This window comes from Advenella mandrilli, assembly GCF_016595155.1.
GTDB classification, from domain to species: domain Bacteria; phylum Pseudomonadota; class Gammaproteobacteria; order Burkholderiales; family Burkholderiaceae_B; genus Advenella; species Advenella mandrilli.
In genome coordinates, this window is sequence record NZ_JAENGP010000005.1 from 1 (window position 1) to 57,267 (window position 57,267).

A 57,267-nucleotide genomic window follows, 5' to 3' on the forward strand; every position below is an offset into this window, starting at 1 on the left:
GGCAGTCAGTACCTTGCACAGCTCGGCATAACCCAGTTTCTTTTCACCCGCTTTATACCTTTCCTGCTGCAAGTGCAATGCCTGGTTATACACATACCGACAGGAACCGGCAAAGCTGCGCATGGCGTGCTGCTGTTGGCCATTGGGCATCAGTGCGAATCGGGAGGCTTGAAGGCGTTGCATGGGTTTAGTATAGTTGAAACAGAAAAGAGTGCAAGAAAATGGTGTCCTTCGGACCCCGTGCTATCCATCCCCACCATTAATGATGGGGCTTTCCGCGCTTAATAGTAACCCTGCCGGCCTTCGGCCTCCTCGTTCCCATGTCCGTATGGGAACGAGGCTGCGTTCACGCTAGCGTGAGGACGCCTGGCAGTTAGCTTAACGCCTTCACGATGTCTGCGGGTGAGGTAAACATGAAGTCAGGCTGTTGCTGTTGCAGGGCATCACGGCTGTTATAGCCCCAGGTAACCGAACCCATCATGACCTTGGCTTTGCGGGACGCTTCAATATCGCGTAACTCATCACCAATCAGCAGGCATTCGGCGGGGGGCAGTTTGTGTTTATCCAGCAACTTTCCCAGTTTGGCCGGTTTGCCAAAAAGATCAGTGCCGCACAGGAACTCATCAAAATAGTCCACATTCTTGTCAAGAATCTGGCGTACATTAATTTCACTGTTTGAACTCAGGATGGCCAGTTGGTATCCCTTGGCATGGAGCTGTTGCAAAGCCTCGGGAATACCGTCAAATAATTCGATATTGGGTGAGGCATCTTGCATGCGCTGGCGGAACTCCATCAGGATGGCAGGCGCCTTCCAGAAAGGGATTTGCAGCGTCTGCAAAATCTCGCCTGCCTCCATGCTGCGCAAGCGGGCTTTTTCTTCGGCAGAAGGGTCCCGGAAGTTATATTTTTGTGCAACACTGCTCAGGATTTCATCGAACCAGGGCAGGGTATTGGCCAGGGTGCCGTCGAAATCGAAAGCAATGATTTTGGGAAGCTGGCTCATTATTTGACGTCTGCCCACAAATCGTATTCATCGGCTTCGGTCACTACCGCACGCACGATATCGCCTGGTTTCAGCGACTTCTCACTATTTAAGTAAACACAGCCGTCAATTTCGGGGGCGTCGGCGCTAGAGCGGCCAATGGCATCGCCATCTTCGTCAATTTCGTCAACCAGGACGCTAATTTCCTTGCCAATTTTAGTTTGCAGCCGTGCAGCTGAAATGGCTTGCTGGTGTGCCATAAAGCGTTCCCAGCGATCCTGTTTGACATCGTCAGGGACAGCGTCGGCCAATTCGTTGGCCGGTGCGCCTTCTACCGGCGAGTACTGGAAGCAGCCAACCCGGTCAAGCTGGGCCTCGCTCATCCAGTCAAGCAGGTATTGGAAATCTTCTTCGGTTTCACCAGGGAAACCCACGATAAAGGTAGAGCGAATGGTGAGCTCGGGGCAGATTTCACGCCATTTTTTAATGCGGGCCAGGGTTTTGTCTTCAAACGCCGGGCGTTTCATGGCTTTTAAAATACGTGGGCTGGCGTGCTGGAAAGGAATGTCCAGATAAGGCAGTATTTTTCCTTCGGCCATGAGCGGAATCACTTCATCGACACTGGGATAGGGGTACACATAGTGCAGGCGAACCCAGACACCCATTTCTGACAGGGCGCTGCACAGCTCGGTCATGCGGGTTTTAACCGGGCGGCCATTCCAGAAGCCGCTGCGATACTTAAGGTCTACCCCATAGGCGCTGGTATCCTGGGAAATAACCAGGACTTCTTTCACGCCGGCATTGACCAGGCGCTGGGCTTCGTCAAGAACGTCGCCAATTGGGCGGCTAACCAGGTCCCCTCGCATTGAGGGGATAATACAGAAACTGCAGCGATGGTTGCAGCCTTCGGATATTTTCAGGTAGGCATAGTGGCGGGGCGTAAGCTTGATGCCTTGTGGTGGTACCAGGTCTGTAAAAGGATCATGCTCCAGGTTGGGCGGGGCGGCTTCATGCACGGCACGCACCACCTCTTCATATTGCTGGGGGCCAGTTACCGCCAGCACGCTGGGGTGCACCTTGCGAATCACGTCTTCTTCCACACCCATACAGCCGGTCACAATGACCTTGCCATTTTCGGCAAGTGCTTCCCCAATGGCTTCAAGTGATTCGGCTTTGGCGCTGTCAATGAAGCCACAGGTGTTAACCACCACTACATCCGCGTTTTCATAAGAGGGGGAAATTTGATAGCCTTCGGTGCGCAGCTGGGTAAGAATGCGCTCAGAATCGACCAGGGCCTTGGGGCAGCCAAGGCTGACAAAACCGACTTTGGGGTTGGACATAAAAACAATACCTTTTGAATGAGCCTGGCTCAACAATACTTTTAAAATCAGTATTTTAACTTTTTTTTTGGAAATCCGTTCCGTTCAGGACCCATTCAACGTAAACTGTAAAAAACCTTGTTTTATCAACCCTTTTTCTAAAGAGGCCGTTGTTATGAAACGTAAAAAAGCAAGTGATTTTTCGCCCGCCGTACTGAAGGATTTTGATTTATATGTGCATGGCATTATCAGCCGGCGCGAATTTTTAAACCGCAGTGCCCGCTTTGCCGTAGGGGGTGTTACTGCTGGCGCCATTCTGGACAGCCTTCAACCCAATTTTGCCTGGGCCCAGCAGGTGCCCAAAGACGACAGCCGGATCAAGGCAGAATATGTTGAATATCCTTCTCCCAAAGGCAATGGCACCATGAAAGGGTATTTGGCACGCCCTGCCAACGCCAGCGGCTCCTTGCCGGCGGTGGTGGTTATTCATGAAAACCGGGGCCTGAATCCCTATATAGAAGATGTTGCCCGCCGTTTGGCGCTTGAGGGTTATCTGGCTTTTGCGCCCGATGCCCTGGCGGCGGTGGGGGGATACCCGGGTGATGAAGACAAGGCCCGGGAGATGTTTGCCAAACTGGATCCGGGCAAACGCACCGAAGATATGGTGGCGGCGGCCGAATTCCTGAAAACCCATCCCGAGTCCAGCGGGAAGCTGGGGGTGATTGGTTTTTGTTACGGGGGTGGGGTGGCTGGCATTATGGCGGTACGCATGCCCGACCTGGCCGCTGCGGTGCCATTTTATGGCGCCCAGCCACCGGCTTCGGAAGTAGCGGTCATCAAGGCACCGTTGCAAATCCATTATGCCGGGAACGATGACCGAATCAATGCGGGTTGGCCCGACTTTGAACAGGCCCTCAAAGAGCATGGCAAAGACTATGAAATGCATAGGTATGCCGATACCCATCATGGTTTTCACAATGACACGACACCCCGTTATGATGAAGATGCGGCCAAACTGGCCTGGCAGCGTTCACTGGCGTTTTTTGACCGACATCTCAAGTCCTGACACCAGGTATTGGATTTTTCTTCAGTTTTAACACGTAAAGCAGCGGAAAAATCAGATAAATCAACATCAAGGCAGGTTACACTTGGGTTTGTGCGTTTATTTTTTCCCTGCTTCTTATGACTTCTCCCGTTGTTGCGCCTGCCCTGTCTGATGTCCTGTTTGCCTGTGCCGGCTGTCTGCGCGACGTATTGGCGGGCCGTTCTTTAACCGAGTCCCTGCAAGAGGTGCCCGATGAATGGCGGGCGCCGGTGCAGTCGGTGTCGTTTTATGTCATGCGACAGTTGGCAACCGGGCAGGCCTTAAGTGGGCTGTTGCTAGATAAAAAAGCCCCCAATCGACTGGTTGAATCTTTGCTGGTGGTGGCTTTGTGCCTGCTGGCGGTTGATGAAAGCCAGGCTAATAACAAGGCACGCCATGTACCGGTTTATGATGCACATACTGTGGTGAACCAGGCGGTGAAAGCGGCCGACAAGCACAAAAAAACCGCTTCATTCAAGGGGCTGCTTAATGCCTGCCTGCGCAATTTTTTGCGTAATAAAGAATCGTTAATGCAAGCCATTGCCGTGCGCAGTGAGGTGCAGTGGGGGTTTCCCAAATGGTGGATTCATCAGGTGCGCCAGGCCTATCCGGGGCAATGGCGCGAAATCCTGGCATCGGCCGCAACACCCGGCCCCATGACGTTGCGGGTTAATACAAGGCAAATCAGCCGTGAGGCATTACGCCAATTGTTTATTGAACAGGATATATCGTGCCACGAAGCCGGGCATGCCGGTCTTGTTCTGGCTCGTGCCTTGCCGGTTACCCAAATACCCGGCTTTGAACAGGGCTGGTGGTCGGTTCAGGATGCCGGCGCTCAACTGGCCGGTGAAATTGTGCCGGTGCATGATGGCATGCGGGTGCTTGATGCCTGTGCCGCACCCGGCGGTAAAACGGCGCACCTGCTTGAGCAGGCCAATCTTGATATGACGGTACTAGACGTGGATAGCCACCGGCTTGCCCGGGTAGAAGAAAATCTGGCCCGCCTGAAGCTGGATGGCCCACATGTGCACATGCGGGCCGCTGATGCTGCTGAGCTGTCGCAGTGGTGGGATGGCGTACCGTTTGATCTGGTGCTGGCCGATGTGCCCTGCACGGCATCGGGCATTGTACGCAGGCACCCGGATATCAAATGGCTCCGGCAAGAGGCCGACCTGGCCAAAACCGCAGCCTTGCAAAGAGCGATTGTGCTGGCCTTGTGGCAAACGGTTGCCCCAGGGGGGTACTTGCTGTATGTTACCTGTTCCGTGTTTCCCATAGAAGGGCAGGAGCAGGCCCGTTATCTGGAAATGTCGCTGGCCGGTGCCGAGCGGCTGGGAGCCCCCGGACAAATCCTGCCGCTGGCTGAACAGGCCGGTAGCGTTGCGCCCCATGATGGTTTTTATTATGCCCTGTTCCGGAAAAAACCGGAATCTGGCAAGGATGGTTAAAGAACTTGAGGGATAATGTTTTTTCGCAATCTGCTTTTCAATGGTTTGGCCGTGTTTTCATGTGGTCGTTTTTGGCGGTTGTCTTGCTGTTGCCGGTGTGGTTTTCTTACGCACAAGAGTTTCAGCAGGCCAAGCCCGATGCCTGGATAGAATCCCTGGCGCTGGACAAGGAAAAAGACAGCTATACCTTGTCGGCCAATATTTCGTTAAACCTGGGCGAAGAAGTGCGTAATGCCGCTGAAAAAGGGGTGCCGCTTTATTTCACCATCAATTTTGAAATCATCAGGCCACAGACGTTATGGTTTGATAAAACTGAATTACAGCAGCAACATACCTGGCGCATCCAATACAATGCGCTGTTGCGCCAATGGCGAATCAGTAACGGCGATCTATCCATACCCGAGCTGTCGCTGGATGATTCCCTGCAGCATATTATTAACCTGGAAAGCTGGCCCATCAAAAACCTTGACCAGCTCAACCCCACCATTAACTATGAAGGCAGATTACGCCTGAAGCTGGATACCTCCCTGCTCCCAAGGCCTTTTCAGATTAATGCATTCAACAGCAGTGCCTGGTCATTATCGACACCATGGAAAAATTTCAACTTAAAAGTTTCGGACATAAAACCCGGCTCCTGATTTCCTGGCTGGTGAAAATCAGCCTTATCGCCATTGTTTTGGCCGCTTTTGTCTTGCTGGGTTTGCTGGTGGGCTCAACGGGCAATACATCGCGCTTTGCACAGCAGTTTGATTTGTTGCTGTTGCTTAATGGCGTGTTGGCCCTGGCCCTGTTTATCTGGGTGGCAACCCTAACCTGGCGGTTGATTCGTCAATTGCGCAAGAAAAAATTCGGTGCCCGCTTAACGTCCCGGTTTGCCATGGCTTTTGCCGTGATGGCGGTTATTCCGGGGGTGGTTATTTATTTGTTGTCGGTACAGTTCATGTCCCGCTCTGTCGAGTCATGGTTTAACGTCAAGGTGGACAGTGCGCTAGAGTCGGGGCTGGCCCTGGGGCGGGCTTCACTGGATAGCCAGGTGGCCGATTTGCTGGTTCGGGCCAAAGCCATTTCCAGCGTTTTGTCACGGGTGCCCGAACAGGACATGCCCATGGAACTAACACGCCTGCGTGAGGCTAATGGCCTGAGTGATGCCCTGGTGTTTTCAGCGGCCGGCAACCGTGTGGTGGCCTTTTCTACCTCAAATTATGGCAGTTTGTTGCCCTCTATGCCGCCGGCGACCATTGTAAACCAGCTCAAATTGTCGCGGCAATATGCCCGGGCCGAAGATACCGGCAACGTAGACCAGCAAAGTCCACAGCTCAGGATCAGGGTAATTGTGCCCGTGTTTACCCATTCCTTCCGCTTTGATGTCCCATTGGGGGCCGCCCCGGAACCGTATTGGCTGCAATTGACCTATCTGGTGCCCGAGAGTCTGGGTAATCATTTGAATCAGGTGCAACAGGGTTTCCGCGATTATGAAGAATTGGCGCTGTCACGTACCGGCATCCGCAATTTGTATGGCATTACCCTGACCATGGCCTTGCTGCTGACGGTGTTTGCCTCTATTGGTGTGGCGCTGGCTATTGCCCGGCAGCTGGTGCAGCCCCTGCTGAATTTGGCCGAGGGTACCCAGGCCGTAGCCGTTGGTGATTACCGGCCTTTGCCCGAACCGGATGCCAAGGATGAAGTGGGGCAACTCACGCGTTCGTTCAATATGATGACGCATCAGCTTGATGAGGCGCGCAAACAGGTGGAGCTTAACCGACTGCAGCTGGAGCGCTCTAATGTGTACCTGGAAAGTGTGATGGAAGGGCTGTCATCGGGGGTGATCGTATTTGATGCGCGCTTTAATGTCACGACCGTGAACAAAGGCGCCCAGACTATCCTGAATGAAGACTTGCGCTCGGTGCCGGGCCGGCCGCTAGAGGTGGTGGATAACCTGATTGAGTTTACGCAGGATATCCGCAAGGCATTTTCCAATCACGCGGCGGTGGGTTCTGGACGGCATTATTGGCAGGAACAAATCGAAATCATGATTGGTGCTGATTCTGGGGATGATCAGAAAACGGTCACGCTTTTGATGCGTGGTACACGGCTTCAGGTAGATGGCCGGCAAACTGGCTATGTGGTGGTTTTTGATGATATTTCCGAGGTTATTTCAGCCAATCGAGCGGTTGCCTGGGGAGAGGTGGCGCGCAGGCTGGCCCATGAAATCAAGAATCCGCTTACGCCCATTCAATTGTCGGCCGAAAGGCTGGCCATGAAGTTGACCGACAAACTGGAAGAGACTGATGCAAATATGTTGATCCGCTCTACCAATACGATTGTGAACCAGGTGACCTCCCTGAAAAAAATGGTGGATGATTTCCGTGAATATGCCCGAACACCGCCTGCACAGATGCAACACGTCAATATTAATGCTTTAATAACGGATCTTGCATTGCTGTATGGCTGGGACCCCGAAGGAAATCATGTTGAAGAACCGCTTAACCGGCGGATAGGTCTGAAACTGGATGCCATGCTGCCAGAGGTCGAGGCTGATTCGACCCAGTTGCGTCAGGTGCTGAATAATTTGATGGCTAACTCCCGTGATGCCATGGTTGATATCGAACTTGACGGGGACGAACCAGGCATTACCATTCAGACCATGCTCACAAAAGTTGCAACGGGAGCCACTGAAGAAGGTGAAGCGGTTAGAATAATGCTCGAGGATCGGGGCTGTGGATTTACCTCACAGGTTTTACAGAATGCTTTTGAGCCATACGTAACGACCAAAGTGCATGGCACGGGTCTTGGATTGGCAATTGTTCGTAAAATAATCGAAGAACATGGGGGCAAGATTGATATTTCAAATCGCAAGGAAGGTGGCGCCCGCATCTCGATTTTACTCACGCGACTTGTGAAGAAAAGCAAAAAACCATGTCCTGATGGTTATAATTCGATTAATCAGATTTAAATAATAGTACTGATGTACGTTAGTAATAGGTGACTACATATGGCCAGAATACTGGTGGTAGACGATGAAATTGGAATTCGTGAGCTTCTTTCTGAAATTTTGTATGACGAAGGTCATACGGTTGAACTCGCTGAAAATGCTTCCCAGGCGCGTGCCGCGCGCCTGAGATACCGGCCAGACCTGGTCTTGCTTGATATCTGGATGCCCGATACCGATGGTGTCAGTCTGCTAAAAGAATGGGGCTCACAGGGATTGCTGGATATGCCGGTCATTATGATGAGTGGACATGCTACGGTTGATACCGCCGTAGAGGCAACCCGCATTGGCGCCATGGATTTTCTTGAAAAGCCCATTACCTTGCAAAAGCTGCTTAAAACGGTCCAGTCTGGCCTGGCGCGTCCGCATGCCAAACAGGTATTGGCTTCTGCCGGTATGGTACCTGCTGCACGGCCTGCTCCTGCCGCAACAAAAGTAGCGGCAACCCCGGCTTTTGCCGCTGCGCCAGCTACTGTTGCGGCCGCAGCCGCTGCACCGGCAGCCAATGCCGCGCCGCAGCCACAGGGTTCCATGTTGGGTAATATTACCCTTGATCAGCCTTTGCGCGATGCACGGGATGAGTTCGAACGGGTTTATTTTGAATACCATCTGGTTCGAGAAAACCACAGCATGACACGCATTTCAGAAAAAACCGGGCTTGAACGCACCCACCTGTACCGCAAACTGCGCCAGCTGGGTATCGACTCATCCCGCAAGCGCAACGCCTAGTTTTCGTCTTTTTCCATGAAGATCCTCATCATCGGGGCAGGGCGCGTAGGTTCCAGTGTGGCCGAAAACCTGGTGTCAGAACAAAATGACATCACGGTGGTTGATACCAACCCCGATCGGCTGACCTACTTGCAAGAACGCTTCGATTTGCGCTGCGTGCTGGGTGATGGTTCTTTGCCCGATGTGCTTGAAGAAGCCGGCGCCGATGATACTGATCTTCTGGTGGCTTGTGCTGCCACCGATGCGGCCAATCTGGTGGCGTGTACCATTGCCCGTGATGTTTTCAATATCCCCCGCCGCATTGTCAGGGTCAGGGGGCAGTCTTATTCCGACAATGAAACCTTGCTGGCTGAAAGCTTTGGGGTTGATTTCATCATCAGCCCCGAAAAAAGCGTTACGCAGTATCTTTACAGCCTGATTGAATTTCCCGAGGCCTTGCAAGTTGTTGAGTTTGCGCAGGGTCGGGTCAGTGTGGTCATTCTTAAAGTAGGGCACAAAAGCTCTTTAATTGGTCACCATATCGATGAAACACACCTGAATCTACCCAACCTGAATACCCGTATCCTAGAGGTCATGCGGGGCGAAGTTTCCATTTCCATGAACCGGGTTGGCGCCATTCAGGCCAATGATGAACTGGTGCTGGCCATTGATACCCGGCAGGCCCGTGAAAGTATCGCTTCTTTTCATAAAGAAAAAAAACGCATTCGTTCCATCATGATTGCCGGTGGTGGCAATATTGGCTATCGGCTGGCCAAAGAGCTGGCCGAAGATGATTACAATATCCGCATTATTGAAAGCAATAAGGCGCGTTGCGAGTGGCTGGCTTCCATGCTGCCCGAAAACGTGCTGGTGTTGCATGGCAACGGAACCGATGAGTCCTTGCTGGAAAGTGAAAATATTGCCGAAATGGACACCTGGCTGGCCTTAACCAACGATGATGAAGACAACATTATGTCTTCCTTGTTGGCCAAGCGTCTGGGCGCCCGCAAGGTGATTGCCCTGATCTCGCGTCAGGCTTATGGCGAGCTCATGCAGGGCAGCATGATAGATATCGCGGTTTCACCCGCCCAGGCCACCATTGGCGCCTTGTTGCGTGATGTGCGCCAGGGGGCGGTGGTAACCGGTCACCGTTTGCGTCGCGGTGCCGCCGAGGTGATTGAATTTGAGGTGCTGGGTGATATCAGCAGCTCCAAACTGGTCGATCGTTCGGTCAAGGATATTCAATTTCCAAAATCGTCAACACTGGCGGTTATTTTCCGCGAGGGTTATTTAATCATGCCCGAGCCCGATACCGTGATTCGTCAGGCAGACCACGTCATTGTTTATGCGGCAAACCGTGAAACCATGAAGAAAGTTGAAAAAATGTTCCAGGTTTCGGCCATGTTTTTCTAGGAAATGGAATGCGCAGTATCCTGAATGTCCTGCATGCGCTTGGTTTGACGATGGTGGTGTTCTCACTCACCTTGCTGTTCCCTTATTTTTTTTCACGGCTGTTTCAGGATGGGGCCGATCAAAGTATTCTGACCAGCTTTATGCTGGCGGCTGGCAGCGGTCTGTTGCTTTGGTTGCTAACTTACCCGTTTCGTCGTGAGTTGCGCCCGCGTGACGGGCTGCTGCTGGTATTTCTGGTGTGGACGGTATTCCCCCTGCTGGCAGCGCTGCCTTTAATGCTTGAAGCCAGCCATGTTGGTGTGGCGCTGTCGTTTACCCATGCCTATTACGAGGCCATGTCTGGGTTAACTACCACCGGTGCTTCGGTATTGCCCGATGTCACAAAATTACCTGAATCCCTTAATCTTTGGCGGCATACGCTGGTATGGTTTGGTGGCATGGGTATTTTGGTGCTGGCGGTGGCTATTTTGCCCATGTTGGGGGTAGGTGGGCATCAGGTCATGCGAGGCGAAATTCCGGGGCCCATGAAAGAAGAAAAATTAACCCCCCGTATTGCCGGTACCGCCAAGGTACTGTATGCCATTTATTTTTCGGCTTCCCTTTTGTGTCTGCTGGCTTATCGTCTGGTAGGTATGAACTGGTTTGATGCCTGGTGCCATACCGCATCTACCATGGGCCTGGGGGGCTTTTCCACTTACGGTGGCGGCTTTGTGGATATTAATTCGCAAGCGGCAGAAATCGTGGCAATGGTGTTCATGCTATTTGCCGGTATTAACTTTGCCACCCATTTCAAGGTTATCCGCAATCGTGATTTGTCTATTTACCGGGCCTGTCCCGAAACGATTCCGTTCTTGCGTCTGGTGCTGGTCAGTGGTGCACTAATCAGCCTTTACCTGTTCTTTTCTCACGAATACGGAAGTCTGGCTGACGCGTTCCGGTATGGCATGTTCAATACCATTTCCGTGGCAACGACTACCGGTTTTTCCAATGTGGATTACCTGCAGTGGCCGCTGTTTTTGCCTATTGTCATGTTATTGCTGGGGGCGTGTGCCACTTCGTCGGGTTCTACCGGTGGCGGCATCAAAATGATCCGCCTGATTTTGGTGATTAAGCAGATCCGCACTGAAATCCGTCATATATTGCATCCGCATGCGGTGTTCCCGGTCAGGCTGGGCGCGCGTATTATTGATCAGGGGGTCATTATGTCCATCATGGTTTTCATGTTGGTGTATGCCCTGACCTTAATGGCGCTTTCCGCCGTCATGCTGTTGTCGGGGCTTGAATCCACCACGGCATTTTCCGCTATTTTTGCCAGTCTTAATAATATTGGCCCCGGGCTGGGCAGTGTTGGGCCCATGGGCAACTACAGCGCCTTGTCCGACTTCCAGATCTGGGTATGTACTCTGGCCATGCTAATCGGGCGTTTGGAACTGTTCACCGTACTGGTTATTTTCACGCCCGGGTTCTGGCGCCGTTAAGTTCAGATGCTTCCGGCATAGCCGATGTGACGCCATGCTTCGTAAACCGTAATGGCAACCGCATTGGACAGGTTCAGGCTGCGTGAGTCGGGGCGCATGGGCAGGCGCACGGCATTTTCAATGCCAATGGAGTCCCATTCTTCGGGCTTGAGCCCGGCGGTTTCCCGGCCAAAAACAAATACATCTCCATCGGCAATGCTAATGTTGCCAATATGGCGTTGGCCTTTGGTGGAAATGGCAAAAATATGGCCGCTTGCCGCGCCGGTGGATTCGATGGCTTCGGGCAGCGTGTCGTGAACCTTGATATCGGCCCATTCATGATAGTCCAGTCCGGCGCGGCGCAAACGTTTGTCGTCTAGCATAAAGCCCAGTGGTTTAACCAGGTGCAGCTGGATGCCGGTGTTGGCAGCCAGGCGAATGATGTTGCCGGTATTGGCCGGAATTTCGGGTGAAACAAGAATAATATGAAACATGCGATTGCTTAAAAATGTTTGGGGGGCGTGCGGGCGATGGCCAGGACATCCACGTGCTGCACACCGGCGGCCAGCAAGGCACGGGCGGCACTGTCGATGGTGCTGCAGGTGGTGACTATATCGTCGACCAGAATGGCATGGGGTATGTCCAGGCGGCGCGAACAATAATATAAACCGGCAGCAGCTGCACGACGGGCGTGACGGGACAGGCTGGATTGCTTCAGATGCTGGTCATGGCGGTGCAGAAAAAAATGTTCAACGGGCAATTGTAGTTTTTTTCCAAGCTGTTGTGCAAACTCTGCCGCCGGATTGAAACCACGCCGGGACAGTGACTGCTGGCTGCCCGGAATAGGGATCAGGCAGGTGTTGGCAAGCGGCAGCAAATCCTGGAGTTGCAACTGTTGGTATAGCAATTCGGCAAAGGCCGGCGCCAGATCAAGCTGGCGGCCGTTTTTGTAGCGCAACACCAGGCTGTCCAGTGGATGCACATAATCAAAGGCGACCGTGATTCTTCCGGTATGAAGCGCCTGTTCGCGACAGTCGGGGCAGGGGGCCTGGTTTGGCAGGGCCAGACAACAGTGGGCGCACCGATAGGGATGGTTTTGCATGGAGTGCAAAATATCGTTGCGGCAGTCGGGACAGAATCTTTCACCCGTGCAGCTTGTGCCGCATAAGGGGCAGGTGCCTGGCAAGGCAAGCGTTAAGCGGCTGGCCAGCTGTTTGGCCTGCTTGGCAAGCCAGCCTAATCTTTTGTTTTCGTAAGGGTTTTGCACAGAATCGGGTAAGTCTTATTTACAATATGGGCTTATCAAATCATTTTCTGGCCGTATTAACAATACGTCAGTGATCTCAATGTCCCAGGCTATTTATTCCCCCCAGGTTTTGCCTATCAATTCGGCACACGTTATCCAGCAATTTTCCCGTCGTGGTTTATTGGAAGATTCCCGTTTTTTTTATGATGAAATCAGCCGCCGCATGATTGGGCGCTTAAGTTATATCCGCCTTAATCCTGAAACGGTGGTTGATGCTGGCTGTGGTCCGGGGCATTCGCTTGAAGCGCTTAGTGAACGGTTCCCGAAAGCCCGCCTGCTTGGGGTGGACAGTTGCCCTGCATTTATCGAGCACTGTAAAAAAACATATATGCCCAAGGGCATGCAGGCATGGATCTCAAAACTGGGCCGCAAAAGCCAGGATGAATTCCATCGGGCTGATTTGGCTGCCATGCCGCTGGCGGCGGAGTCAGCCGGCCTGGTCTGGTCCAATATGGCCCTGCATTGGCACCCCGAACCGCATAAGGTCATTGCCGAATGGCGGCGGGTGATACAGGTTGGTGGCATTTGCATGTTTTCCTGTTTGGGTCCCGGCACGTTCATCCAGTTGCGTCAGGCCATTGAAACCGCCGGTATCCAGACTAAAACCGTGTCTTTTGTTGATATGCATGATTTTGGCGATATCTTGCTGGAGCACGGTTTTGTGGATCCGGTTATGGACCAGGAAGTGATTACGCTGACCTACCAAAGCCCGCAAAAACTGCTGGCAGATGTGGCGGCCCTTGGTGGAAATCCAACCATTGGCCGCCATAACGGGCTGGTTGGTCGCCAGTGGTACCAGCGCCTGTGTGATGCCCTTGAGCAGCAGCGTCAACCCGATGGCAAACTGCACTTAAGCCTTGAAGTGGCTTATGGCCATGCCTGGAAAAGTGCCGTGCACAAAACGGCAGCCGGCGAGACGCATATTTCCCTGAGCTCCATTGGTGGAAGAAAATCACAACATTGAGCCGGACATAAGTTGAACCGGACATAACAGAACGAGATATAAAAGTTCAAACCTAAAATACGTTTACCAACGTGTTTTTTTGATATTTGCTTGATTTTTGATTGATGTTTCCTTGTTGCGGCAAGACGTATTCTTGCGCCTGTCATGTTCAAAATATGAAAGCAGGTGCTGTCAATGAATGCAATGCAAGAAAACGGGACATCCTTGTTTCAGGCTGAAAAAGGCCTGACCTTATCCATCGTGATTCCTGTTTATAACGAGCGGCAGATGTTGCCGTTACTGTTCCCCCAGCTGGCCACTATTCTGGAGCCGCTGCAGATTAGTTATGAGCTGGTGATGGTGGATGATGGCAGTCGCGATGGATCGGGGCATTTCCTGGCCGAACGCGCCACTTGGGATGAGCACTTGAAGCTGGTTCGCCTAAGCCGCAATTTTGGCAAGGAAGCTGCCTTGACCGCCGGTTTGGCATACGCCGGGGGGCAGGCCATTATTATTATGGATGCCGATTTGCAGGATCCGCCGGTGTTGATTCCGCAAATGCTGCAGGCATGGCGTGAGGGGGCTGATGTGGTTAGCATGAAACGTCGCTCACGGGCGGGTGAAAGCTGGTTCAAGAAATTTTCCGCCCATGGTTTTTATCGTTTGCTGAACCGTATCAGTGAGGTTGAGATTCCTGAGGATACCGGTGATTTCCGTTTGCTGAGCCGCAAGGCGGTTAATGCCATGAGCCAGCTGGGCGAACGCAATCGTTACATGAAGGGGCTGTTTGCCTGGATTGGCATGCCTACCAAGGTAATTGACTATGACCGCATGCCCCGTGCGGCGGGGACCAGCAAGTGGGATTATCCCGGTCTGATGAAGCTGGCTTTTGAGGGAATTACCTCTTTTTCAGTGGCGCCTTTACGCCTGACGATGGTTGCCGGTATTTTGACTGCGTTGGCGGGTATTTTATTTGCCCTGTGGATTGTGGCCAAAACCATGGTGCTGGGCGAGCCGGTTCAAGGCTATCCCTCGTTAATATCCATGATTACTTTTTTGGGTGGCGTCCAGTTAATTTCCATTGGGTTGTTGGGCGAGTATGTGGGAAAAACTTACTTTGAAGCCAAGCAACGTCCGGTTTATCTGATCCGGGACGTCCTGCGGAAAAATCAAGGGCAGGCCTGGGAAACGGTGGTGGATAATGCCAATGCGATGAATCAGTCAGCAGTGAACCGGCAAGAAGAAGCGGTTCGCGAGTGGATGGTTGTAAAAGGAAAATAAAATGACTCGCAGGATTGATTTATGGTGGGTGGTGGGCGTTTTATTGTGCTTGCCCCTGATAAGTATGGCCTTAATGCCGCTGTCTGATACGTCTGAACCCCGCTATGCCGAAATTGCCCGTTTGATGGCACAAAACGGTGACTGGATTACCCCCTGGTTTGAACCGGGCAAGCCCTTCTGGGGCAAGCCGCCGCTGTCGTTCTGGGCACAGGCCGTGTCTTTCAGGCTCCTGGGTGTTAATGAGTTTGCGGTGCGCTTCCCGTCATGGCTAAGCATGGTGGCCACGGTGGGGCTTCTGCTTGCCTTTACCCGGGCTTTTTTTGACAAGCGGCTGGCCCAGTGGACGGCGATTATTTACAGTTCCTGTGCCCTGGTGTATATCACGTCGGGTGCGGTGCTGACCGATCCGTTTCTGGTGCTGGGTACGACCTTTAGCATGACTGCTTTCATGATGGCCCGGCAATTCCCGACCCTGTTCTGGCGTTATGGCTTTTTTGTGGGCCTGGCTATTGGCTTGTTGGCCAAAGGGCCTTTGGCCCTGGTTCTGGTTGTCGGCCCGCTGCTGTTATGGCTGTTGCCAGACAGAGGCCGGATGGTTTATGTCAGGGCCTTGCCCTGGACGCGGGGTTTGCTGTTAACAGCGTTACTTAGCCTGCCGTGGTACGTGATGGCAGAAATCAAGACCCCGGGGTTTCTGGATTATTTTATAGTGGGTGAACATTTCCTGCGTTTTGCAGACCCGGGATGGCAGGGGGATTTGTATGGTACTGCTCATGAAAAAACGCATGGCACTATCTGGTGGTATTGGTTACAGGCTACTTTTCCATGGGGTTTGTTTGGGATAGGCCTGCTGCTGCTCACCCTGTTGAAAAAAGGCGGGTGTAACACGATCAGGCAGGCTGTCATTTCTGCCAATATATCGTATTTGTTGGCCTGGGCTTTATTTACCCCTTTGTTTTTCACCTTTTCGGGCAATATTCTCTGGACCTATCTTTTGCCTTGCCTTGGGGCGTTCAGCCTATTGCTGGCGTTTGGCTGGCGCAAGTGGGTGGAAGGTAGCCAGTGGCGGTGTGCCGTAAATACCCGCTGGATGGCTGCGGTTGTGCCGCTGGTGCTGGTTTTGCTCAGTCTGTTTGCCTATGTCAGTCCTAATCACTTTAAAACGGAAAAGGGTCTGATTCATTTTGCATCGCAGCAGGCGCAGGCCCATTCACTTGTTTATTATGTTGACGAGCGTCCGTTTTCGGCCCGGTTTTATTCGGGCGGAGCAGCAGAGTTGTTGAAGATTAATGAGGTTTCTGCCAAACTGGATAACAGTACATTGCCTTTGTTGCTGGCGATACCCAAAAAACATCTGGCTGAGGTTTTCCATGAGCTAAGTGTACCGGTACAAAAGCGTTACGAAAACAAGCGTTATATTTTGTATGAAACCCGTCCAGGCCTTGCACCAGTGGTCCTGTCCATAATGGCAAACTAATTTTTTTATTTTTCTGAAATTGCATGAATATATCTACAAAGCCCATTCGCATGTTGGTTGTAGAGGACCATGTCGGGCTTGCCGAGAACTTGTTCGAGTATTTTGATAATACGCATTATGTACTGGATTTCGCCCCGGACGGTTTAACGGCACTGCACCTGATTGCCACCCGTGAATATGATGTCATCGTGCTGGACGTGATGCTGCCCGGCTTGTCGGGGTTTGAAATTTGCCACCGGATCAGGCACGATATCCAATGCACGACACCGGTTATCATGATGACCGCCAAAGACCAGCTCAAAGATAAGGAAGAGGGGTTTCGGGCGGGTGCCGATGACTATCTGGTCAAACCGTTTGACCTTCGCGAGCTGCAGCTTCGGGTCAATGCCCTGTACCGTCGCAAAGAGGGCATGGGCAAAACCACGGGCATAGAAGTGCCCGGCATCCGTTTCGATCCGGGCAAACTCACGGTGCAGGTGGATCATAACGGTTCCCTTGAGTTAAGTGGCACCATGGCACGTATTTTTGAAGCGCTGATTAAAGCTTATCCGGGTTTTCTGTCTTATGAACAGTTGCAAGAACGAATCTGGGGAGAAAAAGAGGTGGATATGAACACCTTGCGCACGCATGTGTATACATTGCGTAAATTATTGCAGGATACCTTTGGGTTTTCCATGATCAAGACCATGCATGGGCGCGGTTATCGACTAACCCCACCGGCACAGGCAGGGCAATGAAATCCATTTCACGACGCATTCACCGTGCCATATTGCTGGTGAGTATGGCATGTATTGCGGTGATGGTGGTGATGGTGCTGGAAGTTAATGAAGACCTTGAGCGAACCATGCTGCAGGTTGAATTTGAACAGGAACTGGATTTTATTCTTCAAAATCGCGACGATTCCGAACTGTTTGTTTGGGAGGGATTTAACCAGCAGCTGGTGTTTGTGCCCCAGGGGCTGGCAACTCCGGCGCAAATGCCCGAGGTTTTTAAGGGTTTGCCGTTGGGCTTCTCTGATGAGATCAAGCAGGGTAAGAATACGTATCTGGTCAATATTGCCGTTTTACCCAAAGGGGTCGTGTATATCGCCAAGGATATTACCCATTTTGAAGATCGCGAATTCCTTTTCAGTATCGCGCTGGGTGTCATGACCTTGGTGATTATTGGCCTGGGACTGTGGATGGCTACCTTAAGCAGCCGGCGGATTGTTGATCCTTTGCAGCAACTGTCAGAGCAAATCAGCGAAGTGCCGGTAGGTTCACAAATGCCACGTATTCCGGTTAATTACACCGATAGTGAATTGCATTCCATTGCCGTAACCTTTAACCGTTTTCTGGGCGAACTTGAATCTTATGTGCGAAGGGAACAGTCGCTGTTAAGCCTGGCCAGCCATGAGTTGCGCACGCCGGTTGCCGTGATGTCCGGGGCCCTGGATATCCTGGAAATGCGCGGGCAACTCAAGCCTAATGATTTGGCAACGGTAGCCCGTATGCGCAATGCCTGTACCGAGATGAGAAGTAATGTAGAGGTTTTGCTCAAGCTGTCGCGCAACCAGTCTGATGTTTCTCCCGTTACAGAAGTGATTTCCCTGACTGCGTTGGTGGAAGAAGTCCTGGATGACCTGAATAATTTATTCAGGGTTCAGACCAGGGTGCGCTTAACAGTCATAGACAAAAGCATGCTCAGGACCGATTCTGTCCTGGTTAAAATGCTGTTGCGCAACCTGATCCAGAATGCCTTGCAACATACGCAAAAGGAAATTGATATTACGCTGGGCAAAGGCCTGATCCAGATAAAGGATAGGGGTACCGGGTTTAGCGCCGGGCAAAAAGCCATCCTGAGTAAGGAAATGGAAGTGATGCCGGGCAGTTCTTCCCTGAATGGCCTGGGGCTGTATATCGTGACCTTGATGTCCGAGCGTTTGCAATGGCCACTGCAAGTGACCCAAAGTGATTCAAGTGGAACCGTGATTCAGTTAAGTATTCCCGCCGATCAGATGCTTTGAAGGGGCTGATGCCTGAGAATCGCTGGCTTACTCAGCCGGCCACTCGGCTTTGGCTTCGCGCGCCAGCAGCCTGGAAACCGCCTGCAGGGGAGGTATCGCATTGAACAGGACATCGCAAACCGCTTTGGTAATGGGCATGTCGATATTCAGGGCCGTGGCGCGGTTCAGGGCGTCACGGGCGCAGCGTACGCCTTCGGCAGTCATGCCTGCGGCCAGAATGCTGTCCAGTGATTGTCCTTGTCCCAGGGCAAGGCCAACCTGGCGGTTGCGGGACAGATCGCCCGTGGCGGTTAATACCAGGTCACCCAGACCGGTAAGGCCTGAAAAGGTGGCGGCTTGCCCGCCCAGGGCAATACCCAGGCGGGTAATTTCAGCCAGGCCGCGGGTAATTAGCGCGGCACGGGCATTGGCGCCCAGTTCAAGACCGTCTGAAATGCCGCAGGCAATGGCCATGACGTTTTTAAGTGCGCCGCCTACTTCCACGCCAATAACATCGTTGCTGGCATAGATGCGTGTGTTATTGGCATGCAGGGCGGCCGTGGTGTTTTGTACGGTTATCTCGTTATGGCTGGCAACGGTAAGGGCTACAGGCAGGTTACGGGTGACTTCTTTGGCAAAGGAAGGCCCCGATAAAACACCGGTATTGGGTATTTGATTGCCAAAAACAGAATACACGATTTCGTGTGGCAATTGCCCGCTGTTTTGTTCAAAACCCTTGCAGGTCCAGACAACAGGAGTATTGGCCAGGTTGGATGCTTGCAGCAGTGGCAGCCAGGTCTCGCAGGTGCTGCGCATGGCCATGACAGGCACGCCAAGTATGATTAACCTTTGCGGTTGGGCGCTGCCTTGCAAATGGGCAAGGGCCTGTTCAAGACAGGTGGTGCTTTGCAAGCGGTGGGGCAAGGGAAGGTCGCCCAGGTATTTGGGGTTGCGGTGCCGGGTGTTGATATCCAAAGAAACGGCTTCATCACGGGCCAGCAGCAAGGTGGGGGTATTATTGGCTGCCGAGGCAGCCAATGCGGTTCCCCAGCTACCCGCACCTATAACCAGTACATGAAGCGAAGTGCCGGGAAGTGACATGCGAACCTGCTTACTGACGGGTTGTGCCAGGAGGCAGAATGATACCTGAGTCTTCAGGGGAGGCACTGTTTTGCTGTGCCTGCTGTTGTGCTTCCTGGGCGCGCTGTTCATACAGGGCCTGGAAGTTTACTTCTGCCAGATGCAAGGGTGGCAATGAGGTACGGTTGATGGCATCGGCAATATTGGCACGCAGGTAAGGGAACAACATGGTTGGGCAAACAATGCCCAGAAGCGGATCAAACTGTTCTTCAGGGACATTGGCAATTTCAAAAATACCAGCCTGTGTGCCTTCAACCAGATACAGGACCTTGTCACCGATTTTAGTGGTGACGGTTGCGCGTACGCTGGCTTCAAAAATGGTTTCGGCCAGACGTTGACCGCCTACGCTTAGCGAAATTTCCACCTCGGGCGTTTCCTGCTCAAGGAAAATCTGGGGTGAGTTGGGCATTTCGAGGGACAGGTCTTTCAGGTAGACGCGTTGCAAATTGAATGCGGGATTGGTGTTTTCTGCTTGTTGCTCTTGGGCCATGCTAGTTTCCTAGGTAAGAAGGTTAAACGTTAAATTGCGCTGATGGCTTAGTCGGCCAACAGCGCAGTCAATTCACCGGCGCGGTCAAGCGCCATCAGGTCATCACAACCACCAACGTGTTTTTCCCCGATAAAGATTTGGGGGACAGTGGTGCGTCCGGTGCGCTCAATCATAACAGCCCGTAGTTCGCGGTTGGTGTCGATGCTGATTATTTCCAGATTTGTTACGCCACGCTCGGTGAGCAGTTTTTGGGCACGGATGCAATAGGGGCAGGTTGCCTTGGAGAACATAGTGACTTTTTTCATGGTATTTTTGCGGTGTAAATAGTTAACGGTTATGTTTGCGAGGGGCAGCAGCGGTATGCTTTTTAAGGGGCAGGCCGTCCTGGTTCCAGGCGGAAATACCGCCCGAAAGGACATGCACCTCTTCGAAATTGAGTTTTTTCAGGGTGGTGGCTGCTTTTTGCGCGATGCGCCCCATATTGCAGACCAGGATGATTGGTTTGCTTTTTGACAGCGAAGCCGTTTTCTCTTCGAGTTCGTCGATGGGAATATTACGGGCCTGGGGAATGGAACCGTTTTTGTATTCTTCCGCAGAACGGATGTCAATGAAAATGGCGGCTGATTTATTGGCCATTTGCACGGCTTCCTTGGTGCTTAGCGAACTGACCCCCTGGCTGCCAAAGCCGCCTTTACGCAAATTGGGAATGGCCAGCATGATGCCTGCTACCAGGGCAAAAGCTAAAAAATAAATGGTATTTTGGTAAAAAAGAAAATCCACGTCTGATCCTGTAGGTGTGCTTTTTTCAAGCTTAATTGTCAGATTATAAAATAGCTGGACAAATAGAGATAAGACTTCGCTAAAATAATGGAAAATTGTTTGGATATTGAATTGTTTATTTCTTAATTTAGTGGAAAAGAGCTCATAATATGTACAAAATCGTATTAATGCGTCATGGTGAAAGCCAGTGGAATCTTGAAAACCGTTTTACGGGTTGGACTGATGTTGACCTGACCGATCGTGGCCGTCAGCAGGCGTGGCAAGCCGGTGAACTGCTTAAACAGGAAGGGTTTACGTTTGATGTGGCCTATGCGTCTGTGTTGAAACGGGCCATTCGCACGTTGTGGATTGCCCTGGATGCGATGGATGCCATGCATACACCCATTCACCTGAACTGGCGCCTGAATGAACGTCATTATGGCAACCTGCAGGGCCTTAACAAAGCCGAAACCGCTGCGAAGTATGGTGATGAACAAGTGCTGGTATGGCGTCGTGCTTATGCTATTGCACCCAACCCCCTGGATATAGACGACAAGCGTCACCCCCGTTTTGAGACTCGCTACGCGCGTATTCCCGCCGAGCAGTTGCCGGCCACCGAATGCCTGCAAGATACCGTTACCCGTGTCTTGCCGGTATGGAATGATTCCATTGCGCCTGCCATCAAGGCCGGCAAAAATGTGCTAATTGCCGCCCACGGCAACAGCTTGCGTGCATTAATTAAACACCTTGACAGCATTTCCGATGACGATATCGTTAATTTGAATATCCCAACCGGACAACCGCTGGTTTATGAGCTCGACGAAAATCTCAAGCCCATCCGTCACTATTATCTGGGCGACCAAGAGGCAATTGCCGCAGCGGTGGCGGCGGTGGCTGCCCAAGGTAAAGCGCAAAAGGACTAATGTGAACAGGTGGGCGATGGGTGTTTTACTGTTTGCGCTGTCAGGTGTCGGGCCGCTTATTATGGCCCAGCCTGTCGCTGCATTAAGCGAACAGCAAAAAGAGGCAGAAAAGCAGAAAGCCCACCTGCAAAACCGGATAGAAGACATCCACAAAAAAATCCAGGCGCAGGAATCGGATAAAAAAGACGTCACTGAAGAACTGCGAAAATCCGAATCGGAAATTTCCAAAATTAATGCACGCCTTGATGACTTGCAGGAACAGGGCGAACGAGCAAAAAAAGAATTGGGTGAATTGCGCAAACAGCAGGATAGGCAGCAAAAAATCATGGCGCTGCGCCGCGAAGAGCTGGCGGTACAATTGCGGACGCAATATACCAGCGGGCTGTCACCCTGGGCAGCTTTGCTGTCCGGAGAAGATGCCCAGAAAATTGGCCGGGACCTGACTTATCTGGGTTATGTGTCCAAAGCCCGGGTTGAGCTGGTCCAGCAACTAGAGGCTGAAATCACCCACCTTGATGAACTGAAGAAAAAAACAGCGGATCGCCAGAAAACCATTGACCGGTTGGCCGAGCAAACTCAGGTTGGCAAGAAAGAACTTGAGTCCGAGCAGACAAAACATGCTGCGGTATTAAAGAAAATAGAAAAAGACCTGGCAGGCAGGCGTTCACAGGCCACCAAGCTGGCACAAGATGAAAAACGACTTAATGGCCTGATTGGCGATATCCAGAAAAACATCTCCAGGCAGCTGGAGGAAGCCCGGCAGGCAAGGCTTGTTCAACAAAAAGCCGAAGCGGAAAAACGCCAGGCGGTATTACGCCAGAAAGAAGAGGAAGCGGCCCGGGCCCGGGAGCAGGCGGCAAGGGCCTCTATTGTGGCCAAACAGGCCGAAACACAAACAGAGCTGGCTTATGTGGTATTGCAAAGCGCAGTGGTTAACCAGGAAAAGCAAACCCAGGCGTTAAGCCAGGCGCAGCAGCAGGTTGTGCAGGCACAAGATGGGCGTCAGCGTCAGCAGGCACAGCAACAGGTGCAAAGTGCCCTGCAACAAACTGAACAGGCTCGTCAGCAACTTGCCCTGGCACGGCAACAGGCTGAAAATGCTGAAATTGAACGGGCCAAGGCAAGGATTAAAAAAGAAAAAGAAGAACAGGCCGCCTTGCTGGCGCAAAAGGCCCGGGAAGATGAGCGTCGGGCTGCGGCCCAGGACAGCTCGGGGGCGAACGGTTTGCCCAAAGGGGCACCCTGGCCGGTACGGGGTGCCTTGCAAGGGCGTTTTGGTACTACCCGGCCCGATACCGGTGGGGTATGGCGGGGTATACTAATCAGCGCCAATGAAGGCACACCCGTGCGGGCGGTTGCCAGTGGGCAGGTGGTTTTTTCAGCCTGGGTACGCGGATTTGGTAATCTGGTCATTATTGATCATGGCAATAACTATATGAGTGTGTATGGATATAATCAAAGTGTATCGGGAAGTGTGGGCGACAGCGTTCGTGCCGGACAAACCATTGCCCGTGTAGGGGCAACCGGCGGCCAGGTAGATCCTGCCTTATACTTTGAAATACGTAATGGTTCCACGCCGGTAGATCCATTAAACTGGTTATCAAGATAATATTGCCAGGGCATCCATTACTTACATACACTGAAACTTTATTCGATTGCGGGCAGGAGTGTCTTGTGACAAGTAGAAAACGATTAGTCAGTTACACGGTTGCGGCAGGATTGCTGTTGATGGCAGCCATGCCTGCAGGGGCGCAAAAGGTATCGCATGAGCTTCCTTATGAAGAGTTGCAGCGTTTTGCGCGGGTTTTTGCCGCCGTTAAAAATAATTATGTTGAACCGGTCTCAAGCCAGGAGCTCATTGAATCAGCCATTAAAGGCATGGTTAGCGACCTGGATCCACACTCTTCTTTTCTCGATGAGGAAGAATTCGAGGAAATGAAAGAATCTACCGATGGTGAGTTTGGTGGATTAGGTATAGAAATTGGTGCCGAGCAAGGCTTGGTTAAAATTATTGCACCCATTGAAGATACGCCGGCGGCCAAGGCCGGCATCATGCCCGGTGACCTGATTATAAAAATCGATGGAGAAAGCACCGAAGGCAAACCCTTGAGTGACGTTATCAAGCAGTTGCGTGGTGAGCCGGGTAGCGAAATTGTCCTGACGGTTAAAAGATCTTCTTCGGCAGAGCCCCTGGATTTTACAATTGTCCGGGATATTATCCAGATTCGCAGCGTACGCAGTAAACGCTTGCCCGATGATATTGCTTATGTGCGTGTTTCCCAGTTTCAGGAGCGTACCGGTGCCGATTTGGCCCAGCACTTGACCGACTTGGGTAAAGGTAAGCCACTGAAAGGTCTGGTACTTGATTTGCGCAATGATCCGGGTGGTTTGCTTAATGCCGCCATTGGGGTTTCCGCTGCTTTTATCGAGCCCAATAAACTGGTGGTTTCAACCAAGGCCCGAGAGCAGGAAATGCAGCGTTATCTGGCGGTGCCTTCAGAATATGCACCCGATGAATCCGATTACCTGAAAAACCTGCCCGACTGGACCCGCACGGTTCCTATGGTGGTGCTTATTAATGTAGGCTCTGCTTCGGCCTCTGAAATTGTGGCGGGTGCCCTGCAAGATTACCAGCGTGCCACCATTATGGGTAACCGCAGTTTTGGCAAGGGTTCGGTACAGGTGGTCATGCCATTAGATGATAATACCGGCATCAAATTAACCACCGCCCGTTATTACACGCCGCTTGGGCGTTCCATACAGGCCACCGGTATTGAACCGGATATTATTGTTTCCGATACAAAAACCGGCGATCTGTTCAGTTTCCCCCGAGAGGCCGATTTAAGTGATCACTTGAACAATGAGCAGGTTTCTGAAGCAGGCTCAAAGGACAAGGCTAAGGCGGACAAGGGCAGTAAAGTGCTTAAAGAGCCCGAGGAAATGTTTGAGTTTGGCTCTGATAAAGATTTCCAGTTGCAGCAGGCAGTTAACCATTTAACCGGTAAAAAGGTGGATCAGGGGGTTATTACTAAAGAAAAGCCCAAAGGCCTGAGCAAAGAAGAAATGGAAGCGGTCAAGCCGTCAGACAGCAATGATGGTAGTGCAGTTGGCGATAAAAGCGGTGAAAAGCAGAACAAGTAATGGATGATTCTCAGTTATTGCGTTATGCCCGGCATCTGATGCTGGATGAAATTGGCATTGAAGGCCAGCAGAAAATCATGTCGTCACGGGTGTTGGTGGTGGGCGTTGGAGGGCTGGGCTCTCCGGCGGCCGCTTATCTGGCGGCGGCGGGGGTTGGCCAGCTGGTGCTGGTTGATGATGATCAGGTGGAATTAAGCAATTTGCAGCGGCAAATTTTGCATACCACCGGGCGGATAGGCCAATCCAAGGTGGAATCGGCCCGGCAGGCTTTGCATGACCTGAATCCCGAGCCGCTTATCGAATGCCATGCCCGGCGTCTTGACGGGCCGGGCTTGCTGGAATTGGCCAAAGATGCCGATGTGGTGCTTGATTGCACCGATAACTTTATTACCCGGCATCATATCAACCGGGCTTGTGTGGCCCTGAAAAAACCGCTGGTGTCGGGGGCGGCCATCCGTTTTGACGGACAAGTGGCTGTTTATGACCTGCGTCATGATGATGCAACCTGTTATGCCTGCCTGTTTGATCCTTCAGATAACCTGGCCCCTGACAACTGCGCCACCTTAGGGGTGTTTGCCCCGCTGGTGGGTATTATTGGCAGCATGCAGGCTGCCGAAGCCCTGAAGCTGCTGGTTGGCATGCCCGCCGGCCTGGACGGGCGTTTGCTACAGTTTGATGCGCGCACCATGCAATGGCACGCGATGCAGGTGCATAAAAACCCGCAGTGCCAGGTATGCGGGTTGGCGCAGGCGTGATTACGCCGGGATTGGCGCCAGCACGCACTCGTTAAGCACGGGCGGGTTCAGGGTCAGGGTAAAGCTTCTTAGCTCATCACGCCTGAATACATGTACCAGGATTTTTTGCCCCGGTTGATAACGTTTCAGCAGGGTATCCAGATTATCCGTCTCTACTTTAATGCCATCAATGGCCACCAGGGTATCACCGGCACTTAACCCGGCCTTGTGGGCCGCGCCATTTTCAATCACGCTGCCAATCTGGCAGGCATTGCCGGCCACCTTGGCAAGAATGTCCAGCGATGGTGTGTTGCTGCTGCTTTTCCAGCTTAATGTCAGGTTCTGGCCGGCCAGCAGTGCTTTCAAGGGGATATCTTCGGTGCCATGGGCGTAGCGGGCAATGTAGTCGCTGGCATCAACCCCGGTGGCGCCTTGGATGATTGAAGCCAGTTCATTTTCTTTCAGGCCGTTGGCGGGTTGGCTGAAGAAATCGCGGCCATAGCGTTGCCACAAAAGCCTCATGACGTCATCCAGGGATTTTTCATTTTGGGTGGCATTGCGGATCGTCAGGTCAAGGCCCAGGGCAACCAGTGCGCCTTTGCTGTAGTAGCTCACGATGGCATTGGGAGCGTTTTCATCCTGCTTGTAAAACTTGGTCCAGGCATCAAAAGAACTTTGCGCCACGCTTTGCTTGAAGCGTCCGGGCCGGGTAGATACATTGGCAATGGTTTTGCCCAGCTGGGCCAGGTATTGTTCCTGCGTGAGCAGGCCGGCCCTGAACAGGGTCAGGTCATCATAATAAGACGTGAAGCCTTCAAACACCCAGAGCAGGCTGGTGTGGTTTTCAGTGTAAAGGTTATAGGGTGCAAATGCTTTAGGCTTAATACGTTTTACATGCCAGGTATGGAAATACTCATGACTGACCAGGCCCAGGAAATTACGGTATTGTTCGCTTTGTTCGGGGTTGCCAAGGGTGGGCAAGTCGTTGCGCGATGCCATTAAGGCGGTAGAGGCACGATGCTCGAGGCCACCGTAATCTTTGCCGGTAACCATGGTCATGAATACATAGCGGTCAGATGAATCCAGGAAAGGGGCTTGATGCGTGTCGGGTTCAAAAAACTTGATTTGGTATTCGCAGATGCGGGCGGTGTCTGCGGCAATGCGTTCCAGGTCCAGGTTGGGGATCTGGCCGGTAAAAACCATTTCATGCGTGGCGCCACAAACCTTGAAAGAGATGGTTTGTGGTGTGCCCATTTCAACCGGGTGGTCTATTAAGGCATCATAGTTGGGGGCCAGGTACATGCCAAAGCCGTGGCGTGTGGCGCAGCCGGGGTGTTTTTTGGCTTCGGGCAGGCTGGTATAAACTTTCCAGGTTTTAATGCTTTTAGGCGCTTTAATGTTGAGCAGGCAAGGCTGGTCTTCCTGGTCATGAACTTGCAGGAAAACACTGGTGCCATTGAAAAAACCATGCGTTTCATCAAGGTGAGCGCTGCGGACCGACAAGTCCCAGGCGTAAATAGTGTAGGTAATATGCAACGTTCCCTGGCAGGCTTCTATTTGCCAGCTGTTGTTATCGGTTTTTTCAATGCGCAGTTTTTTGTTGCCACAGCGGGCCTCGATGCTTTCTATATTGCGGGAAAAATCCCTGATCAGGTAACTGCCGGGAATCCAGGATGGCAGGGAAACCTTCTGGCCCTTGGGGTTGGGGGCGGGAATACCTATTTCTACAAAAAAACGGTGGCCGGCTGGATCTTGGGGGGTAATGGTATAAATAATTTCGTTCATCAGGATTTTTGGTGTTTGTATATATTCAGACAGAGTAACTATAACAAACTGGCTACAATACCTCAGGAAAAAACAGATTATCGACAACTTACAGGAGGGTAGTATGTCAGAGCAATTGGTATTGACGAAAATTGATGGCGGTGTAGGTGTATTAAGCTTAAACCGTCCCAAAGTACTTAACGCACTTAGTAACGAAGTCATGGAAGCGCTGGGCGAAGCATTGCTGGCACTGGAAAATAATGACGATGTGGGTGCCATTGTGCTAACCGGCAATGATAAAGCCTTTGCCGCAGGTGCCGATATTTCAGCCATGAAAGACTGGTCTTACATGGACGTGTATAAAAGCAACTATATTGGTGGCCCATGGGAAACCATCAAAAATGCCATTCGCAAGCCCGTGATTGCTGCCGTTTCCGGTTATGCGCTGGGCGGTGGTTGTGAACTGGCCATGATGTGTGATTTCATTATTGCGGCTGACAACGCCAAATTCGGCCAGCCCGAAATCAAGCTGGGCACCATTCCCGGGTTGGGGGGTACACAACGACTGACGAGGGCTATCGGGAAATCAAAAGCCATGGATATGGTCCTGACTGGTAGAATGATGGACGCAAAAGAGGCGGAAAGTGCGGGCCTGGTTTCACGTGTCCTGCCCCTTGAGAATTTCCTTGAGGAAGTGGTCAAGGTGGCCCAGGGCATTGCCACGCTATCAACGCCTGTAGTCATGATGGCAAAGCAATGTGTGAATGCAGCACAGGAAACCACCCTTGAACAGGGCCTGCAATATGAAAGGCGTGTATTTCATGCAACATTTGCAATCCAGGATCAAAAAGAGGGAATGAACGCATTTATTGAAAAACGTCAGGCAAACTTCAGAAATATGTAATTAAACATGCATTCAGGTTTGCTTAAGCTGTAAAAAATAAGTTATACTCTCAAGGCTTGACATATTGCGAAACCTTATTATGACCACAACACATAATAAGTACGCGTACTTGGGTAGCTCTGAAGACACCGTACTTAAGCTGGATGGGGCTGAAAAAGCCAGGCTCAATGCAAGCTCTGCCAAAGATCTTGTAAATATAGTGCTGGCCCAGTTTGGTTTGCTGGCAGTAGTGGTGGTGGTGTGCTGGATGGCATCTGGCGTTCCTGCGGCAGTGTCGGCATTGGCCGGCGGCATGGCTTACCTGGTGCCAACAGTGCTTTTTGTGCTGCATATGTTAATAAAGCTTTATAGCGGTTCAAATGCAAGCGTGCTTACGTTTTTCTGGGGTGAAGCATTCAAACTCGGAGGAACCATGGCCTTGCTTGCGTTAATAGTGAAATTATCCGGAACCATGCTGGTCTGGCCAGCATTGCTAATTGGCCTGGTTGCGGTATTAAAGGGATATGTATTGTTACTGGCTTTTAAAAAGCTCTAGTAACAATCATTGGGAAAGAATGTAATTGCAGCCTAACTGGCTGCCAAATCGTGGAGTACGAATCAAATGGCTGCACCTGCAGATGTCTCGCCTCAGTCATATTATGTTCAGCATCACCTTGTCCATTTCAATAACGTCGGAGAAGGACAGGCCAACATTGTAGACTTTGGTGTTATCAACTATGACTCCATCTTCTGGTCTGTTGCAATGGGTTTGCTGGTAGTCGGTTTTCTCTGGAAAGCCGCACGTCATGCCACATCCGGTGTGCCTGGGCGTTTTCAGGGTGGTGTGGAAATGATCGTTGATATGGTCAATGATCAAGCAAAAAGCATTATTCACAATACTGAGTCGCGCAAATATGTTGCCCCATTGGCGTTAACCATATTTTTGTGGATCACGCTCATGAACGTGCTTGACTTGATCCCCGTCGATATGCTCCCTTCGGTGCTTGGCTGGCTTGGTCTTGCCGGAGATGCCAGTGCGCCTGGTCCTCTGTATTATCATCGTATTCTTCCAACTGCCGACTTGAACGTACCTATGGGTATGTCTCTGGGTGTTTTGTTGCTGTCTATTTATTACGGCTTCAAAATCAAAAATCCCGGTGGTTTTATAAAAGATCTGTTCACCGCTCCTTTCCATTCAAGTGGTATTGGTGCAATTATTCTGGCACCCGCCAACTTCGCATTAAACGTCATCGAGTATGCTGCCAAAACAGTATCTCTGGCCATGCGGTTGTTTGGTAACATGTTTGCCGGCGAACTTGTATTTATGCTAATCGCCCTGCTGGGCGGTGCATGGACAGGATTCAATGTGATGAGCATTGGATTGGGCGTCGGCCATGTTCTGGCTGGTTCCGTCTGGGCAATTTTCCATATTATGATTATTTTGCTCCAGGCGTTCATTTTCATGATGCTGACACTGGTTTATATCGGTCAGGCACATGAGGGGCATTAAGATTTAACGTCCTGGTTTTACACATAATTCCGGGATGTTTTTTCTTGCAAACTGCATCATTTAATTTTTAACTGGTCTTTTTGCGTTGTTTTTAGTAGTTTTTTTCCATCTTTAAATTTGTTTTAGGTTCATAACCACAAGGAGTTGTCATGACCACAGCAGCTTTCGTTGCTCTTGCTTGCGCGTTTATCATCGGTTTGGGTGCTATCGGTGCGTGTATCGGTATCGCTATCATGGGCGGTAAATATCTTGAGGCATCTGCTCGTCAACCAGAATTGATGAACGCATTGCAAACAAAAATGTTCTTGTTGGCTGGTCTTATCGATGCTGCCTTCCTGATCGGTGTTGGTATTGCTATGTTGTTCGCGTTTGCTAGCCCATTCGGCGCTTAATACAGTAAACGTCTATACCATCTGTTGATGGGGTGTGAACTGGATGGAGATGCGGGCCTTATGGTTTATAAGTAAGGCCTGCATATGACAGAGTTCAATAAATTTCGGGTTTTGTAATATCGCAAAGCCTTAACATAGTAGAAGGGAAACGACCGTGAATTTAAACGCGACGCTCTTTTTCCAGACGCTCGTTTTCTTTGTATTGGCATGGTTCACAATGCGATTTGTGTGGCCGCCACTTACAAAGGCAATAGACGAACGTCGTCAGAAAATTGCTGATGGTTTGGCTGCTGCCGATAAAGGCAAGGCAGACTTGGCTCAGGCCCAGGCTCGAATCAGTCTGATTGAAGCATCTGCGAAATCAGAAAATCACGCCAGGCTGGCAGATGCAGAAAAACAGGCTGCTTCTATTGTTGAAGCCGCACGTGGCGAGGCAGAATCTGAACGTGCCCGTATTCTTGCGCAGGCTAAACAGGACGCCGAGCTAGAAGTGGGACGCGCCCGTCAGGGATTGCGTGAAGAAGTTGCTTCTCTGGCCGTTAAAGGGGCAGAGAAGATTCTTCAGCGTGAGGTAAATGCAAAAACACATGCTGAGTTGTTGAATCAACTTAAAGCACAGCTTTAATCCGGGATTATCATGGCTGAATTATCAACAATTGCCCGCCCATATGCAGAAGCTTTATTTGCTGCGGCCAAAAAAGACCAGGGCGGTTTGGCTGCATGGTCAACGGCTGTTAGCGAGTTGGCACAGGTTTCAAATGTGCCGGACGTGTTAAAAGCGATGTCCGATCCAAGATTAAGCAAAGATCAACGTAAACAGTTGTTCCCTGCATTGGTTAAATCTCCGTTGTCACAAGAAATGCGGAATTTCATCAACCTGCTCGTGGATAACGATCGATTAATGCTATTGCCCGAGATCGCGGAGCAATTTAAAGAATTGAAAAATCGCCATGAGGGTTCTGCCAGTGCAGAAATCGCAAGTGCTTTCGAATTAAGCGATGAGCAAATTCAGGAATTGCTTGTTGGTCTCGAGAAAAAATTTGGCTTCAAGCTGAAGCCGGTTGTCACTGTCGATAAATCACTTATTGGTGGTGTCCGAGTCACAGTGGGCGATCAGGTATTAGATACTTCCGTGCAAGCTCAATTGGCTCGCTTGCGCGATACATTGGCCGCTGCATAAGCGCCAGAATAACAGGATTTCAGGAGTCTGAATATGCAACTCAATCCGTCAGAAATCAGCGAATTGCTTAAGAGCCGTATCGAAGGCTTGGGCACTTCTGCTGATGTTCGCACACAAGGTACGGTTGTTTCCGTAACCGACGGTATTACACGTGTCCACGGTTTATCCGATGTGATGCAAGGCGAAATGCTTGAATTTCCAAACAACGTTTTTGGACTCGCTCTCAACCTCGAGCGTGATTCAGTTGGTGCGGTTATTTTAGGTGATTATACAGGTGTGTCCGAAGGTGACCCTGTGAAAACAACCGGCCGCATTCTTGAAGTGCCCGTTGGTCCCGAATTGCGTGGCCGTGTTGTCAATACATTAGGTCAACCTATCGATGGCAAAGGTCCAATCAATGCCAAAGAAACTGATATTATCGAAAAAGTGGCACCAGGCGTTATTGCCCGCCAGTCAGTTTCACAGCCACTGCAAACCGGTGTTAAAGCGATTGACTCAATGGTACCGGTTGGTCGTGGTCAGCGCGAGCTGATCATTGGTGACCGTCAAACCGGTAAAACTGCGGTTGCCATTGATGCCATCATTAACCAGAAAGGCCAAAACGTTACTTGCGTTTATGTCGCTATCGGTCAAAAAGCATCCACCATCAATAACGTGGTTCGCAAGCTCGAAGAACACGGCGCCATGGAATACACCATCGTTGTCGCAGCAACCGCTTCCGATTCTGCCGCCATGCAGTACCTGGCTCCTTATGCCGGATGTACCATGGGTGAATATTTCCGTGATCGTGGTGAAGACGCCCTGATCGTTTATGATGACCTGACCAAACAGGCATGGGCATACCGTCAGGTATCCTTGCTGTTGCGTCGCCCACCAGGCCGTGAAGCCTACCCCGGTGACGTTTTCTACCTGCACTCCCGCTTGCTTGAGCGTGCAGCGCGTGTTAATGCCGATTACGTAGAAAAATTCACGAAGGGTGCTGTAAAAGGCAAAACAGGTTCTCTTACCGCACTGCCAATTATTGAAACACAGGCCGGTGACGTTTCCGCTTTCGTTCCAACTAACGTAATTTCCATTACCGACGGTCAGATCTTCCTGGAAACAGACTTGTTCAACGCGGGTATCCGTCCTGCGATTAACGCTGGTATTTCTGTTTCCCGTGTGGGTGGTGCTGCCCAAACCAAGGTTGTCAAGAAACTGTCTGGTGGTATTCGTACCGACCTGGCCCAGTATCGTGAGCTGGCCGCTTTTGCCCAGTTTGCTTCTGACCTTGATGAAGCCACACGCCGTCAGCTTGAACGTGGTAAACGTGTTGTTGAATTGCTGAAACAGCCTCAATACCAGCCTTTGAAGGTCTGGGAACTGGCGGTATCACTGTTCGCGGTAAACAATGGTCACCTGGATGATATCGATGTTGAAAAGATTCTGTCTTTTGAGAAAGGTCTCAAAGATGAATTGAAAGCCAAGCACAGTGCCTTGGTTGATCGCATTGAAGAAACCAAAGAGCTTTCTAAAGATGACGAAGCTGCCTTGAAAGAAGCAGTTCTCGCATTCAAGAAGAACGGTACTTACTAAGACCAGGTAGGGTGCAAGATTTTGATCCTGCACCCTTGTTTTGCAAAACCGTCTAACAGGAAGGCTTATGGCTGGAATTAAGGAAATCCGTACGCAGATCAAGAGTGTGCAAAACACTCGCAAGATCACCAAAGCAATGGAAATGGTTGCTGCTTCCAAAATGCGCAAAGCGCAGGAAAGAATGCGCACTGGCCGTCCCTATGCCACTAAAGTACGTGAAATTGCTACGCACATGATGCAGACGCATCCTGAGTACTCTCATCCTTATCTGGAAGAGCGTAAAGACCTCAAGGCTGTCGGCGTTGTGGTGATAAGTACAGATAAAGGTCTGTGTGGGGGCTTGAATACCAACATACAGCGTCTTGTCTTGTCACGCTTTAAAGAATTTGATGCCCAGGGCATTAAGGTTCAGGCAACTGCCCTGGGCAATAAAGGCCTGGGCTTTTTAACGCGAATTGGTGCAAACCTGGTTTCTCAGGAAGTGCAGTTGGGTGATACCCCAAGTCTGGAGCGTCTGATCGGTGCACTGAAAGTGCAGTTTGATGCTTATATGGATGGCACGATTGATGCTTTATATGTTGCAACGAATATGTTCGTCAACACCATGAAGCAGGAACCTTCGTTTATTCGTTTGCTGCCTCTGCCCGATGGTCTTGCTGATCCTTTCCAGACTGTTCTGGATGAAGAGTCTCAGCTTCCCAAGGCTTCATATAAGTGGGATTACATTTTCGAACCCGATGCAAAATCAGTCATTGATGACTTATTGCATCGCTATGTAGAAAGCGTAGTCTACCAGGCAGTAGCAGAAAATATGGCGTCTGAGCAGTCTGCCCGAATGGTGGCAATGAAAGCTGCATCAGATAATGCGAAAACAGTAATTGGTGATCTGGAACTGGTTTATAACAAAACCCGTCAGGCGGCAATTACTAAAGAAATTTCAGAAATCGTGGGGGGAGCTGCAGCCGTTTAAGCCTTAAGGCTTGCAGGCTGTCAGTTTCTTTCAATCGTTATTAAGTAAGGAATCGACATGAGTAACGGTACCATCGTTCAGTGCATCGGCGCCGTCGTGGATATACAGTTCCCACGCGACAACATGCCAAAAATTTACGAAGCGCTTGTTCTAGCAGATGATGCAGGCGGTTTCGCTGAGAAAGGGCTTACTCTTGAAGTTCAGCAGCAACTGGGTGACGGCGTTGTCCGTACCATTGCGCTGGGATCAAGCGATGGTCTTCGTCGCGGTATGGCAATCAACAGAACCAATGCCCCTATTTCAGTACCTGTCGGTGAGGGTACACTGGGTCGCATCATGGACGTATTGGGTCGCCCAATCGATGAGGCTGGCCCCATCAAGCACGAAGAAAAACGTGCGATTCACCAGGCTGCACCAAAATTCGACGAACTGTCTCCATCAGTAGAATTGCTGGAAACAGGTATTAAGGTTATTGACCTGGTTTGTCCATTTGCCAAAGGCGGTAAAGTGGGTCTGTTCGGTGGTGCCGGTGTTGGTAAAACCGTTAACATGATGGAACTCATCAACAACATTGCCAAACAGCACGCTGGTTTGTCTGTGTTTGCCGGTGTGGGTGAACGTACCCGTGAAGGTAATGACTTCTACCACGAAATGGATGAGTCCAACGTTCTTGACAAAGTTGCCATGGTTTTCGGTCAGATGAACGAACCACCAGGAAACCGTCTGCGTGTGGCACTTACCGGTCTGACAATGGCCGAGAAATTCCGTGACGAAGGTCGTGATATCCTGTTCTTCGTTGATAACATCTATCGTTATACCCTGGCAGGTACCGAAGTATCTGCGCTGCTGGGTCGTATGCCTTCAGCCGTGGGTTATCAGCCTACACTGGCCGAAGAGATGGGTGTTCTGCAAGAGCGTATTACCTCTACCAAAACCGGTTCCATTACATCTATTCAGGCCGTTTACGTTCCTGCCGATGACTTGACCGACCCTTCTCCGGCAACTACCTTCCAGCACTTGGACTCTACCGTTGTGTTGTCTCGTGACATCGCCTCGCTGGGTATTTACCCTGCGGTTGACCCTCTGGACTCAACCAGCCGTCAGCTGGATCCACAAGTGGTTGGCACCGAGCATTACGAAGTGGCCCGTGCGGTTCAGCAAACACTGCAACGCTATAAAGAATTGCGTGATATTATCGCCATTCTGGGTATGGACGAGTTGTCTCCTGAAGATAAACAGGCCGTTGCACGTGCCCGTAAAATTCAGCGCTTCCTGTCCCAGCCTTTCCACGTTGCTGAAGTGTTTACCGGTTCTCCTGGTAAATATGTTCCATTGTCAGAAACCATCCGTGGTTTCAGAATGATTGTGGAAGGTGAGTGTGATGCGTTGCCCGAACAGGCATTCTATATGGTTGGTTCAATCGACGAAGCGTTCGAAAAAGCCAAAACCTTATAATTAAGGAATAGCTATGGCTACTATACATGTTGATGTGGTAAGTGCGGAAGAGTCGATTTTTGCCGGTGAGGCAAAATTCGTTGCTTTGCCTGGTGAAGCGGGTGAACTGGGTATTCTTCCTGGCCACACACCACTGATCTCTCGTATCCGTCCCGGAACAGTGAAAATTGTTCGTGAAGATGGTGCAGAAGAGCTGGTATTTGTGGCTGGCGGCATCATTGAAGTTCAGCCGTATGGCGTAACGGTACTGTCTGATACAGCAATTCGCGCGGCAGACCTTGACGAAGCTAAAGCGGTCAAGGCGCGTGAACAGGCTGAAGAAGCGTTGCGTAATGCACGTGACAAGACAGAGATTGCGGTGGTTGAAGCCGAGCTGGCCATGTTGGCCGCTCAGGTTAGCGCCGCCCGTCGCCTGACTCAAATGAAAAATCGCCACTAAGCGACAAAAGAAGTATAAAAATAGCGCCTTCGGGCGCTATTTTTATTGCCGGCCCAAAATGCCGGGCGGAGACTGAATATATAGAATGCAAAGCCTGTCTGGAAATTTGCCAGCAGGCTTTGTGGCCTATTAAGTATTTTGCTCTATTTCAACGCAGCGGCACGGATCTGGTCAATAGTGGCAGATGGTGTAATCGCTTGCGGATCAATAAGGCAATGCAAAATGGCCGGTTTGCCACTTGTAATGGCCCGTTCAAATGCAGGGCCAAATTCCTCATTGCTTTCTACCCGTTCTCCGTGCCCGCCAAAGGCTGTGGCATAGGCGGCAAAGTCGGGGTTTTGCAGATGGGTGGCACTAACCCGTCCAGGGTAATGTTTTTCCTGGTGCATGCGGATGGTGCCATACATGGTATTGTCAAAAATTAGCACAATAATATTCAAGCCATACTGTACGGCAGTCGCAAATTCCTGGCCGTGCATCATGAAGCAGCCGTCCCCGGCAAAGCAAACGACGGGTGTGTCTGGTAACAGGCGTTTTGCAGCCACGGCCGCTGGAACGCCATAGCCCATGGACCCCGAGGTGGGTGCCAGTTGGGTACCGAACTGGGTGAAGCGATGGAAACGGTGTAGCCAGGTCGCATAGTTGCCGGCGCCGTTGGTCATGATGGTGTCTGGTGCAAGATTGGCTTCGAGGTATTGCATGATATGCGGCATTTGCAGCTTGCCAGGAACATTGACCGTAGACGGGTCGCTCCATGCCAGGTATTCGCTATGGGCCTGGCTGACGAGTGCCTCACGGTTGGCTGCCGGTTTGACATCCAGTTTTTCAAGAGAACGTGTGAATTCGGCAGGGCTGGCATTAATGGGCAGTTGTGCCTGGTATACCCGGTTCAGTTCCTGGCTGTCGGGGTGAACGTGCACCAGTTTTTGCTTTGGCACCGGGATGGAAAGCGCGGTATAACTTTGTGAAGGAACTTCAGACATACGGCCCCCCACCAGCAGGACGGCATCTGCTTGCTCAAAACGTTTTAGCAACTTTGGGTTAATGCCCAGGCCAATATCACCGGCAAAGCAGGGGTGGTTGGCAGGAAAGAGCATTTGACGCCTGAACTGGACGGCTACTGGCAGCTGGGCTTTTTCCGCAAAGCGGGCAAAGGCATTCACGCTTTCTTCGGTCCAGCGGCTGCCGCCTAAAATGGCCAGCGGGTTTTTGGCTTCATTCAACAGCTTTTCAAGCGAATCTATCTGGGACTGGGTGGGGGCAGACTCTACGGCCTGTACGCGGGGCGCATCGGCAACGGCACAAAGCTGAACCAGCATATCTTCGGGCAGGGCAATAACGACCGGCCCGGGGCGGCCGGAGGTCGCGACATGAAAGGCACGGGAAATTAACTCGGGAATGCGGCTGGCATCATCAATTTCGGTGGTCCATTTGGTTTGGGTGCCGAAAACAGCGCGGTAATCTACTTCCTGGAAAGCATCGCGTTCACGCATGCCAGTTTCAATCTGGCCAACAAAAACAATTAAAGGGGTAGAGTCTTGCATGGCAATATGAATGCCCGCAAAGGCGTTGCTTGCACCCGGTCCGCGGGTAACCATGCAAATACCCGGGCGGCCGGTTAGTTTTCCATAAGCATCGGCCATCATGGCAGCCCCGCCTTCTTGCCGGCATACGGTAACCTGGATATCGACATCGTGCAGGGCATCAAGCACGGCAAGATAGCTTTCGCCGGGCACACAAAAAACGTGATCTACGCCTTGTGTTATTAGTTGATCAACAAGAATTTGTCCGCCACTACGAGTTTTGATATTGTTGTTCATGAGTCATCTATAATAGTATTGTTTGTAATAAGTACAGCCATAATAAAATGTTATCTTGCTTATTAAGAAAACGTTCAGGCTGTCAAAACATTATATTAAAGGAAATTTCATATGAAAGGGCGTTCCCCGTTTCGCATCGCTGCGCTGGCCATGAGCCTGGGTCTTGGTTTTATGGCCATGACCTCTCCTGCCAAGGCACAAAGCAACTACCCAGATCACGCGGCAAGAATAGTTGTTGGTTTTAGTCCTGGCGGCACCACCGACGTTTTGGCGCGTATTGTTGCCAAAGGCCTGACTGAAGAGCTGGGTGAAACCTTTGTCGTTGAAAACAAAGCCGGTGCCGGCAGTAATATTGCCACCGACCAGGTTGCACGTGCCAAGCCTGATGGTTATACATTGCTAATGATGGCCATTACCACCACCATTAACCAAACACTGTATACCAACATCAAGTTTGATGTTGAGAAGGATTTTGCGCCTGTTGCACTGGTTGCCAAGGTACCTAACGTGCTGGTTGCCAACAAAGACATGCCCTATAACTCGGTGAAAGAGTTGGTCGAGTACGCAACATCCAAACCTGAAGAGGTGGTTTATGGTTCTTCAGGCTCAGGTACGTCCATGCACTTGTCTGGTGAACTTTTCAAGCAGCAGGCTGATGTCCAGATGCTGCATATTCCTTATAAAGGCAGTGGTCCGGCCATGACAGCCCTTTTGGGCGGCCAGGTTCATGTTATGTTCGATAACATGCCTTCTTCGGCTCCTCACATCAATGCCGGCTCATTAAAGCCATTTGCCATTACTTCCGCTAGCCGTTCTCCGGCTTTCCCTGATGTACCTACCCTTCAGGAATTGGGTTACCCCAATTTCACGGTTGACTCCTGGTTCGGCATTGTTGCACCCGCCGGCACACCAAAAGAAATCGTAGATAAACTAAACCTTACCATTGAAAAAGTCCTGTCCAAACCCGAAGTGGTTGAACAGCTAGATGGTTTGGGTGCGGTTGTTGAGAAAAACACACCCGCGCAGTTTGGCGAGTTCATTTCTGCCGAAACCAAAACCTGGGGTGATGTTATCCGCAAGGGCGGCATTAGCGTAGATTAATGCTGTAGTTGGTGGCTTGTTTTGCCTGGTATTCCTGGTGGTTTTTCAGGCAGGCAAATAACAAGCCGGCTATCTTTGCCCAAGGCATAAAAAAAGCTAATAGATTTAAATCTATTAGCTTTTTTTGTTACTTCTCAATCCAGGGTACTTTCCCTTTTGTAGGGATAAGACATGGGAATTTATGTATAAGCAGAGAATGCTTTTTTGTACTGGACTGATTTACCAGCTGAAACCACCTGTGCTGTGATTTTTACGGTCAGCTTGGTCAATGGCTTTTTCTGTGTCTTTGAACATGTCGACAAATACGCCAAAAGCACTGGCAACTGAAGATATAACGGCTTTAAACATTTTTACCAGATTAACAGGACGCTCTTCGCTGATGGCCTGTGAAATAAGTTCGCGCTCAAGGTTGTCGCTAAGGGCGATATTGGAATTCATTGCGGTTTTCATGTGTTATCTCTCTTGAATTGAGTGTATTAAGTAAGTGGTTTCCATTATAGGGTTTTCCCTAGGGCATTGCAAGGGAAATTGAGCCTTTCTTAAATAATCAATTGAAAAATAAGGAATTTTTAAAAAAAGACCGTAAATAATGAGTGTTCGTTGTTGTGGAAAGCAACAATTGTTACTAATTATGATTAATTGTTATTATTCGGATAGTCATGAACTTTAATAAAGGAGTTAACAATGCGTGAATGTCTGGATTGTGGTGTTTTGATCGTGCCTGCTTTTGAAAAAAGAATACGGGCCTTTATCGAAACGGTAAATGTAAATACCCGGAAACTGAACCTGTATCCCGTTAGCCTGACAGAGGACGGGTGTTCTGCGGATGCGTTTTCTGTCCAGGAACAATTTCAAGAGAGTTATCCTGACCCTTCCGTTTTATCAAACCTGTCACAAAGGTTGCAACGATTTGATTTCATTCTGCTTCCTGTTTCCCAGGATTCGCTGGTATGGTCCAGAATGCTGCTGCAGCAGACCCATACATCATTATTGCCGCCGGTGGTGGCGCTAACCAAGGAAATACATCCTGTCGCCATGTATGACCTGGTTTGTCTTGGTGTGGCTGATTTCGCTTTTGAACCAGACAACATCGAAGAATTAAGAGTTCGTCTGCTGATGATTATGCGGCATGCAAATGAAAAGCAATTGCTTGACGGGTTAATGTCGCCGCTATTGCAAGATAAAATCCGTGGGGATACCCATAGAATCATCAATTCGGTGAAATCCGCTTCCAAATCCATAACGCCTGTTTTTGAGGCTGAAACGTGTTGCAAGGAATTAGCCAACCAGGCCAAATCCTATAAAGAAGCCAAATCCGTTGTCGTTGCCCATTTTGAACAGTTTTATATTACAAATGCCCTGTTCAGGTGTGGGGGTAATATTGCCATGGCGGCCAGGGCCTCCGAAAAGCACCGACGGGCATTTTGGGCCTTAATGCAAAAGCATGGTATTAAGGCGGATTCATTCAAAGATATGGTTTAGTTCGCTACTGTCACCCCGCAAGTGCCTGAATCAGTTAAAATTCTTGATTCATTATTAAAAGGGATTGCTGTGGTTGACGCTACATTACAAAACGATACTTTCCTTCGCGCCTTGCAGCGCCAGCCGGTTTCTTACACGCCGGTTTGGCTCATGAGGCAGGCTGGCCGTTATCTGGCCGAGTATAAACAAACCAGAAGTACCGCAGGCTCTTTTTTAGGGCTTGCCAAAAACCCGGATTTTGCGACAGAGGTCACCATTCAACCCCTGGACCGTTTTCCGCTGGATGCGGCTATTTTGTTTTCAGATATCCTGATGATCCCTGATGCAATGGGGCTGGGGCTTGATTTTGTTAACGGTGAGGGCCCGCGTTTTGCCCGCCCTTTACGTACCGAAGATGACATCAACAAACTGGCCGTTCCTGATATGAACGAGTTGCGTTATGTGTTTGATGCGGTTGCTCAAATCAGAAGCTCCCTTAATGGCCGTGTGCCGCTAATCGGGTTTGCAGGCAGCCCCTGGACGGTTGGCTGTTATATGGTAGAGGGCCAAAGCTCTGCCGACTACCGTACCATTAAAACCATGCTGTATACGCAGCCGGCGCTTTTGCACAAAATTCTGGATATTACCGCCCAAACCACTACCCAGTACCTGAACGAACAAATCAAGGCAGGTGCCCAGGCCGTGATGATTTTTGACAGCTGGGGCGGTGCCTTGGCTGATGGCCTGTACCAGCAGTTTTCGCTGGCTTACATGAAGCAGGTTTGCGATGGCTTGTTGCGTGAATACAATGGCCAGAAAATTCCGGTGATTGTCTTTACCAAGGGCGGTGGCTTGTGGCTGGAAGATATTTTAACTTCGGGTTGCGACGCCATTGGGCTTGACTGGACCGTTAACCTTGGCAAGGCTCGTGCCCGTGTTAACGATGCCGTAGCCCTGCAGGGTAACCTGGATCCCATGAGCCTGTTTGGCAGCGAAGCGTCGGTGCGCCAGGAAGTGCGCCGGGTTATTGATGATTTTGGTCCGGTTGGAAAAGGTGGACATGTCTTCAATCTGGGGCATGGCATTTCCCAGTTTACCAATCCGGAAAGGGTGACTGCATTGGTGGATGAAGTGCATTCTTATAGCCGGAAAATGCACGGTTAATTGAAGTTGTGCACAGTTTTAATAAAGGGTAATATTTGCCCTTTATTAAAAAAAATTCAGGAAGTCATCTTAAGTGTTTGATATTAAACGATAAATATTAATTTCTAGTATCATTTATTAGAAATATTCATTTATTGTCATCTTTTTAAAGAGTTATCAATATACTTTTCCCCAAAGTTATCCACAGCTTGTGGCCCTGCCATTCACCACAGATAATCAATGCCTATGGATGGTGGCTTGAAGCCACCCCTAATCGCTTGTCAGGCAATTTTCAGGAAGAAGGATTTGAAACATACGCAATGGATTCGTGTTGCATTGGACGTTCCTTTGGCGGGCCCATTTGATTATCGTGTGCCTGCGTCCCTTAAGGCAGCCAAGGGGCAACGGGTGCTGGTTCCTTTTGGCCGGCGGGAACTGGTTGGCATTGTGCTGGAAACCATGGAAAGCCCTTCTTACCCCGAAGATCAGGTTAAAGATATCCTGATGGTTTTTGATGATTTACCTGCCTTGCCGCAGGATTGGCTGGATTTTGGTCAGTTTGCCGCTTCGTATTATCATCGTCCGGTGGGAGAGGTCCTGTTGCCAGCCATGCCTTCGACACTTAGAAAACCGGGATCTTATACTGGCAAGTTGTCCAAGGGAGGGCCGGTTGCCCGGCTTGACCGCAGAAAAAAAACAGGCAAGACACCCGAGCCACCCGAAGATAAAATGTATGTGCTTAATCCTGAGCAGCAGGATGCCGTGGATGCCGTACAGGCCATTGAGGGGTTTAAAACCGTCCTGTTGCACGGCGTGACTGGTAGCGGTAAAACCGAAGTCTATTTGCATCTGGCGCTGGATGTCCTGACCAAAGGCAAACAGGTGCTTTTTCTGGTGCCCGAAATTAACCTTACACCGCAATTTGAGCAGGCTTTGCTGGCCCGCTTCCAGCAGGTGGTTGGCCTGGATGGTATTGCGGTCTTGCATAGCGGTCTGGCAGATGGCGAACGCCTGAAAGCCTGGGTGGCCATACAGCGCGGCCAGGCCAGGGTTGTGCTGGGAACCCGGATGGCTATTTTTGCTCCTTTACAAGAGTCCGGCCTGATTATTGTTGATGAAGAGCATGACGCCTCTTATAAGCAACAAGAGGGTTTGCGATATTCGGCACGGGATTTGGCCATCTGGCGCGCACATCAGCTGAGCATTCCCGTGGTGCTGGGGTCAGCCACGCCGTCACTGGAAAGCTGGCATCATGCCAATGTTGGCCGGTATCTCAAGCTAAGCCTGACAAAACGCGCCAAAACCACCTATATGCCTGCCATCAAGCTGGTTGACACCAAGCAGCTCAAGCTTGAGCAGGGGTTTGCACCGGTAGTCTTGCAGTCTATCCGTGAACGGTTTGAGCGGGGTGAGCAATCCCTGGTGTTCCTTAACCGGCGTGGTTATGCGCCTGTCATTCATTGTGCTTCATGCAGCTGGATGAGTCAGTGTCCGCGCTGTTCGGTTTATACGGTCATGCATCGCATGCCCGGGCATGGTAATGTCCTGCAATGTCATCATTGCGGTTATTACGGCAGGGTGCCAGTCAAATGTCCCGATTGCGGTAACCAGGACCTGGAAATGCTGGGCAGGGGAACCCAGCGGGTTGAAGAATTTCTGCGGGACGTTTTTCCCGACGCTTGTGTAGAGCGGATTGATGCGGACAGCACTCGCCTGAAGGGTAGTGCCCGCCAATTGTTTGACCGGGTGCATTCGGGCGAAATTGATATATTGGTTGGCACGCAGATGGTGGCCAAGGGGCATGATTTTCGCAAGCTTGGCCTGGTGTGTGTGCTGAATGCCGATGCCATGCTGTTTTCTTCCGATTTCAGGGCACCCGAAAAACTTTTTGCCCAGCTTGTCCAGGTGTCAGGCAGGGCGGGCAGGCATGTGGCGGGCGGCGAAGTACTGATTCAAACTGCGTATCCCGAACAGGCGGTTTACCAGGCGCTGATACGGCATAATTATGATACCTTTGCCAATGCCAGCCTGGAAGAGCGTAAAATTACCAGCTTGCCTCCTTTTTCCCACCATGTCCTAATAACTGCCCAGGCCAAAACCGTGAATGAAGCCATGCAGTTTTTGCAAGAAACCAAGCAACAGTTAATCACCGAGCCGCAACTGGCCGGTTTTCAGGCCGTTATTAATATGTATGACCCTGTTCCCTTAAGGATTGTCCGGGTGGCGCATGTAGAACGGGCCCAGCTGTTGATCGAATCGGCTTCGCGACCTGTTTTGCAGGCCTTTCTTGGGTATTGGTTGCCGCTGGTGCAGGATATTGGCAGACGTCACCGTATTCGTTACTTTACCGAAGTGGATCCCCTTGAAATATGAGCACAACTAATCTTGATGGTCTGAATGATGCCCAACGTGAAGCGGTCCTGTACCTGGACGGACCTTGCCTGGTATTGGCCGGTGCGGGAAGTGGCAAGACAAGTGTGATTACCCGGAAAATTGCCTACCTGATCAATACGTGCGGCTATGAGGCCAAAGGGGTTGTGGCGCTTACGTTTACCAATAAGGCGGCCAGGGAAATGGCAGAGCGGATTAAAACGCTGATTGACCGTAAACTCATGAAAGGGTTGATTATCAGTACCTTTCATTCGCTGGGTGTCAGGTTCTTGCGGGAAGAAGCGGCACACGCCGGCCTGAAACCGCAGTTTTCCATTCTGGACGCCAATGATACCTATGGGATTGTGCAGGAAATGCTGGCAACCACCGACAAGGGGCGGATTCGTATGGTGCAGCAAAAAATCTCGCTCTGGAAAAATGACCTGGTCAGCCCGGATATGGCCGAAAGACTCGCACAAACCCCTGACGAGGTGGATGCCGCCCTGGTGTATCGCAGTTATGATGCCACCCTTAAGGCATACCAGTCGGTGGATTTTGATGATCTGGTTCGCCTGCCGGCCCAGTTGATGATGCAAAATGCCGAAGTGCGTGAGCGTTGGCAAAAACGGGTGAAATACCTGCTGGTTGATGAATACCAGGATACCAATGTTTGCCAGTATGAGTGGGTGAAGCAATTAACCGGTTTCAGGAATATGTTTACCGCTGTGGGGGATGACGACCAGGCCATTTATGCCTGGCGTGGTGCCACCATCGAGAACCTGGCCAAACTGACTAAAGATTATAAAAGCCTGAAATTAATCAAGCTGGAGCAAAACTATCGCTCGGTGGAAACCGTGCTTAATGCGGCTAACCAGGTTATTTCAAAAAATCCCAACCTGTTTGGCAAGAAACTCTGGTCAAACCTGGGCAGGGGTGAACCTATTCAGGTTATTTCCATGGATAACGAAGAGGCCGAAGCTGAGTCGGTGGGCATGCGCATATCGGCCTCCCGTTTTGAGCGTAATGCCCAGTGGAAAGATTACGCGGTCCTTTACCGGGGTAATCATCAGGCCCGTATTATCGAACAGACGTTCAGGCAATTGCGTATTCCTTATACCATTTCAGGTGGGCAAAGTTTTTTTGACAAAGCCGAAGTGCGGGATGTCTTGTCTTATTTAAGGCTGATCGCCAATGAAGAAGATGATCCGGCCTTTATTCGGGCGGTTACTACACCAAGGCGAGGGGTTGGCCAGGCCACCCTGACGGCATTAGGTGAACATGCGGTTGAAAAAAAATGCTCGCTTTTTGATGCGGTTTTTGAAGAAGGACTGGAAGATAAAATTGCCAATCGGCAGCTTGAACCCATGCGGGTGTTTGCCAAATTCATCCAGACTATTCAATGGCGTGCCAGCAAGGGCAAGGCTGATCCGGTCCAGGCTGTGCAGCCGGCACCGGCCGATGTGTTGCTGGATGATATTCTTAAATACATGAATTACGAGCATTACCTGTATGAAACCCAGGAAGAGCGGACGGCGGAAAATCGCTGGTTGAATGTGCTGGAGCTGGTGGACTGGCTTAAGCGCAAGGCACAGGAAGATGGCCTTAACCTGATGCAGCTGGTGCAGCATATCGCTCTTATTACCATGCTTGAACGTAGTGAAGAGGATGAGGAGCCGGATGCTGTCAAGTTGACGACTATCCATGCCTCCAAGGGGCTGGAGTATCCTTATGTGCACATGGTGGGTGTAGAAGAAGGCTTGTTGCCCCATATGGGCAAGGATGATGAATACGGCGATGCCAATAAAGATGCCGAGGCGCTGGATGTGCGTATCCAGGAAGAGCGCAGGTTAATGTATGTTGGCATTACGCGGGCACAGTTCCACCTGACTTTAACCTGGTGTAAAAAACGTCGTCGGGCACGTGAAGATCTGATTCGTGAACCTTCCCGTTTTATTGGTGAAATGGGGCTGGACAGTGGCAAGCAGCAACTGCAAGATCCATACCAGGGTATGAGTCCCAAGGAAAGGCTGGTGAAATTAAAAGAAATGCTGCAGAAAAAAACGGGCACTACAGAAGCGTAAATGAATAAAAAAGCCTTCGGCATATATGGCCGAAGGCTTTTTAGTTGTTGCGTAGCGCGTTATATTATTGCGCTGCAGGTGCTTCGGGTTCGGTTAAAGAACCGCCGGATTTGTTCACCATGTATACAACAGCACGTTCTACTTCAAGATCATCCAGGCTGGTATCGCCACCTTTGGCAGGCATGGCGTTAAAGCCTTCCAGTGAGTGCTTGAAAAGGGTGTCTTGACCTGCTGCTATACGTGGAGCCCATGCCGCAGTGTCACCAATTTTGGGCGCGCCGGCTATACCGGCATCATGACAGGCCATGCAAAGCTTGTTGTACAGGGCTTCGCCGGTCAGCAATTGTTTGGGGCCGGTGTCTTCGACTTCTTCTACAATGGTAACGTTGTACAAAGCGACCGGAGCGATGCGGGCGGCAATGGCCTCATGAGACATGGCATCTGAACCATGCCCCGTTCTTGGTGTTGTGTCTACCAGTTTTACCAGCAGAATGATGGCGATGACAGGCACCAGAAATGACAATACCACGACAGCAATGAGTTGCTTGGGTGATTTGATGGGGCTTTGGTGTTCTTCGTTGTGTACGGTTTGTTCGCTCATGGATAAAATCCTACGGTTTTTTGTTTGCGCAAAGATGAGTGGGTTGTTAAAGCCGGTAATTTAGTATTGTGAGTATGCATTATACTTACTAAAGATACACGGGTGATTAGATTATAGTGATGAATTATAGCGACACTACCTGAATTTTGTATGAATTCCAACCGCATTCTCCCTTAAAATGCTGTTTTAACGTGTCTTATATGACAAAGCAACGGCATGTTTTATGATTTGGCTTATCTTTTAAATAGAAAACTTATTAAATAGTAGCGGCGATTAATATTAATAAGGTACAATTGCTGGTTATGTCAGTCTCCGTAGTTCAATGGATAGAATGAGAGTTTCCGAAGCTCTTGATACAGGTTCGATTCCTGTCGGAGACGCCAAAAAATACCTATACTGCTTGATGGCAGTACTGAAGAGAAGGCCCTTACTTTCCTATGAAAGCCGGGGCTTTTTTTATCATTAATTTGCCACAAAACCCCTGCCTTTTGCGACAGCTTCTTTAGGGAGGGGAAGAAGTCAAGTTGTTGAATAAAATTTAGTCATAAAATACCCCTGTATTTTTAACGTCCAAAAGTTAGATCGGTTGTAAGGTCACATTGACAGATATTAAGAATTACAGTAAAAGATTGCTACAATTTAAGCGCGTAAAAACTCTCCATACCAACAGATTTACCTTGTCAAGAAAACGGAAACCGGCGATGGGTATGAGTCTTGCGCAGGATAAACATCTGTTCTTAATCTCAGCCTTGTTCAGTGATGCAAACCACGAGGCCAGAGTATGTTTTATTCTGAACAGAACGCCCTGGTTTCATAAAACAGTTACTCCCTCTATATTTAAAGGATAGTTAGCATGTCTTTATTCACCAACGCTTTACGAAAAACCGCCGCAACAGCGCTTGTAGCAACCATGCTTGTGGGCACCACAGCATTGGCTTGCACCCGATTAGTCTATCATGGCGTTGATGATCAAGTCCTTACCGCTCGCTCAATGGACTGGAGCGTTGATGTGGAAACCAATCTGTGGGTTTTCCCCCGGGGCATGGAAAGAAATGGCCAGGCCGGAGAGAACTCCCTTCGCTGGACCTCAAAATATGGCAGCGTGATTTCATCGGGTTATGACATTTCAACCACAGACGGCATGAATGAAGCCGGACTGGTTGCCAACCTGCTGTGGCTGGTTGAGTCCAGTTACCCTGAGTTTAAGGAAGGCTCTGCACCGGGTCTGAGTATTGCTGCCTGGGGACAATATATTCTGGATAACTTTGCAACGGTTCAAGAGGCGGTTGACGCACTGCGCAAGCAGCCTTACACAGTCGTCTCAAGCGACGTACCGGGGCAAAACAGGTTGGCCACGCTACATTTGGCCATATCTGATGCCAGTGGTGATAGTGCCATTGTGGAATATATTGATGGCAAGGCGGTGATTCATCACAGTCGTGAATATCAGGTTCTGACCAATTCACCAACGTTTGAGCGCCAGCTTGCATTGCATTCGTATTGGACCGAGATTGGTGGTACTGTCATGCTGCCGGGTACCAACCGTGCCGCTGACCGTTTTACGCGCGCCGCTTTCTATGTTAATGCCATTCCTCGTGAAGAAGACGCGCGCAAGACCATTGCCAGCGTGTTCAGCGTTATCCGCAACGTGTCTGTGCCCTTTGGCATCAGTACCCCTGATCAGCCTAATATTTCATCAACCCGCTGGCGTACCGTGGCTGACCAGAAGCGCATGCTGTACTTTTTTGAGAGCGCATTGACGCCCAACGTTTTCTGGGTTGAACTCAACAATATTGATTTTTCTGAAAAAACAGGCAAAGTCCAAAAACTGGACCTTGGTCCCAATCAGGCCAATATTTTCTCAGGTGTGGTCAATGATAAATTCGAGGAATCCAAACCCTTCGAATTCTTGGGCCTTTAAGCGGCACCATCAAATATATTCAAAAGGATGCAGGAATGGTTCAGTCCTATCTAAGGCGCTCACGACCAACGCTTCAGGCGGGCATTTCTGTCCTGGCCTGTTGCCTGGTTTCATCAGTGGCTTTCGCACAGAATACCGGTTGGCAAGGGCAAATTACCCCTTATGTCTGGGCAACGGGTATGGGGGGCGATATCAGGCCTTTTACAGGAGCCCCCACCATTTCCTATGAGAGATCTTTTTCCGAGACATTGAAAGATCTGGATGCCGCTTTTTTTGTTAATGCTTTTGCCAGAAAAGAACGCTTCGTTGTGGCCGGAGACTTGTTATATGCAAGTCTTTCCAGAAAAGGGCAGATTTATCCTGGTATTTCAGCAAGGGGTAAGTTACGTCTGGGTGCCCTTACGCTAACCGGTGGATACCGCGCAATTGATGATTCATGGGTAACACTGGATGTGATGGCAGGTGCGCGGGTCTGGCGTGCCCGTGGCGCTGTTAGTGTCCCAGTTATCGGTGAACAGAAGTCCAGCATACAAACTTTTGTTGATCCGGTTGTGGCATTGCGCGCCAATGTCAAGTTGGACCCAAGTTGGTCTGTACTGGCGTATGGTGATATTGGCGGTTTTGGTGCGGGTTCCGAGAAAACAAAACAATTCGCCTTAAGTGTTAATTATCAAGTCAATGAAAATATCTATGTATCAACCGGGTATCGTTACCTTGACCTGGATTACAGGCATAAGGGAACGCGGCTTGATACAAAATTAACGGGGCCGTTTCTGGGACTGACCTGGAAATTCTGAGGCAGATCTACGCGCAAGCCAGCTTTTGCTGGTCTCTTCATTACTTTTAAATGGGATAACAATAGCTATGGCATGTACACGAGTGGTTTATTTAGGCGAAGAGCAGCAGATTATTACCGCTCGCTCAATGGACTGGAAAATGGATGTGGGCACCAATCTGTGGGCATTGCCCCGTGGGGTGAAACGCGAAGGGCAGGCAGGCGCAAACTCTCTTGCCTGGGAGTCCAAGTATGGCAGTCTGGTTGCCACGGGTTATGATATTGCCACCACTGACGGCCTTAATGAAAAAGGCCTGGCTGTTAACCTGTTATGGTTGGTCGAATCAGAATACCCAACATTTACCCCTGACAGCAAACCTGGATTGAACATTTCTCTGTGGGCGCAATACATGCTGGATAGTTTCGCCACAGTCGATGAAGCGGTCAAGGCACTGGAAAAAGAACCCTTTACCCTGGTGTCCGATCAGGTTCCGGGGCAGGGTCGCCTGGCAACGTTGCATCTTTCATTATCGGATGCCTCCGGCGATAGCGCCATTGTTGAATATATTGGTGGCAAGCAGGTGATTCACCATGACCGGAAATACCAGGTCATGACCAACTCGCCCGTATTTAGTGATCAGTTGGCGCTTAACGCTTACTGGAAACAAATTGGCGGCACCGTGATGTTACCGGGTACTAACCGGGCGGCGGACCGTTTCGTGCGCGCTTCGTTTTATGTGGATGCCATCCCGCAAAAAGCCCCTATTGCCGACTCCTTGGCCAGTATGTTTGGGGTCATTCGCAATGTCTCGGTTCCTTATGGCATTGCTTCTGAAACAGAACCGAATATATCGTCAACACGCTGGCGAACCGTGGTTGATCACAAGCATTTGAATTATTTCTTTGAATCGGCTTTCAGTCCCAACACTTTCTGGGTAGACCTGAAAAAAATCGATTTTGGCCTGGATCCATCCAAAGCCCTGAAGCTGGATTTGGGGCACATGGCAAGCAAGGTGTATGCAGGCGAAGTTTCGTCCTCTTTTGAGCAAACCCAGCCATTTGCCTTTTTATCGGCGGGATCCTGATGTTGATGATGGGCTGAAAGGCCCTCTACGCTAACCACTGTGAGCCCCAAAAAGCTGGACACGCTGCCTGCTTTTTGGGGTTTTTTAATATTGGCCAATGGCGCGGTAAACCACGCCGTCTGGTTGCTTCCAGATAGGCTTTGCCTTTGGTTTAGCAAATTAAATTTTTGGTTGACAATTTTATGACAACGTACAATAATGCACCTGTACGTACAGGTTGTACGTACAGGTTGTACGTACAGGTTGTACGTACAGGATTTGGGGTTCGGCAAATCGTGGGTGGTCAGTCATGAGCGCTCGGACTTCATCGGTATTCAACAAGTTAATTCATATATTTAAACCAAGTAAGGCTGGGTCGGAAAATGACACAAGAGCGTTCCATATTTCCTATGTTCAAGACAATGCTTAAAATCCCTGGGGGATTGATGCTTGTCCCATTGATTCTGGGTTCCATTATTGGCACCTTTGCACCCGAGGCGTTGGGTATTGGCAGTTTTACAACCGCCTTGTTTAAAAACAGTGCAATGCCATTTATTGCCTTGCTGATTTTTGCCACGGGCACACAGGTCAATATGCGCACCGGTGGCCCTATACTGGCAACCGCAGGCACGATTCTTTTTTGTAAAACCATTATTCCGGCCAGCCTGATTGTATTGCTGGGTTCTTTTGTCGGTCTTGATGGTCTTTGGGGTGTTTCCATCCTGGCCATGCTGGCCGCCTTTGACAACAGCAATGGTGGCCTGTGGCTGGCTTATACCGGGCAGTATGGCGATAATCGTGATCGCGGCGCTTATGTGGCCAGTGCTGTCAATGATGGCCCGTTCTTCAGCCTGTTGTTCCTGGGGGCATCCGGTCTGGCTGATATTCCCGTGATGGCGCTGGTTGCCGCACTGGTGCCTTTCATTCTGGGTGTGATCGTGGGTAACCTTGATGTGCAATGGCGTAAAACGTTGGAACCCGTACCTAATATCGTGATCCCGTTTTTTGCCTTTTCTTTGGGAACCGGCATTAACCTGAGTGCGATTATCAGTGGTGGCATGACTGGTATTGTCCTGGGTTTCCTGATTAGTCCCATTACCGGATTCCTGGTTTATTTGGGCTATAAATATATTCTAAAAAGAGGCGGCAAAAGCGGTATTGGTTTTGCGGCGGGTACTACGGCAGGAAATGCCATTGCAACGCCGGCCATTGTGGCTGCGGTTGATCCACGTTTTCTGGTCTATGTGGAAACAGCCACCGCCCAGGTTGCCGCCTGTGTGTTGATCAGTTCAGTTATGGCGCCTGTGCTGGCTTCCTGGTTCCTGAAAAGGTCTGGTGAATTGAAGCCGGTAGAGGATGCTTCCCTTATTGCTGATGAGCACCTGGCAGCAGAAGGTGCGGTTAAATTATGAAACCGGAAATAGCGATTATTGCCGACGATCTGACCGGGGCGGGTGACTCCGCCGTACAGTTTGTGCGTTGCGGTTGGGAAACCCAGTTGTATGTGGGAGGATCCAAAGAGGCATTTTCCCAGACTGGCATTCAGGCCGACGTCGTGTCCATTAACAGTAATAGTCGGGCATTGTCGGCGAAGGCAGCTGCCAATGCGGTTGCCAGCGAAATCAGGACGCTCAAGGAACATGGTGTCCGCCATTTATTCAAAAAAGTGGATTCCACCTTGCGTGGCCCATTTGCGGCAGAAATCGATGCCGCAAGACAATACTGGCATAAGAATGCGGTAGCGGTGGTTTGTCCTGCTTTCCCGGCAACGGGCCGAACGGTTGAAGCGGGTGTGTTGCTGGTAAACGGGGTTCCTGTGACAGAAACGTCGGCGGGTAGCGACCCGGTTACGCCCGTCACGCAAAGTCATATTCCCAGCTTGCTTAATTGTGCCTTGCTCAGCCCGCAGGAAAACGAGTCTGCAGAAACACTGGCTGAAAAAATCCGGCAGGCTGGTCATACGGTTGTGGTAGATGCTTCTACCAATCAGGATCTGAAACGCTTGGCCAGGGCTATTGTGATTTTGGGTGAGCAGGCCTTACCCGTGGGGGCTGGTGGGCTGGCCATGGCAATGGCGGCCGCCTGGGCCCAACGTATGGATAATGAAGGGATAGTGCTGGCCGTGGTGACCTCGCAGCATAGCGCAACCCGCAGGCAAGTGCGGGTATTGCAGGAAAGCGGGGCCCTGGTTATGTCGCCTTCACTTCAGGCTTTAAGTAATCAGGCTGTTTTTAACGAATGGAAAAACCAGGCGCTGGAAAGTTGCCGGCAAGCGTTGCTGGCCGGTCAACATGTGGTGGCGCTTCTCGCCCCTGAAGGTCAGCAGCCTGGTTTATCGCCGGAAGTGGTGGCATGGCAACTGGCGCAGTTTGCCCTTGATATTGTCAAGACTATGAATGTCAGGGGCATTATTGGTACCGGTGGTGACGGGGCAGAGCAAGTGATGAAATCATTGCAGGCAACCGGTATTCGTCTGATTGATGAAGTCTCTGGCGGTGTGCCGTTGGGTACCCTGATTGGTGGCGATTATGCCGGTATGCCTATTGTGACTAAAGCTGGTGGCTTTGGGTCGGAAGATATATTGATTCAGGCAGCAGAAAACCTGATGGAGAGGAAATTTAAATGAGTGAAAAAAGATTGCCCGTATTGGCCGTAACCGTTGGTGATGTTGCCGGGATTGGTCCTGAAATTACGGCAAAGATGTTACTTAATCATCCCGAGCTTAGACAGAAAGCAAAGTTTGTCGTGATTGGTGATGTGGCCGCTTTGCGTAAAGCCGTGGCGGGGCTGAATCAGGATGCCGGCAAGGTGCGTGAAATACAGTCTCCTGCCCAGGCCAGCAATGAGGTCGGTACCATTGATGTGATTCAGGTAGGCCCGTCACTGGAAGATGTAGAGCTGGGCAAGCTGGATGCCCGCGCCGGTGCCGGTTCGGCCCTGTTTGTGATGAAGGCTTGCGAGTTGGCCCGTAATGGAGAGGTTGATGGTATTGTGACCGCGCCCCTGAATAAGGCTGCCATGCATTTGGGGGGATATAAATGGCCAGGCCATACCGAATTGTTGGCTCATGAGTTTGGGGTGAAAAATTATTCACTGGTGTTGTCTGCCGGCGATTTGTATGTGTTCCATGCAACCACTCACGTATCCCTGCGTCAGGCCATTGAAGACACCAATCCCAAGCGCATGGATGACATCCTTGAGCTGGTTCATGCTTTTTCCAAGGCACTGGGCCGCCAGGATGAACCTATTGCCGTGGCCGGCTTGAATCCACATGCCGGAGAAAACAATATTTTCGGTACCGAGGATAGCGCCATCCTGACGCCAGCCATTGAAAAGGCACGGGCGGCAGGCATTAACGCGGTGGGGCCGATTCCTGCCGATGCACTTTGGCCCCAGGCCGTACGTGGCAAGTGGAAATTCCTGGTGGCCTGTTATCATGACCAGGGTCATGCTCCCTTCAAGGCGGTTTATGGTGATGACGGCGTGAATATTACGGTGGGCCTGCCGGTGGTTCGTGTATCGGTTGATCACGGTACGGCATTTGATATTGCCGGTAAAAATATTGCCCGCGAAGAAAGTCTGATACTGGCCGCAGAACGTGCTGCCAGCCTTTCCCTGGGCTGGTCAACCGTTTGGGAAGCCGCCTCCCGCACCGAGGCTTAAATTAATTACCGGAGGAATCGTGCTTTATCTGGAAAAAATTTCAGAAGAGAAAAAAGGCAAAAATGCATTGTACAAGCAGGTGGCGCAAAGCCTGAAACAGGCCATTGCCAATAACCGCTTGCCACCGGGCAGCGCGATTCCCAGCGAGAATGCCTTAAGCGCGCATTTTAATGTTGCTCGCAGTGTTGTGCGCCAGGCATTGGCAATTCTGGTTGAAGACGGTTTTATCCTTAAACAGGCGGGCCGTACGTCGGTGGTTGCGCCCCGCGTCAAGCACCGACGTAATTTGCAAAACTCCCTCAGTCTTCATTCTCAGCTTGAAGACAAGGGAGTGACGCTCAGAACCGAAGTGTTGCGTTTGGAAAAAGGCCAGTTTCCTGATGAGGTAGCCAGCTTTTATAATGCGCCTGAAGGGGTGCTGCTTGAGCGGCTTCGTTATATTAATGAAGAGCCCATTTCCTATGTGCAAACCTGGTTGCCCATTGAATTCAGTGCCTTGACAGCGGCAGACCTTACCAATGACTCTTTGCACCAACAGCTGAAAAAACAGTTTAACCGTAAACCTGAGCAGGGTAGAAACCAGATTCAGATTGTTGCGGCAGACAAAACACTGGCCGCTTATCTGCAGGTTAAAAACAGTAATCCCTTATTGCAATTGCAGGCCAGTTACTACGATCAGCATGGCTTGCCCATGGAATGGTTTACAGCCTGGCACCGGGAAGATAAAGTGGTGTTTGATATTGCCGTTGATGCTTCTTTGGAAAACAAGATTCAGGTGAAAAATTTTCAGCGCGTGCTAAAGTAACCGTTTTTCAATCATTATTATTCTTCCTTTTGCTATGACTCAGTTAGTGCCCGTCCTTTCCTTTGCCCATCAATTGTTAAGACAGGCAGTCCAGCCTGGTGATGTAGCGGTTGATGCCACCATGGGCAACGGGCATGATACGCTGGTACTGGCGCAATGTGTGGGGGAAAATGGCAAGGTTTATGCGTTTGATGTGCAGGAACAGGCCTTGCAAAAAACACGGCGTCGCCTGCAGGCAGCCGGTCTTGACGATCAGGTTGAATTAATTTGTCAAGGCCATCAGTATATGAACGAACACGTGCGACAGGCCTTGTCGGCGGTTATTTTTAATCTGGGTTATTTACCGGGCGGCAATAAGGCGCTTACCACCCAACGGGATACCACGCTGGCCGCCATTACCCAGGGCTTGGGCTTACTAAAACCGCATGGTTTGTTATTGCTGGTTATTTATCCGGGCCACGAAGCGGGCCGAATAGAGCAGGAGGCTATTGAAGCGCTGCTAAGCGGGCTGGATCAGCAATATTTCCGGGTATTGCGTTACCAGCTCACTAACCAGGGTAGCAGCCCGCCTTATTTGCTAGCGATAGAAAAGCAATTTTTGGTTTAAGTTTAAAGGTGAATCAGGGTTTCCTGGGCAGATTGCGTGAGTTGTTCCTTGAAAGCAGTCCTGGCCTTGATTAAATAATCATCATTGAAACGGGCAATTTTTTTATTGCTGCGCCCGTCTTTGATCTGGCTGATGATGTAGCCGCCTTTGGTGCAATGTCGCAGAATCAGCAAGTCATATTGCAGGGCGCTATTGGGATTGTAATGCTTGAAGATTTGGGGTAAACCTTTTTTCAGGCCTTTATCACTAAGCCAGCCAGAACGGGAATAAAACTCGGGGTTTTCTTCTTTCTGACAAGGTAGCGCCAGGTTTATATAGAAAGGATTGTCTTTATGAACGCGGTCATCAAAGTTTCTGTACAAATAGGCAGTTTCCATGGGACACCCATATAAATCAAAATGTTATGTGGGTATTATCCATTGTTTATGTTAAGAAATAGTGACAGCTCCTGAATTGAAACTACTCGCCAATATCCTCGTTCCAGAGCTCCGGCTTGCTGGCAATGAAATGGCGCATCAGTTCAATGCAGGTTTCATCTTGCAAAACCTGCAACTCCACACCCTGGCTGCGTAACAGTGCCTCACCCCCCATAAAGGTCTGGTTCTCACCAATGATGACCTTGGGAATGCCATAAAGCAGAATGGCGCCGGTACACATGGAGCAGGGTGACAGCGTTGTGTAAATTACCGATTCCCGGTAGATGCGGGCGGGTTGCCTGCCTGCATTTTCCAGGGCATCCATTTCGCCATGAAGAATGGCACTGCCTTGCTGGACGCGCCGATTGTGTCCGCGACCAATAATACGCCCCTGGTGCACCAGTACCGAACCGATGGGAATGCCGCCTTCCTGCAATCCAAGACGGGCTTCTTCAATGGCTGCCTGCATGAATTCGTCCATATCTGTCTCCTGTTGGCTTTCATTATTTATGATGCCAGTTTACCGGAAAAATTCCGATATTGAATAAACCCGGCAACCGTTTGCGTGCCGCCGGGCAAACCCGTTCAGTCTGGCCGTCTCAGGGAATCATTGTAATGCGCTACATATTCCTCAAATGACTCAGTATCGGAGGCTTCAATTTCTTTCTGTTCAAGGATGGACTCCTGGACCATGCTCTTCAGCTTTTGATCGGCTTCCACCGATAACTCACCAAAGCGCAGCGTATCCGCGTATTCCTGGCTCTTTTGCAGAGTATAGTCTTGCAGGCTTAAGCCACTGTTCCTGAGTTCCTGAAGCAGGCGGGCCGAGGGAGTCAAGTCCGGATTGTCCAGCTTCTGCTGTTGCAGTTCAACAGCGGCACTGTATTGCGTTGTGCCGTAAGCAATATCCAGTTCTTTGGCATAAGCGTGAACCTGATCCAGAATTTCATGTCCCCAGTCTGGCACTGAAATACTGATGCCTTCTTTATTGAGTGTTAAACCAGGATCGCGACCCTGCTTGACGACCTGGGCAAAATTTTTCTGGCTTCGTGCACAGTGGCCGTCGTTAGGGAATAAAGGGCTATCACTGACAGCGCAGAAAAGCAGGAAAGCATCCATGAAATGGCTGGTGGATGCCGAAATGCCGATCGGTTCGAAAGGGTCGATATCAAGACAGCGGATTTCAACATACTGTACGCCGCGATTCATTAAGGCGGTAACCGGACGCTCTGTGCGGGAGGTCGTGCGTTTGGGGCGGATACTGGAGTAGAACTCATTTTCTATTTGCAGCACATTGGTGTTCAGCTGGATCCACTCTCCATCACGGTGAGTGCCAATGGCCTCATATTCTGGCCAAGGCTGGGTAACCGCGTTATACATTTTGCGTATAAAGGAGTCCAGATCGTTATAACATAGTGTCAATGCGGATTGTGCGTCGTTCTGATAACCCAGGTCGCTCATGCGCAGGCTGGTGGCGTAGGGCAAATAGAAAGTATCATGATCAAAGGTTTGCAATTCGTGTGGCATGTCTGCCAGGAACGACTTTGAAACGGCTGGCGAAGCGCCAAACAGATACATCAGAATCCAGGAATAACGGGTAAAATTGCGGATTAAGGCAAGATAGCCATCGGATTGCTGTTCCTGGCGGGTGTCACCCTTGAAGTCCAGTAAAGACCACAATTCGGAAGGCATT

55 protein-coding genes and 1 tRNA gene (1 of these 56 only partly in view) are annotated in these 57,267 nt (G+C 50.5%); 40 read left to right on the plus strand and 16 right to left on the minus strand.

What is annotated here, in order from left to right:
- The 3 genes from JHL22_RS05695 to rimO all read right to left on the minus strand — a co-directional run.
- On the minus strand, positions 1–183 hold a 183-nt coding region (locus JHL22_RS05695), incomplete at its 3' end, for a helix-turn-helix domain-containing protein (protein WP_200234880.1).
- A gap of 190 nt (positions 184–373) precedes the next feature.
- Positions 374–1,003 carry an HAD-IA family hydrolase gene (locus JHL22_RS05700; RefSeq protein WP_200234883.1) on the minus strand — a complete coding sequence of 210 codons (630 nt, stop codon included), beginning with the start codon at positions 1,001–1,003 and terminating at the stop codon, positions 374–376.
- Entirely contained in the window at positions 1,003–2,322 is a 1,320-nt protein-coding gene (rimO, locus tag JHL22_RS05705) for a 30S ribosomal protein S12 methylthiotransferase RimO (protein ID WP_200234885.1), read from the minus strand. The genes JHL22_RS05700 and rimO overlap by 1 nt, the downstream gene beginning before the upstream one ends.
- Before the next feature lie 154 nt (positions 2,323–2,476).
- On the opposite strand from rimO, the gene JHL22_RS05710 reads away from it, so the two are divergent.
- The 7 genes from JHL22_RS05710 to JHL22_RS05740 all read left to right on the plus strand — a co-directional run bounded on the left by JHL22_RS05710 (position 2,477) and on the right by JHL22_RS05740 (position 11,421).
- Positions 2,477–3,367, plus strand: coding sequence for a dienelactone hydrolase family protein (locus tag JHL22_RS05710; protein ID WP_200234887.1), 891 nt, complete (start codon positions 2,477–2,479; stop codon positions 3,365–3,367).
- Between the two features lie 116 nt (positions 3,368–3,483).
- Positions 3,484–4,833 carry a 16S rRNA (cytosine(967)-C(5))-methyltransferase RsmB gene (gene rsmB, locus JHL22_RS05715; RefSeq protein ID WP_200234889.1) on the plus strand — a complete coding sequence of 450 codons (1,350 nt, stop codon included), beginning with the start codon at positions 3,484–3,486 and terminating at the stop codon, positions 4,831–4,833.
- 59 nt (positions 4,834–4,892) lie between these two features.
- Positions 4,893–5,471: a DUF4390 domain-containing protein gene (locus tag JHL22_RS05720; RefSeq protein ID WP_200234891.1), complete on the plus strand. Its 579-nt coding sequence runs from the start codon at positions 4,893–4,895 to the stop codon at positions 5,469–5,471.
- A complete protein-coding gene (locus JHL22_RS05725) occupies positions 5,471–7,786 on the plus strand; it encodes a sensor histidine kinase (RefSeq protein WP_200235231.1) in 2,316 nt (771 codons plus the stop codon). The genes JHL22_RS05720 and JHL22_RS05725 overlap by 1 nt, the downstream gene beginning before the upstream one ends.
- Before the next feature lie 39 nt (positions 7,787–7,825).
- A complete protein-coding gene (locus JHL22_RS05730) occupies positions 7,826–8,551 on the plus strand; it encodes a response regulator (RefSeq protein ID WP_200234893.1) in 726 nt (241 codons plus the stop codon).
- Between the two features lie 15 nt (positions 8,552–8,566).
- A complete protein-coding gene (gene trkA / locus JHL22_RS05735; RefSeq protein WP_200234895.1) occupies positions 8,567–9,943 on the plus strand; it encodes a Trk system potassium transporter TrkA in 1,377 nt (458 codons plus the stop codon).
- A gap of 8 nt (positions 9,944–9,951) precedes the next feature.
- A complete protein-coding gene (locus JHL22_RS05740) occupies positions 9,952–11,421 on the plus strand; it encodes a TrkH family potassium uptake protein (protein WP_200234897.1) in 1,470 nt (489 codons plus the stop codon).
- A gap of 2 nt (positions 11,422–11,423) precedes the next feature.
- On the opposite strand, the gene JHL22_RS05745 is transcribed toward JHL22_RS05740, so the two are convergent.
- Both JHL22_RS05745 and JHL22_RS05750 read right to left on the minus strand, forming a co-directional pair.
- Positions 11,424–11,894, minus strand: coding sequence for a tRNA (cytidine(34)-2'-O)-methyltransferase (locus tag JHL22_RS05745; RefSeq protein ID WP_200234899.1), 471 nt, complete (start codon positions 11,892–11,894; stop codon positions 11,424–11,426).
- 8 nt (positions 11,895–11,902) lie between these two features.
- Positions 11,903–12,667: a ComFC family protein gene (locus JHL22_RS05750; RefSeq protein ID WP_200234901.1), complete on the minus strand. Its 765-nt coding sequence runs from the start codon at positions 12,665–12,667 to the stop codon at positions 11,903–11,905.
- A gap of 79 nt (positions 12,668–12,746) precedes the next feature.
- Between JHL22_RS05750 and JHL22_RS05755 the strand changes: the two genes are divergently transcribed.
- The 5 genes from JHL22_RS05755 (at position 12,747) to JHL22_RS05775 (ending at position 18,412) form a co-directional block, all read left to right on the plus strand.
- Positions 12,747–13,670, plus strand: a complete 924-nt coding sequence (locus JHL22_RS05755) for a methyltransferase domain-containing protein (protein ID WP_200234903.1) — start codon at positions 12,747–12,749, stop codon at positions 13,668–13,670.
- A 174-nt stretch (positions 13,671–13,844) separates the two neighbouring features.
- The gene (locus JHL22_RS05760; protein ID WP_200234905.1) at positions 13,845–14,930 is read left to right on the plus strand and encodes a glycosyltransferase family 2 protein; all 1,086 of its coding nucleotides are present in this window, start codon (positions 13,845–13,847) and stop codon (positions 14,928–14,930) included.
- A 1-nt stretch (position 14,931) separates the two neighbouring features.
- Positions 14,932–16,407, plus strand: a complete 1,476-nt coding sequence (locus JHL22_RS05765; RefSeq protein WP_200234908.1) for an ArnT family glycosyltransferase — start codon at positions 14,932–14,934, stop codon at positions 16,405–16,407.
- 23 nt (positions 16,408–16,430) lie between these two features.
- A complete protein-coding gene (locus JHL22_RS05770) occupies positions 16,431–17,144 on the plus strand; it encodes a response regulator transcription factor (RefSeq protein ID WP_200234910.1) in 714 nt (237 codons plus the stop codon).
- Entirely contained in the window at positions 17,141–18,412 is a 1,272-nt protein-coding gene (locus tag JHL22_RS05775) for a sensor histidine kinase (RefSeq protein ID WP_234041143.1), read from the plus strand. The genes JHL22_RS05770 and JHL22_RS05775 overlap by 4 nt, the downstream gene beginning before the upstream one ends.
- 27 nt (positions 18,413–18,439) lie before the next feature.
- Here the strand turns inward: JHL22_RS05775 and JHL22_RS05780 are convergent, their stop codons facing one another.
- Genes JHL22_RS05780 through JHL22_RS05795 form a run of 4 tightly spaced genes read right to left on the minus strand, consistent with a single transcriptional unit; the run spans position 18,440 to position 20,801 of the window.
- On the minus strand, positions 18,440–19,492 hold the full coding sequence (locus JHL22_RS05780; protein ID WP_200234912.1) for an NAD(P)H-dependent glycerol-3-phosphate dehydrogenase: 1,053 nt from the start codon (positions 19,490–19,492) through the stop codon (positions 18,440–18,442).
- Between the two features lie 10 nt (positions 19,493–19,502).
- Positions 19,503–20,021 (minus strand): protein-export chaperone SecB, encoded by a 519-nt coding sequence (gene secB, locus JHL22_RS05785; protein WP_200234914.1) that lies wholly within the window; start codon positions 20,019–20,021, stop codon positions 19,503–19,505.
- 47 nt (positions 20,022–20,068) lie between these two features.
- A complete protein-coding gene (gene grxC, locus JHL22_RS05790) occupies positions 20,069–20,326 on the minus strand; it encodes a glutaredoxin 3 (protein ID WP_200234916.1) in 258 nt (85 codons plus the stop codon).
- Positions 20,327–20,348: 22 nt separating this feature from the next.
- Entirely contained in the window at positions 20,349–20,801 is a 453-nt protein-coding gene (locus JHL22_RS05795) for a rhodanese-like domain-containing protein (protein ID WP_200234918.1), read from the minus strand.
- Positions 20,802–20,950: 149 nt separating this feature from the next.
- Here JHL22_RS05795 and gpmA point away from each other — a divergent pair, with 149 nt between their 5' ends.
- The 4 genes from gpmA (at position 20,951) to JHL22_RS05815 (ending at position 25,599) form a co-directional block, all read left to right on the plus strand.
- Complete coding sequence (gene gpmA / locus JHL22_RS05800; RefSeq protein ID WP_200234920.1) at positions 20,951–21,703, plus strand: 2,3-diphosphoglycerate-dependent phosphoglycerate mutase; 753 nt, start codon at positions 20,951–20,953, stop codon at positions 21,701–21,703.
- A gap of 16 nt (positions 21,704–21,719) precedes the next feature.
- The gene (locus JHL22_RS05805; protein WP_200234922.1) at positions 21,720–23,312 is read left to right on the plus strand and encodes a murein hydrolase activator EnvC family protein; all 1,593 of its coding nucleotides are present in this window, start codon (positions 21,720–21,722) and stop codon (positions 23,310–23,312) included.
- Between the two features lie 119 nt (positions 23,313–23,431).
- Complete coding sequence (locus JHL22_RS05810) at positions 23,432–24,844, plus strand: S41 family peptidase (protein ID WP_329610644.1); 1,413 nt, start codon at positions 23,432–23,434, stop codon at positions 24,842–24,844.
- Positions 24,844–25,599 (plus strand): HesA/MoeB/ThiF family protein, encoded by a 756-nt coding sequence (locus tag JHL22_RS05815; RefSeq protein WP_200234925.1) that lies wholly within the window; start codon positions 24,844–24,846, stop codon positions 25,597–25,599. The genes JHL22_RS05810 and JHL22_RS05815 overlap by 1 nt, the downstream gene beginning before the upstream one ends.
- Here the strand turns inward: JHL22_RS05815 and JHL22_RS05820 are convergent, their stop codons facing one another.
- Complete coding sequence (locus tag JHL22_RS05820; protein WP_200235238.1) at positions 25,600–27,369, minus strand: M61 family metallopeptidase; 1,770 nt, start codon at positions 27,367–27,369, stop codon at positions 25,600–25,602.
- A 97-nt stretch (positions 27,370–27,466) separates the two neighbouring features.
- On the opposite strand from JHL22_RS05820, the gene JHL22_RS05825 reads away from it, so the two are divergent.
- The 10 genes from JHL22_RS05825 to JHL22_RS05870 all read left to right on the plus strand — a co-directional run bounded on the left by JHL22_RS05825 (position 27,467) and on the right by JHL22_RS05870 (position 35,746).
- On the plus strand, positions 27,467–28,246 hold the full coding sequence (locus JHL22_RS05825) for an enoyl-CoA hydratase (RefSeq protein WP_200234927.1): 780 nt from the start codon (positions 27,467–27,469) through the stop codon (positions 28,244–28,246).
- A 79-nt stretch (positions 28,247–28,325) separates the two neighbouring features.
- Positions 28,326–28,781 carry an ATP synthase subunit I gene (locus JHL22_RS05830; protein WP_200234929.1) on the plus strand — a complete coding sequence of 152 codons (456 nt, stop codon included), beginning with the start codon at positions 28,326–28,328 and terminating at the stop codon, positions 28,779–28,781.
- 66 nt (positions 28,782–28,847) lie between these two features.
- Positions 28,848–29,735: a F0F1 ATP synthase subunit A gene (atpB, locus tag JHL22_RS05835; RefSeq protein ID WP_200234931.1), complete on the plus strand. Its 888-nt coding sequence runs from the start codon at positions 28,848–28,850 to the stop codon at positions 29,733–29,735.
- A 149-nt stretch (positions 29,736–29,884) separates the two neighbouring features.
- Positions 29,885–30,127 (plus strand): F0F1 ATP synthase subunit C, encoded by a 243-nt coding sequence (gene atpE / locus JHL22_RS05840; RefSeq protein ID WP_169293495.1) that lies wholly within the window; start codon positions 29,885–29,887, stop codon positions 30,125–30,127.
- A 154-nt stretch (positions 30,128–30,281) separates the two neighbouring features.
- A complete protein-coding gene (locus JHL22_RS05845; RefSeq protein ID WP_200234933.1) occupies positions 30,282–30,752 on the plus strand; it encodes a F0F1 ATP synthase subunit B in 471 nt (156 codons plus the stop codon).
- Between the two features lie 12 nt (positions 30,753–30,764).
- Complete coding sequence (locus JHL22_RS05850) at positions 30,765–31,307, plus strand: F0F1 ATP synthase subunit delta (RefSeq protein ID WP_200234935.1); 543 nt, start codon at positions 30,765–30,767, stop codon at positions 31,305–31,307.
- 33 nt (positions 31,308–31,340) lie between these two features.
- Positions 31,341–32,882, plus strand: coding sequence for a F0F1 ATP synthase subunit alpha (gene atpA, locus JHL22_RS05855; RefSeq protein ID WP_200234937.1), 1,542 nt, complete (start codon positions 31,341–31,343; stop codon positions 32,880–32,882).
- A gap of 67 nt (positions 32,883–32,949) precedes the next feature.
- On the plus strand, positions 32,950–33,852 hold the full coding sequence (gene atpG / locus JHL22_RS05860; protein WP_200234939.1) for a F0F1 ATP synthase subunit gamma: 903 nt from the start codon (positions 32,950–32,952) through the stop codon (positions 33,850–33,852).
- A gap of 57 nt (positions 33,853–33,909) precedes the next feature.
- Positions 33,910–35,307, plus strand: a complete 1,398-nt coding sequence (atpD, locus tag JHL22_RS05865; RefSeq protein WP_200234941.1) for a F0F1 ATP synthase subunit beta — start codon at positions 33,910–33,912, stop codon at positions 35,305–35,307.
- Between the two features lie 13 nt (positions 35,308–35,320).
- A complete protein-coding gene (locus JHL22_RS05870) occupies positions 35,321–35,746 on the plus strand; it encodes a F0F1 ATP synthase subunit epsilon (RefSeq protein WP_189384538.1) in 426 nt (141 codons plus the stop codon).
- Positions 35,747–35,889: 143 nt separating this feature from the next.
- Here JHL22_RS05870 and JHL22_RS05875 read toward each other — a convergent pair whose 3' ends face one another.
- Positions 35,890–37,566, minus strand: coding sequence for a thiamine pyrophosphate-binding protein (locus tag JHL22_RS05875; protein ID WP_200234943.1), 1,677 nt, complete (start codon positions 37,564–37,566; stop codon positions 35,890–35,892).
- Positions 37,567–37,677: 111 nt separating this feature from the next.
- On the opposite strand from JHL22_RS05875, the gene JHL22_RS05880 reads away from it, so the two are divergent.
- Positions 37,678–38,667 (plus strand): Bug family tripartite tricarboxylate transporter substrate binding protein, encoded by a 990-nt coding sequence (locus tag JHL22_RS05880; RefSeq protein WP_200234945.1) that lies wholly within the window; start codon positions 37,678–37,680, stop codon positions 38,665–38,667.
- Positions 38,668–38,886: 219 nt separating this feature from the next.
- On the opposite strand, the gene JHL22_RS05885 is transcribed toward JHL22_RS05880, so the two are convergent.
- The gene (locus tag JHL22_RS05885; protein WP_200234948.1) at positions 38,887–39,117 is read right to left on the minus strand and encodes a hypothetical protein; all 231 of its coding nucleotides are present in this window, start codon (positions 39,115–39,117) and stop codon (positions 38,887–38,889) included.
- Positions 39,118–39,351: 234 nt separating this feature from the next.
- On the opposite strand from JHL22_RS05885, the gene JHL22_RS05890 reads away from it, so the two are divergent.
- The 4 genes from JHL22_RS05890 to JHL22_RS05905 all read left to right on the plus strand — a co-directional run bounded on the left by JHL22_RS05890 (position 39,352) and on the right by JHL22_RS05905 (position 45,722).
- Positions 39,352–40,149 (plus strand): hypothetical protein, encoded by a 798-nt coding sequence (locus JHL22_RS05890; RefSeq protein WP_200234950.1) that lies wholly within the window; start codon positions 39,352–39,354, stop codon positions 40,147–40,149.
- A 69-nt stretch (positions 40,150–40,218) separates the two neighbouring features.
- Entirely contained in the window at positions 40,219–41,292 is a 1,074-nt protein-coding gene (gene hemE / locus JHL22_RS05895) for a uroporphyrinogen decarboxylase (RefSeq protein ID WP_200234952.1), read from the plus strand.
- A gap of 285 nt (positions 41,293–41,577) precedes the next feature.
- Positions 41,578–43,644 carry a primosomal protein N' gene (locus JHL22_RS05900; protein ID WP_234041146.1) on the plus strand — a complete coding sequence of 689 codons (2,067 nt, stop codon included), beginning with the start codon at positions 41,578–41,580 and terminating at the stop codon, positions 43,642–43,644.
- Entirely contained in the window at positions 43,641–45,722 is a 2,082-nt protein-coding gene (locus JHL22_RS05905; protein WP_200234954.1) for a UvrD-helicase domain-containing protein, read from the plus strand. The genes JHL22_RS05900 and JHL22_RS05905 overlap by 4 nt, the downstream gene beginning before the upstream one ends.
- A 64-nt stretch (positions 45,723–45,786) precedes the next feature.
- Here the strand turns inward: JHL22_RS05905 and JHL22_RS05910 are convergent, their stop codons facing one another.
- A complete protein-coding gene (locus tag JHL22_RS05910; RefSeq protein ID WP_200234956.1) occupies positions 45,787–46,323 on the minus strand; it encodes a c-type cytochrome in 537 nt (178 codons plus the stop codon).
- 308 nt (positions 46,324–46,631) lie between these two features.
- On the opposite strand from JHL22_RS05910, the gene JHL22_RS05915 reads away from it, so the two are divergent.
- The 9 genes from JHL22_RS05915 (at position 46,632) to mnmM (ending at position 55,158) form a co-directional block, all read left to right on the plus strand.
- Positions 46,632–46,706 (plus strand) — tRNA-Arg (locus JHL22_RS05915).
- A 470-nt stretch (positions 46,707–47,176) separates the two neighbouring features.
- The gene (locus JHL22_RS05920; protein ID WP_200234958.1) at positions 47,177–48,244 is read left to right on the plus strand and encodes a linear amide C-N hydrolase; all 1,068 of its coding nucleotides are present in this window, start codon (positions 47,177–47,179) and stop codon (positions 48,242–48,244) included.
- 35 nt (positions 48,245–48,279) lie between these two features.
- The gene (locus JHL22_RS05925) at positions 48,280–49,041 is read left to right on the plus strand and encodes a porin family protein (protein WP_200234960.1); all 762 of its coding nucleotides are present in this window, start codon (positions 48,280–48,282) and stop codon (positions 49,039–49,041) included.
- A 67-nt stretch (positions 49,042–49,108) separates the two neighbouring features.
- Entirely contained in the window at positions 49,109–50,104 is a 996-nt protein-coding gene (locus JHL22_RS05930) for a linear amide C-N hydrolase (RefSeq protein WP_200234962.1), read from the plus strand.
- 362 nt (positions 50,105–50,466) lie between these two features.
- Entirely contained in the window at positions 50,467–51,495 is a 1,029-nt protein-coding gene (locus JHL22_RS05935; RefSeq protein ID WP_200234964.1) for a 2-keto-3-deoxygluconate permease, read from the plus strand.
- A complete protein-coding gene (locus tag JHL22_RS05940) occupies positions 51,492–52,709 on the plus strand; it encodes a four-carbon acid sugar kinase family protein (protein ID WP_200234966.1) in 1,218 nt (405 codons plus the stop codon). Before JHL22_RS05935 ends, JHL22_RS05940 begins: the two co-directional genes overlap by 4 nt.
- Entirely contained in the window at positions 52,706–53,746 is a 1,041-nt protein-coding gene (gene pdxA / locus JHL22_RS05945) for a 4-hydroxythreonine-4-phosphate dehydrogenase PdxA (protein WP_200234968.1), read from the plus strand. Before JHL22_RS05940 ends, pdxA begins: the two co-directional genes overlap by 4 nt.
- 19 nt (positions 53,747–53,765) lie before the next feature.
- Positions 53,766–54,551 carry a GntR family transcriptional regulator gene (locus tag JHL22_RS05950; protein WP_200234970.1) on the plus strand — a complete coding sequence of 262 codons (786 nt, stop codon included), beginning with the start codon at positions 53,766–53,768 and terminating at the stop codon, positions 54,549–54,551.
- 34 nt (positions 54,552–54,585) lie between these two features.
- The gene (gene mnmM, locus JHL22_RS05955) at positions 54,586–55,158 is read left to right on the plus strand and encodes a tRNA 5-(aminomethyl)-2-thiouridylate-methyltransferase MnmM (RefSeq protein ID WP_200234972.1); all 573 of its coding nucleotides are present in this window, start codon (positions 54,586–54,588) and stop codon (positions 55,156–55,158) included.
- Between the two features lie 2 nt (positions 55,159–55,160).
- Here mnmM and JHL22_RS05960 read toward each other — a convergent pair whose 3' ends face one another.
- From JHL22_RS05960 to gshA, 3 genes are all read right to left on the minus strand, one after another.
- Positions 55,161–55,535, minus strand: a complete 375-nt coding sequence (locus JHL22_RS05960) for a hypothetical protein (RefSeq protein ID WP_200234974.1) — start codon at positions 55,533–55,535, stop codon at positions 55,161–55,163.
- An 82-nt stretch (positions 55,536–55,617) separates the two neighbouring features.
- The gene (locus JHL22_RS05965) at positions 55,618–56,055 is read right to left on the minus strand and encodes a nucleoside deaminase (RefSeq protein WP_200234976.1); all 438 of its coding nucleotides are present in this window, start codon (positions 56,053–56,055) and stop codon (positions 55,618–55,620) included.
- A 104-nt stretch (positions 56,056–56,159) separates the two neighbouring features.
- A protein-coding gene (gshA, locus tag JHL22_RS05970) for a glutamate--cysteine ligase (protein WP_200234978.1) crosses the window boundary here: on the minus strand, positions 56,160–57,267 show its 3' portion. 446 nt of this gene lie beyond the right edge of the window; the window shows 1,108 of its 1,554 coding nt (coding positions 447–1,554); its start codon lies beyond the right edge, outside the window — the gene reads right to left on this strand; the stop codon is at positions 56,160–56,162.

What these genes read in the sequence shown, in the direction of transcription:
- JHL22_RS05700 (WP_200234883.1), bottom strand. Translation starts at nt 1,003, where the DNA reads ATGAGCCAGCTTCCCAAAATCATTGCTTTCGATTTCGACGGCACCCTG.
- rimO (WP_200234885.1), bottom strand. Translation starts at nt 2,322, where the DNA reads ATGTCCAACCCCAAAGTCGGTTTTGTCAGCCTTGGCTGCCCCAAGGCC.
- JHL22_RS05710 (WP_200234887.1), top strand. Translation starts at nt 2,477, where the DNA reads ATGAAACGTAAAAAAGCAAGTGATTTTTCGCCCGCCGTACTGAAGGAT.
- rsmB (WP_200234889.1), top strand. Translation starts at nt 3,484, where the DNA reads ATGACTTCTCCCGTTGTTGCGCCTGCCCTGTCTGATGTCCTGTTTGCC.
- JHL22_RS05720 (WP_200234891.1), top strand. Translation starts at nt 4,893, where the DNA reads ATGTGGTCGTTTTTGGCGGTTGTCTTGCTGTTGCCGGTGTGGTTTTCT.
- JHL22_RS05730 (WP_200234893.1), top strand. Translation starts at nt 7,826, where the DNA reads ATGGCCAGAATACTGGTGGTAGACGATGAAATTGGAATTCGTGAGCTT.
- trkA (WP_200234895.1), top strand. Translation starts at nt 8,567, where the DNA reads ATGAAGATCCTCATCATCGGGGCAGGGCGCGTAGGTTCCAGTGTGGCC.
- JHL22_RS05740 (WP_200234897.1), top strand. Translation starts at nt 9,952, where the DNA reads ATGCGCAGTATCCTGAATGTCCTGCATGCGCTTGGTTTGACGATGGTG.
- JHL22_RS05745 (WP_200234899.1), bottom strand. Translation starts at nt 11,894, where the DNA reads ATGTTTCATATTATTCTTGTTTCACCCGAAATTCCGGCCAATACCGGC.
- JHL22_RS05755 (WP_200234903.1), top strand. Translation starts at nt 12,747, where the DNA reads ATGTCCCAGGCTATTTATTCCCCCCAGGTTTTGCCTATCAATTCGGCA.
- JHL22_RS05760 (WP_200234905.1), top strand. Translation starts at nt 13,845, where the DNA reads ATGAATGCAATGCAAGAAAACGGGACATCCTTGTTTCAGGCTGAAAAA.
- JHL22_RS05765 (WP_200234908.1), top strand. Translation starts at nt 14,932, where the DNA reads ATGACTCGCAGGATTGATTTATGGTGGGTGGTGGGCGTTTTATTGTGC.
- JHL22_RS05770 (WP_200234910.1), top strand. Translation starts at nt 16,431, where the DNA reads ATGAATATATCTACAAAGCCCATTCGCATGTTGGTTGTAGAGGACCAT.
- JHL22_RS05775 (WP_234041143.1), top strand. Translation starts at nt 17,141, where the DNA reads ATGAAATCCATTTCACGACGCATTCACCGTGCCATATTGCTGGTGAGT.
- JHL22_RS05780 (WP_200234912.1), bottom strand. Translation starts at nt 19,492, where the DNA reads ATGTCACTTCCCGGCACTTCGCTTCATGTACTGGTTATAGGTGCGGGT.
- secB (WP_200234914.1), bottom strand. Translation starts at nt 20,021, where the DNA reads ATGGCCCAAGAGCAACAAGCAGAAAACACCAATCCCGCATTCAATTTG.
- grxC (WP_200234916.1), bottom strand. Translation starts at nt 20,326, where the DNA reads ATGAAAAAAGTCACTATGTTCTCCAAGGCAACCTGCCCCTATTGCATC.
- gpmA (WP_200234920.1), top strand. Translation starts at nt 20,951, where the DNA reads ATGTACAAAATCGTATTAATGCGTCATGGTGAAAGCCAGTGGAATCTT.
- JHL22_RS05805 (WP_200234922.1), top strand. Translation starts at nt 21,720, where the DNA reads ATGGGTGTTTTACTGTTTGCGCTGTCAGGTGTCGGGCCGCTTATTATG.
- JHL22_RS05810 (WP_329610644.1), top strand. Translation starts at nt 23,432, where the DNA reads ATGGCAGCCATGCCTGCAGGGGCGCAAAAGGTATCGCATGAGCTTCCT.
- JHL22_RS05815 (WP_200234925.1), top strand. Translation starts at nt 24,844, where the DNA reads ATGGATGATTCTCAGTTATTGCGTTATGCCCGGCATCTGATGCTGGAT.
- JHL22_RS05825 (WP_200234927.1), top strand. Translation starts at nt 27,467, where the DNA reads ATGTCAGAGCAATTGGTATTGACGAAAATTGATGGCGGTGTAGGTGTA.
- JHL22_RS05830 (WP_200234929.1), top strand. Translation starts at nt 28,326, where the DNA reads ATGACCACAACACATAATAAGTACGCGTACTTGGGTAGCTCTGAAGAC.
- atpB (WP_200234931.1), top strand. Translation starts at nt 28,848, where the DNA reads ATGGCTGCACCTGCAGATGTCTCGCCTCAGTCATATTATGTTCAGCAT.
- atpE (WP_169293495.1), top strand. Translation starts at nt 29,885, where the DNA reads ATGACCACAGCAGCTTTCGTTGCTCTTGCTTGCGCGTTTATCATCGGT.
- JHL22_RS05850 (WP_200234935.1), top strand. Translation starts at nt 30,765, where the DNA reads ATGGCTGAATTATCAACAATTGCCCGCCCATATGCAGAAGCTTTATTT.
- atpA (WP_200234937.1), top strand. Translation starts at nt 31,341, where the DNA reads ATGCAACTCAATCCGTCAGAAATCAGCGAATTGCTTAAGAGCCGTATC.
- atpG (WP_200234939.1), top strand. Translation starts at nt 32,950, where the DNA reads ATGGCTGGAATTAAGGAAATCCGTACGCAGATCAAGAGTGTGCAAAAC.
- atpD (WP_200234941.1), top strand. Translation starts at nt 33,910, where the DNA reads ATGAGTAACGGTACCATCGTTCAGTGCATCGGCGCCGTCGTGGATATA.
- JHL22_RS05870 (WP_189384538.1), top strand. Translation starts at nt 35,321, where the DNA reads ATGGCTACTATACATGTTGATGTGGTAAGTGCGGAAGAGTCGATTTTT.
- JHL22_RS05875 (WP_200234943.1), bottom strand. Translation starts at nt 37,566, where the DNA reads ATGAACAACAATATCAAAACTCGTAGTGGCGGACAAATTCTTGTTGAT.
- JHL22_RS05880 (WP_200234945.1), top strand. Translation starts at nt 37,678, where the DNA reads ATGAAAGGGCGTTCCCCGTTTCGCATCGCTGCGCTGGCCATGAGCCTG.
- JHL22_RS05885 (WP_200234948.1), bottom strand. Translation starts at nt 39,117, where the DNA reads ATGAAAACCGCAATGAATTCCAATATCGCCCTTAGCGACAACCTTGAG.
- JHL22_RS05890 (WP_200234950.1), top strand. Translation starts at nt 39,352, where the DNA reads ATGCGTGAATGTCTGGATTGTGGTGTTTTGATCGTGCCTGCTTTTGAA.
- JHL22_RS05905 (WP_200234954.1), top strand. Translation starts at nt 43,641, where the DNA reads ATGAGCACAACTAATCTTGATGGTCTGAATGATGCCCAACGTGAAGCG.
- JHL22_RS05910 (WP_200234956.1), bottom strand. Translation starts at nt 46,323, where the DNA reads ATGAGCGAACAAACCGTACACAACGAAGAACACCAAAGCCCCATCAAA.
- JHL22_RS05920 (WP_200234958.1), top strand. Translation starts at nt 47,177, where the DNA reads ATGTCTTTATTCACCAACGCTTTACGAAAAACCGCCGCAACAGCGCTT.
- JHL22_RS05925 (WP_200234960.1), top strand. Translation starts at nt 48,280, where the DNA reads ATGGTTCAGTCCTATCTAAGGCGCTCACGACCAACGCTTCAGGCGGGC.
- JHL22_RS05930 (WP_200234962.1), top strand. Translation starts at nt 49,109, where the DNA reads ATGGCATGTACACGAGTGGTTTATTTAGGCGAAGAGCAGCAGATTATT.
- JHL22_RS05935 (WP_200234964.1), top strand. Translation starts at nt 50,467, where the DNA reads ATGACACAAGAGCGTTCCATATTTCCTATGTTCAAGACAATGCTTAAA.
- JHL22_RS05940 (WP_200234966.1), top strand. Translation starts at nt 51,492, where the DNA reads ATGAAACCGGAAATAGCGATTATTGCCGACGATCTGACCGGGGCGGGT.
- pdxA (WP_200234968.1), top strand. Translation starts at nt 52,706, where the DNA reads ATGAGTGAAAAAAGATTGCCCGTATTGGCCGTAACCGTTGGTGATGTT.
- mnmM (WP_200234972.1), top strand. Translation starts at nt 54,586, where the DNA reads ATGACTCAGTTAGTGCCCGTCCTTTCCTTTGCCCATCAATTGTTAAGA.
- JHL22_RS05960 (WP_200234974.1), bottom strand. Translation starts at nt 55,535, where the DNA reads ATGGAAACTGCCTATTTGTACAGAAACTTTGATGACCGCGTTCATAAA.
- JHL22_RS05965 (WP_200234976.1), bottom strand. Translation starts at nt 56,055, where the DNA reads ATGGACGAATTCATGCAGGCAGCCATTGAAGAAGCCCGTCTTGGATTG.